The sequence below is a fragment of the Sporosarcina gallistercoris genome (assembly GCF_014836415.1).
Classification (GTDB): domain Bacteria; phylum Bacillota; class Bacilli; order Bacillales_A; family Planococcaceae; genus Sporosarcina; species Sporosarcina gallistercoris.
Genome location: NZ_JACSQY010000003.1, coordinates 286,964 through 340,265 on the forward strand (window position 1 = coordinate 286,964; position 53,302 = coordinate 340,265).

47 protein-coding genes and 3 pseudogenes are annotated in these 53,302 nt (G+C 41.4%); 33 read left to right on the top strand and 17 right to left on the bottom strand.

Translation table 11 applies throughout. The features are described 5' to 3' along the window. Nucleotide 1 precedes the first annotated feature (1 nt). Complete coding sequence (locus H9659_RS06730; protein WP_191689155.1) at nt 2–514, bottom strand: hypothetical protein; 513 nt, start codon at nt 512–514, stop codon at nt 2–4. Between the two features lie 246 nt (nt 515–760). On the opposite strand from H9659_RS06730, the gene H9659_RS06735 reads away from it, so the two are divergent. From H9659_RS06735 to H9659_RS06750, 5 genes are all read left to right on the top strand, one after another. Next, nucleotides 761–1,681, top strand: a complete 921-nt coding sequence (locus H9659_RS06735; RefSeq protein ID WP_191689156.1) for an HNH endonuclease — start codon at nt 761–763, stop codon at nt 1,679–1,681. Between the two features lie 179 nt (nt 1,682–1,860). Then, nucleotides 1,861–3,786, top strand: a complete 1,926-nt coding sequence (locus H9659_RS06740) for a DNA/RNA helicase domain-containing protein (protein WP_191689157.1) — start codon at nt 1,861–1,863, stop codon at nt 3,784–3,786. Between the two features lie 129 nt (nt 3,787–3,915). After that, nucleotides 3,916–4,338 (top strand): YkvA family protein, encoded by a 423-nt coding sequence (locus H9659_RS06745; protein WP_191689158.1) that lies wholly within the window; start codon nt 3,916–3,918, stop codon nt 4,336–4,338. A 177-nt stretch (nt 4,339–4,515) separates the two neighbouring features. Continuing rightward, nucleotides 4,516–4,647 carry a hypothetical protein gene (locus H9659_RS15545; RefSeq protein WP_263618285.1) on the top strand — a complete coding sequence of 44 codons (132 nt, stop codon included), beginning with the start codon at nt 4,516–4,518 and terminating at the stop codon, nt 4,645–4,647. 689 nt (nt 4,648–5,336) lie between these two features. Then, complete coding sequence (locus H9659_RS06750; RefSeq protein ID WP_191689159.1) at nt 5,337–6,659, top strand: hypothetical protein; 1,323 nt, start codon at nt 5,337–5,339, stop codon at nt 6,657–6,659. 125 nt (nt 6,660–6,784) lie between these two features. On the opposite strand, the gene H9659_RS06755 is transcribed toward H9659_RS06750, so the two are convergent. Further along, on the bottom strand, nt 6,785–7,636 hold the full coding sequence (locus H9659_RS06755) for a DegV family protein (RefSeq protein WP_191689160.1): 852 nt from the start codon (nt 7,634–7,636) through the stop codon (nt 6,785–6,787). 867 nt (nt 7,637–8,503) lie between these two features. Here H9659_RS06755 and H9659_RS06760 point away from each other — a divergent pair. From H9659_RS06760 to H9659_RS06770, 3 genes are all read left to right on the top strand, one after another. Continuing rightward, nucleotides 8,504–8,974 carry a hypothetical protein gene (locus H9659_RS06760; RefSeq protein ID WP_191689161.1) on the top strand — a complete coding sequence of 157 codons (471 nt, stop codon included), beginning with the start codon at nt 8,504–8,506 and terminating at the stop codon, nt 8,972–8,974. 146 nt (nt 8,975–9,120) lie between these two features. Further along, nucleotides 9,121–9,513 (top strand): DUF4362 domain-containing protein, encoded by a 393-nt coding sequence (locus H9659_RS06765; protein WP_225217712.1) that lies wholly within the window; start codon nt 9,121–9,123, stop codon nt 9,511–9,513. A 347-nt stretch (nt 9,514–9,860) separates the two neighbouring features. After that, nucleotides 9,861–11,909: a transglycosylase domain-containing protein gene (locus H9659_RS06770; RefSeq protein WP_225217698.1), complete on the top strand. Its 2,049-nt coding sequence runs from the start codon at nt 9,861–9,863 to the stop codon at nt 11,907–11,909. 113 nt (nt 11,910–12,022) lie between these two features. Here the strand turns inward: H9659_RS06770 and H9659_RS06775 are convergent. From H9659_RS06775 to H9659_RS06790, 4 genes and pseudogenes are all read right to left on the bottom strand, one after another. Further along, a pseudogene (locus H9659_RS06775) lies at nt 12,023–12,124 on the bottom strand (type II toxin-antitoxin system PemK/MazF family toxin); the annotation flags it as partial. Beyond that, a pseudogene (locus tag H9659_RS06780) lies at nt 12,124–12,375 on the bottom strand (AbrB/MazE/SpoVT family DNA-binding domain-containing protein). The pseudogenes H9659_RS06780 and H9659_RS06775, both read right to left, overlap by 1 nt. A gap of 354 nt (nt 12,376–12,729) precedes the next feature. After that, nucleotides 12,730–13,704, bottom strand: coding sequence for a DUF3592 domain-containing protein (locus tag H9659_RS06785; protein WP_191689163.1), 975 nt, complete (start codon nt 13,702–13,704; stop codon nt 12,730–12,732). A 359-nt stretch (nt 13,705–14,063) separates the two neighbouring features. Next, nucleotides 14,064–14,255, bottom strand: a pseudogene (locus tag H9659_RS06790) (nuclease-related domain-containing protein); the annotation flags it as partial. 189 nt (nt 14,256–14,444) lie between these two features. Here H9659_RS06790 and H9659_RS06795 point away from each other — a divergent pair. From H9659_RS06795 to H9659_RS06810, 4 genes are all read left to right on the top strand, one after another. After that, nucleotides 14,445–15,071 carry a hypothetical protein gene (locus H9659_RS06795; protein ID WP_191689164.1) on the top strand — a complete coding sequence of 209 codons (627 nt, stop codon included), beginning with the start codon at nt 14,445–14,447 and terminating at the stop codon, nt 15,069–15,071. A gap of 346 nt (nt 15,072–15,417) precedes the next feature. Then, nucleotides 15,418–15,639 carry a heavy-metal-associated domain-containing protein gene (locus H9659_RS06800; RefSeq protein WP_191689165.1) on the top strand — a complete coding sequence of 74 codons (222 nt, stop codon included), beginning with the start codon at nt 15,418–15,420 and terminating at the stop codon, nt 15,637–15,639. Between the two features lie 25 nt (nt 15,640–15,664). After that, on the top strand, nt 15,665–17,551 hold the full coding sequence (locus H9659_RS06805) for a heavy metal translocating P-type ATPase (protein WP_191689217.1): 1,887 nt from the start codon (nt 15,665–15,667) through the stop codon (nt 17,549–17,551). Between the two features lie 11 nt (nt 17,552–17,562). Beyond that, nucleotides 17,563–18,270 carry a Crp/Fnr family transcriptional regulator gene (locus H9659_RS06810; protein ID WP_191689166.1) on the top strand — a complete coding sequence of 236 codons (708 nt, stop codon included), beginning with the start codon at nt 17,563–17,565 and terminating at the stop codon, nt 18,268–18,270. Between the two features lie 368 nt (nt 18,271–18,638). Here the strand turns inward: H9659_RS06810 and H9659_RS06815 are convergent, their stop codons facing one another. Continuing rightward, entirely contained in the window at nt 18,639–19,292 is a 654-nt protein-coding gene (locus tag H9659_RS06815; RefSeq protein WP_191689218.1) for a 2OG-Fe(II) oxygenase, read from the bottom strand. A 376-nt stretch (nt 19,293–19,668) separates the two neighbouring features. On the opposite strand from H9659_RS06815, the gene H9659_RS06820 reads away from it, so the two are divergent. The 4 genes from H9659_RS06820 (at nt 19,669) to H9659_RS06835 (ending at nt 23,502) form a co-directional block, all read left to right on the top strand. Beyond that, nucleotides 19,669–20,358, top strand: a complete 690-nt coding sequence (locus H9659_RS06820) for a FadR/GntR family transcriptional regulator (RefSeq protein ID WP_191689167.1) — start codon at nt 19,669–19,671, stop codon at nt 20,356–20,358. 62 nt (nt 20,359–20,420) lie between these two features. Then, nucleotides 20,421–21,596, top strand: a complete 1,176-nt coding sequence (locus H9659_RS06825; RefSeq protein WP_191689219.1) for a CynX/NimT family MFS transporter — start codon at nt 20,421–20,423, stop codon at nt 21,594–21,596. A 487-nt stretch (nt 21,597–22,083) separates the two neighbouring features. Then, entirely contained in the window at nt 22,084–22,743 is a 660-nt protein-coding gene (locus H9659_RS06830; RefSeq protein WP_191689168.1) for a hypothetical protein, read from the top strand. Nucleotides 22,744–22,869: 126 nt separating this feature from the next. Next, nucleotides 22,870–23,502, top strand: a complete 633-nt coding sequence (locus H9659_RS06835) for a lysoplasmalogenase (RefSeq protein WP_191689169.1) — start codon at nt 22,870–22,872, stop codon at nt 23,500–23,502. 92 nt (nt 23,503–23,594) lie between these two features. On the opposite strand, the gene H9659_RS06840 is transcribed toward H9659_RS06835, so the two are convergent. Beyond that, nucleotides 23,595–25,040 carry a M28 family metallopeptidase gene (locus H9659_RS06840; RefSeq protein ID WP_225217699.1) on the bottom strand — a complete coding sequence of 482 codons (1,446 nt, stop codon included), beginning with the start codon at nt 25,038–25,040 and terminating at the stop codon, nt 23,595–23,597. A 519-nt stretch (nt 25,041–25,559) separates the two neighbouring features. Here H9659_RS06840 and H9659_RS06845 point away from each other — a divergent pair. From H9659_RS06845 to H9659_RS06865, 5 genes are all read left to right on the top strand, one after another. Beyond that, nucleotides 25,560–25,868, top strand: coding sequence for a hypothetical protein (locus tag H9659_RS06845; protein ID WP_191689170.1), 309 nt, complete (start codon nt 25,560–25,562; stop codon nt 25,866–25,868). Nucleotides 25,869–25,901: 33 nt separating this feature from the next. Further along, nucleotides 25,902–26,417, top strand: a complete 516-nt coding sequence (locus tag H9659_RS06850) for a hypothetical protein (protein ID WP_191689171.1) — start codon at nt 25,902–25,904, stop codon at nt 26,415–26,417. A gap of 353 nt (nt 26,418–26,770) precedes the next feature. After that, nucleotides 26,771–27,184 carry a DUF4275 family protein gene (locus tag H9659_RS06855; protein ID WP_191689172.1) on the top strand — a complete coding sequence of 138 codons (414 nt, stop codon included), beginning with the start codon at nt 26,771–26,773 and terminating at the stop codon, nt 27,182–27,184. A 116-nt stretch (nt 27,185–27,300) separates the two neighbouring features. After that, on the top strand, nt 27,301–27,495 hold the full coding sequence (locus tag H9659_RS06860; protein ID WP_191689173.1) for a hypothetical protein: 195 nt from the start codon (nt 27,301–27,303) through the stop codon (nt 27,493–27,495). A 136-nt stretch (nt 27,496–27,631) separates the two neighbouring features. Further along, nucleotides 27,632–28,228 (top strand): hypothetical protein, encoded by a 597-nt coding sequence (locus tag H9659_RS06865; RefSeq protein ID WP_191689174.1) that lies wholly within the window; start codon nt 27,632–27,634, stop codon nt 28,226–28,228. A gap of 85 nt (nt 28,229–28,313) precedes the next feature. Here H9659_RS06865 and H9659_RS06870 read toward each other — a convergent pair whose 3' ends face one another. Beyond that, nucleotides 28,314–30,146, bottom strand: coding sequence for an alkaline phosphatase family protein (locus H9659_RS06870; protein WP_318240699.1), 1,833 nt, complete (start codon nt 30,144–30,146; stop codon nt 28,314–28,316). A 435-nt stretch (nt 30,147–30,581) separates the two neighbouring features. Between H9659_RS06870 and H9659_RS06875 the strand changes: the two genes are divergently transcribed. Next, nucleotides 30,582–31,739, top strand: coding sequence for a DUF3221 domain-containing protein (locus H9659_RS06875; RefSeq protein ID WP_191689176.1), 1,158 nt, complete (start codon nt 30,582–30,584; stop codon nt 31,737–31,739). Between the two features lie 624 nt (nt 31,740–32,363). Here H9659_RS06875 and H9659_RS06880 read toward each other — a convergent pair. Further along, nucleotides 32,364–33,143, bottom strand: a complete 780-nt coding sequence (locus H9659_RS06880; RefSeq protein ID WP_191689177.1) for a serine hydrolase — start codon at nt 33,141–33,143, stop codon at nt 32,364–32,366. Nucleotides 33,144–33,633: 490 nt separating this feature from the next. On the opposite strand from H9659_RS06880, the gene H9659_RS06885 reads away from it, so the two are divergent. Both H9659_RS06885 and H9659_RS06890 read left to right on the top strand, forming a co-directional pair. Next, a complete protein-coding gene (locus H9659_RS06885; RefSeq protein ID WP_191689221.1) occupies nt 33,634–34,359 on the top strand; it encodes a dihydropteridine reductase in 726 nt (241 codons plus the stop codon). 239 nt (nt 34,360–34,598) lie between these two features. After that, a complete protein-coding gene (locus H9659_RS06890) occupies nt 34,599–34,916 on the top strand; it encodes a hypothetical protein (protein ID WP_191689178.1) in 318 nt (105 codons plus the stop codon). 103 nt (nt 34,917–35,019) lie between these two features. Here H9659_RS06890 and H9659_RS06895 read toward each other — a convergent pair whose 3' ends face one another. The 4 genes from H9659_RS06895 to H9659_RS06910 form a co-directional block, all read right to left on the bottom strand. Next, nucleotides 35,020–35,313: a hypothetical protein gene (locus H9659_RS06895; protein ID WP_191689179.1), complete on the bottom strand. Its 294-nt coding sequence runs from the start codon at nt 35,311–35,313 to the stop codon at nt 35,020–35,022. Nucleotides 35,314–35,460: 147 nt separating this feature from the next. Further along, nucleotides 35,461–36,516 carry a M42 family metallopeptidase gene (locus tag H9659_RS06900; RefSeq protein WP_191689180.1) on the bottom strand — a complete coding sequence of 352 codons (1,056 nt, stop codon included), beginning with the start codon at nt 36,514–36,516 and terminating at the stop codon, nt 35,461–35,463. Between the two features lie 210 nt (nt 36,517–36,726). After that, nucleotides 36,727–37,416, bottom strand: a complete 690-nt coding sequence (locus tag H9659_RS06905) for an LrgB family protein (RefSeq protein WP_191689181.1) — start codon at nt 37,414–37,416, stop codon at nt 36,727–36,729. Continuing rightward, the gene (locus H9659_RS06910) at nt 37,407–37,790 is read right to left on the bottom strand and encodes a CidA/LrgA family protein (protein ID WP_191689182.1); all 384 of its coding nucleotides are present in this window, start codon (nt 37,788–37,790) and stop codon (nt 37,407–37,409) included. The genes H9659_RS06905 and H9659_RS06910 overlap by 10 nt, the downstream gene beginning before the upstream one ends. Nucleotides 37,791–38,100: 310 nt before the next feature. Here H9659_RS06910 and H9659_RS06915 point away from each other — a divergent pair, with 310 nt between their 5' ends. Together H9659_RS06915 and H9659_RS06920 are read left to right on the top strand one after the other, a co-directional pair. Continuing rightward, entirely contained in the window at nt 38,101–40,224 is a 2,124-nt protein-coding gene (locus H9659_RS06915) for an ATP-dependent Clp protease ATP-binding subunit (protein ID WP_191689183.1), read from the top strand. A 173-nt stretch (nt 40,225–40,397) separates the two neighbouring features. After that, on the top strand, nt 40,398–41,294 hold the full coding sequence (locus tag H9659_RS06920) for a DMT family transporter (RefSeq protein WP_191689184.1): 897 nt from the start codon (nt 40,398–40,400) through the stop codon (nt 41,292–41,294). Between the two features lie 302 nt (nt 41,295–41,596). On the opposite strand, the gene H9659_RS06925 is transcribed toward H9659_RS06920, so the two are convergent. The 3 genes from H9659_RS06925 to H9659_RS15645 form a co-directional block, all read right to left on the bottom strand. Continuing rightward, complete coding sequence (locus H9659_RS06925; RefSeq protein WP_191689185.1) at nt 41,597–42,934, bottom strand: MATE family efflux transporter; 1,338 nt, start codon at nt 42,932–42,934, stop codon at nt 41,597–41,599. Nucleotides 42,935–43,123: 189 nt separating this feature from the next. After that, the gene (locus tag H9659_RS06930) at nt 43,124–43,684 is read right to left on the bottom strand and encodes a TetR/AcrR family transcriptional regulator (RefSeq protein WP_191689186.1); all 561 of its coding nucleotides are present in this window, start codon (nt 43,682–43,684) and stop codon (nt 43,124–43,126) included. A gap of 245 nt (nt 43,685–43,929) precedes the next feature. Further along, complete coding sequence (locus H9659_RS15645) at nt 43,930–46,005, bottom strand: S9 family peptidase (RefSeq protein ID WP_191689187.1); 2,076 nt, start codon at nt 46,003–46,005, stop codon at nt 43,930–43,932. 298 nt (nt 46,006–46,303) lie between these two features. On the opposite strand from H9659_RS15645, the gene H9659_RS06940 reads away from it, so the two are divergent. The 7 genes from H9659_RS06940 to H9659_RS06970 all read left to right on the top strand — a co-directional run bounded on the left by H9659_RS06940 (nt 46,304) and on the right by H9659_RS06970 (nt 52,885). After that, complete coding sequence (locus H9659_RS06940; protein WP_191689188.1) at nt 46,304–46,795, top strand: sigma-70 family RNA polymerase sigma factor; 492 nt, start codon at nt 46,304–46,306, stop codon at nt 46,793–46,795. 1 nt (nt 46,796) lies between these two features. Beyond that, nucleotides 46,797–47,669, top strand: coding sequence for an anti-sigma-V factor rsiV (locus tag H9659_RS06945; protein WP_191689189.1), 873 nt, complete (start codon nt 46,797–46,799; stop codon nt 47,667–47,669). Between the two features lie 141 nt (nt 47,670–47,810). Beyond that, the gene (locus H9659_RS06950; RefSeq protein ID WP_191689190.1) at nt 47,811–48,683 is read left to right on the top strand and encodes a polysaccharide deacetylase family protein; all 873 of its coding nucleotides are present in this window, start codon (nt 47,811–47,813) and stop codon (nt 48,681–48,683) included. A 268-nt stretch (nt 48,684–48,951) separates the two neighbouring features. Further along, on the top strand, nt 48,952–50,340 hold the full coding sequence (locus H9659_RS06955) for a TldD/PmbA family protein (RefSeq protein WP_191689191.1): 1,389 nt from the start codon (nt 48,952–48,954) through the stop codon (nt 50,338–50,340). Nucleotides 50,341–50,342: 2 nt separating this feature from the next. Beyond that, a complete protein-coding gene (locus H9659_RS06960) occupies nt 50,343–51,686 on the top strand; it encodes a TldD/PmbA family protein (RefSeq protein ID WP_191689192.1) in 1,344 nt (447 codons plus the stop codon). 79 nt (nt 51,687–51,765) lie between these two features. Beyond that, nucleotides 51,766–52,566: a class I SAM-dependent methyltransferase gene (locus H9659_RS06965; protein WP_191689193.1), complete on the top strand. Its 801-nt coding sequence runs from the start codon at nt 51,766–51,768 to the stop codon at nt 52,564–52,566. 163 nt (nt 52,567–52,729) lie between these two features. Further along, the gene (locus H9659_RS06970) at nt 52,730–52,885 is read left to right on the top strand and encodes a hypothetical protein (RefSeq protein ID WP_191689194.1); all 156 of its coding nucleotides are present in this window, start codon (nt 52,730–52,732) and stop codon (nt 52,883–52,885) included. The last annotated feature ends 417 nt before the right edge of the window (nt 52,886–53,302 follow it).

Below are 53,302 nucleotides of genomic sequence, written 5' to 3' on the forward strand. Positions count from 1 at the left end.
GTCATTGACGATTTTGCTTCGATTCACTTTCCAAACGATGAAATTTCAACTCATGATCCGCAGTCTTATGGTTCACGTATGTGAAATCCGCTTCCATTCTCTTGAATCCTTCACGGGTCTCATTAAAACGCTGTGTCATTTCTTGGCGCGTGCCTTGCTGACCGCTTTGAATCACTTGAAGAGCCGTCTTCGTTTCCGCACGGAACTCCTTCAGCTCCGTTTCCAACCCGCCTATGCGTTGGTTCATCCCGTCAAATCTCTTGTCCATGCCATCAAAGCGTTGACCGATGCTATCAAATTTTTGATTGATACCATCAAAGCGTTGATCGATACTATCAAATTTTTGGTCGATGCCATCAAAGCGTTGACCGATGCTATCAAATTTTTGATCGATACCTTCAAAGCGCTGATCGATGCTATCAAATCTTTGATCCATACCTTCCAACTGTCTGTGGATAGGCTGAAGTGCGTCATCCAAGACGGATTTCAAAGTAGTGATTAACTCCTTATCCATAGTACTCCTCCTCTCGATTTGTTAGGTGTCTCATTTATGCATATAAAATCCATTAGTATCCATCCGAGTGTTTCCGATTAGTAGTACACTAAGAATACCACAGTTCGTGAATTATCTATATGTCGAACACCCGTTTAAACTGCGTATTTGCAGAAGAATCTTTATGACTAAAGGTGCAACTTTCACCATGAAACGCTATGATGAAAGCAGGGCAACATGCACCAGTTCGTAAAGGAGTGAAACCGTATGCAAAGTTACATCGTCATGCAAGGACGTACATACCAGGAAGAGAAGGAATTGGGAATCCTTTGGTCACTTCAAACCGACAGTGCCGGCAATCCCCAGCATTTCTGGGAACGGATGAAAGAAGTCAATGAAGGGGATCGGATCTTCCATTATGTGAAAGGGGATATCGTCGCTGTCAGTGTAGCGAAAAAAGGATATCGGGAAGAACGTAAGCCATCCACAATCGACCTGCCAGGCAATGAAAACGAAATAGGGTATCTAGTCGAGGCGGATTACTATGAACTTGAAAAGCCATTGACAATCGTCGACTCTTTTAATGAAATCCTTCCTCTTCTGCCCATAAAGTACTCTCCGTTTCAAGAGAACGCCAACGGAAACCAAGGCTATCTTTATCGGTGCAACGAAGAACTCACGATCAAGCTAGTGGAGCTGATCGGGGATCTGAATCGTTACGAAATCGATGATGAGCAATTGGAATTTGTCATGGGAACCGTGCGACGAACGGAACACGATTTCCTTACCCCAATCCTAGATGAAACTGAAGCGGAAGCGAAAACGAAAGTGCGACTAGGGCGCCAGCGTTTCCGAAACGAACTGTTGCCGCTCTGGAACAGTAAATGTGCCCTCTGTGAAATCGAGTTACCTGAGCTACTTCAAGCAAGTTACGCGAAACCATGGAAAGACAGCACGAACAGCGAACGAGTGGATCCGAATAACGGGATCCTTCTTTGTCGCAACCATGACGCATTGTACAATCATGGATTGATTGCGTTTGACGGCCAAGGAAAGATCCATATTTCAGCAAGCATGCCGGAAGAGGATTACGATAAGTATGGGCTGCATGGGAAGATGAGAGTGAATCGGACGGAGAAGAACAAGCCTTATTTGAAATGGCATAGGAAGCATATGTTTAAGGGGTGAACGAATTTATAGCTTGTCCAGATCTGTTGAGTTTCCAAACCGGTCTGGACTTTTTTTGATTAAAAACATCCGAGAATCAGACTCGCCATATTGTTGTCGAATTAACAAGTATTGTGACAATTTAAGAATGCTGGTAAGATGTGGATAGAGATAGAATCTTTCAGTAAGCTGGTGATTAAGTGATTATTTATGAGTCAACAAAAGAACAATTTGTCGGGGACGTCGTCAATGAGCTCCTTGTAGATCGTCTGTACAATTCCTATCAAAAGAAAATTGGAAGGACGAGTAGATCTGAAATTCGTTCATGGGAAAACTCACTTCAGAAGATGTCCAATGTCATGCAAGACGAGGACATTCCGAAAGATGCAGCGGTTGCGATAGAATTCAATATCCCGAATACATCCAAACGAGTGGATTTCTTAATCGCAGGTAACGATGGTGAGCAAGATCATGTTGTAATTGTGGAATTGAAACAATGGGAAGAGGTGGAGAAAGTTCCAACTCGGGACGGTCTTGTCCGTACATATGTCGGAAAAGGAACGCGAGAGGTCGTTCACCCATCCTATCAGGCTTGGTCGTATGCTGCGCTTATCGAAGACTTCAATGAGAACGTCCAGCAACAAGGAATCCAATTGAACCCGTGTGCGTACTTGCATAACTACAGGAAGACAGAGGACGACCCTTTAACAGATGGTCACTATGCTCCTCATATGGAGAAAGCACCGGTTTTCGCAAAAGGGGAAATTCAAAAGTTAAGAGCGTTCATTAAAAAGTATATTCGTATTGGTGATCAAAACCGATTAATCTATCAGATTGAAAATGGAAGAATCCGTCCTTCGAAATCATTACAGGACACGTTGAACAACATGCTGAAAGGTAACGATGAGTTCATCATGATCGATGAACAGAAAGTTTTCTATGAAGAAGCTTTTCACTTAGCGCTCAATAGTGTCCGGACGAATACTAAACAAGTCATGATTGTAGAAGGTGGTCCTGGAACAGGGAAATCTGTTCTTGCCATTAACCTTCTCGTGAAATTGATTGACCAGGAGCTGGTGGCGATGTATGTTACGAAAAATTCCGCTCCACGTAATATCTATTCCACTAAGTTGAAAAAGGATTTTAAGAAATCTCATATCGACAATCTGTTCAAAAGCTCTGGCAGTTTCACAGAAGCGACGCTCAATGAATTTGACATTCTAATTGTTGATGAAGCGCATCGTTTAAACGAGAAATCGGGTATGTTCCGCAACAAAGGCGAGAATCAAGTGAAAGAATTGATCAAAGGCTCTCACTTCACAATCTTTTTTATTGATGAGCATCAAAAAGTGACATTGAGCGATATTGGAAGTACGGATACTATTGAAAAATATGCCTCGGAATTTGGTGCAGAAGTCATCACTAGGAAATTGTTTTCCCAGTTCCGTTGTGATGGATCGGATGGTTACATCGCCTGGCTCGACGATGTGTTAGAAATCAGGTACACAGCGAATACGAACGACATGGGGATGGACTACGATTTTCGGATTTTTGACGATCCGAACAAGATGCTCGAGGAAATCGAAAAATTGAATGAGCAAAATAACAAATCCCGTATGATGGCAGGATATTGTTGGGAATGGCCGAAACCGAATCGTCTCGACGTCGAACACTTTGATATCACTTTGCCAGAACACAACTTCGGCATTAGCTGGAACATCGAGAACACGTGGGCCATTGAAAATTCTTCAGTCCGAGAAGCAGGGTGTATCCATACAGCACAAGGGCTGGAGTTCGATTACGTAGGTGTCATTATTGGTAATGATCTCCGAATGGAGAACGGCCAGCTTGTCACGGACTTTACGAAGCGAGCAAAGACAGACCAGTCGCTAAAAGGTATCAAGAAACTTGCTAAAGAAGACCCGGAGAAAGCACAAGCACTGGCGGATCCGATTATCCGGAATACATATCGAACGCTGATGACTCGGGGTCAGAAGGGATGCTTTGTCTATTGTACAAATCCTGAACTGCAAGGGTATTTGAAAGAGCGTTTGGAGACAGTAACGATGTATCAGAGGAAGAGGGAAAAGGATTTGTATTTGGTTGATGAGGGTGAGGAGTATTGAAGCTCAAAATTACTTGGAACGACGACTGTGTAAAAATATCATAAATGGTTGAACAAACACGATCGGAATTACAACAGAAATAACAGCTAACGGATAAAATACAAGTGAAAAATAGGAGTGTCTAGTTAAATGGAAAATACTAAACGAGATTATTCCAAGTACTTTACGGACAAGAAGTTTTGGGATAAGGTTCTGAAATTCGGTAAAAGTGCTGGGGTAAAAGTAACCTACACAGCCTTAATACTTTATTATACAATACAAAAACCATTAGTTCCTGCTAAAGCGAAAGCAGTAGTGTATGGTGCATTGGGCTATTTCATATTTCCATTCGATGTAATTCCTGATGTAATTCCAGTAGCAGGATATGCAGATGATATAGGTATGCTTCTTGGAGCTTTAGCCATAATTGCAATGTATATAGATACAGATACTAAACAACAGGCTCGAAATAAGATCGTCGAATGGTTTGGTGAAAGTGTAATGGATGAAGTTGCCTCTATTGATGATGAAATTGAAAAGAAAAAGAAGAAGAGTGAAGACGGTAAATCGTAATGAAGGAGAACTTCTGAAAACGATTTAAGACACAGCTCTGTAGGAGAGATCCAGGCTTAAAAAGCAGTAAGTGTCTGTTTAAAAACGACCATGAATTTTTGAATAAACATGATAGTTTCGTGCACAGGTAACACTCAGCAATTAGATATTGAAGTTATGGGTATAGGGGGAATCTGAATGGATTGGTTATGGGCATGGTTTGCATTCTCCCTTGCTGCCGGGGCGTTTTATAATTCCTACGAAGTGAAAAAGGAGAATAAAAAGTTAAGAGAAAGAATTGAAGAATTGGAAGATGAAGTATTTAAGTAATTTTAGTGATGAAATGAGTGCCTGTTTGTATTGTATGCGGTCCAGGTACCGGTTAACTAGGTGCCGATTAACTAGTAATAATAGCTGCTGTCTATTTTTATGAAATAGATTGAGTTAAAAACAAATAAACCATTGTTTTTAGGGTGAAAAGAAGTACCAATCATAGAACTTCCAAAAACCACTCCAATAAAAAGAGGAGCTGAAAAACAATGGTTACCCCAACGTTAAACCATATCCATGGGGGAACGGAAGTCATTGGAGCAGATTAATGCGAAGTCTGGGGGCGGGCTAATACTGCAAAGTAGATGTAGATGTGACTAAGTATGTGAATGCAGCGATTAACTTTACGATCTATGGGGATATTTTAAAAGGACCGTTTAAAATAAAAATTTGCTGCCTGTGTAAGAAACAATCATTAATGTTTCAACATAGTGAAAGGTACCTGTGCAAGAAACTATCATCCTAGTTCAAACAATTACGTATTCTTGTACAATCAAGTTAGTTCTTAGTGCAGCTTCTCTAAACACAAATAAGAATACAGTAAAATACGTTTAGTCAAAATGAGGACCTAACACTTCTGTGCTTTATCGATAACCTTGTTCATCTAATGGACGACCTTATGAAGAGTACCAACATGAAAAATGCTAAAAAAGTCACTAAAAGAAAATTAGAAAAGGGAAGGTAAATATATGGAATTAGATATTCCAGTAACAATTGCTGATCCAAAAATAATTAATGAGAAACTGCTTTCATCCGAAATTTATAATGGAGAGTTTAATATTCGATCAGGTAGTGGAAAATCTATAGACTTGAAAGGAACGATCAATTACCAAGTTCATCCTAAACCAAGCGTGCGCTTCAAAGGTGATGTCCTAAAAAGCAATAACGTGAAAAACTTCGATGAGCATGATTGGGAATTGACTACTAAAACGTGTAAAGAGATCTCTGGGAGTTTTATTATCACTTCTGTAAAATATACTAATAGCAAAACAAATAGCAGAGTAGAGGTCAATGGTGAACTTCAATATGAATTGAAAACATCACTTGATATAAAGTTAACAGAGGTCAAATTTTCATTAATAAACTTTATTAATAATTATGGAAGAGCATATAAATATGAAAATGCAATATATGCTGGAAGGGTAGAACTCAGTTTTAATCAATATAATATCTTAATAGATAAAGTTACTAATTCTAAAGAAATCTACAAGAAATTGAAAGAACAAGGTGGCTATGACATTACTCATATCGGACAAATTAGAAGGAAGGATGGAAAAGAATTTAAATTGTCTGATGTAGATAGTTTACTTGAGAACATTGCCTGGATTCTTTCCTTTGCTGCCGGTCGGCGAGTCGATTTAAATCATATATATTCTGATAGCGGAGATTATAAAATGATTTGTTACAGGTTGCCGGATATAAAAAAATGGAAATATATTTCTAATTGGTATCCCACTAATTCTTTAGAATCGCTTGAAAATCTACTGACATGCTTATTAACGCTAATGAAAGATGAGTACTGGTGTAAACAACTTCCAAGAATATTATCTCAGTATTTTGATGGTTTTGGCTCTTCGTATATTGATAACAAGATAATTATCATTCAAGCAGGATTAGAAACTATAGCTTGGGCATATTTTGTTGAAACTACTAAAGAATTAACTAGAACTAAATACGAAAGTTTACGTTCGGCAAAAAATAAAATAGGAAAACTGTTAAGAGAATTTAATATAGAAAATATAACCTCAGGTTTAAGTGGTTTGCAAGAAAAAAATGAATCAAGTCTATCTAGTTTGCAAAAATTCACTTCTTTAAGAAATGAACTTGTTCATCCTGAAAGAAATAAGAAAATTATTGATAGAGAACAACTTTACTTTCTATGGAGACTAGGAATTGTTTATCTAGAACTAGCAATTCTGGCCGTAGGAAAATATGAAGGAGATTATTTAAACATGACGATTAATTTAGATTCAAAACAGGAGAGGTTACAAAAAGTTCCCTGGACAGTATAAGTATAAATTAATTACACAGTGACCTATTATGTTTAATAGATGAAATTCGATGCCTGCGTAAGAAACAATCAAGAATGTTTGAACAAAAATGACTGTTTCGTGCACAGGCAGCGCAAAAAAATTACTTACACTTCCAACCCCGCAATACCGAAACCTCCAGGACCGGAATGCGTCGAGATCATCGCGCCAGCTTCAATCCACAAACTATTCTCGAATCCTTGTTCCAGCGCAATCTCGTCGATCCGTTGTTTGATCGTCTCACTCAGACCGATTGAATAGATAAAATAGATTTGCTGTCTGTCGATATTGTATTGTTGTAGATAATCATGAAACATACTTTCAGCGACCTTTTCCATTTTCCCGCGGTATTTCCGAGTCGACATAAGCTTACCGTCCACCAATTCAATACACGGCTTGATCTTCAGCAACGCACCACCAAGATACGCCATATTACTGACCCGTCCTCCAGCCCTCAGAAAGTCCAGGCTGCCGGGAAGGAATGCCAATCGTGACTTCGGAACCTTTGCCTTAACCATCTCCACCAGACGTTCAGGATCGATGTCAGGCTCTTTCTCGAGCAGGACAGCCGCATACATCACAACCGCAGCCAATCCCCCCGTGACATTCAACGCATCGAATACATATATATCCTCCATATCTTCCGCAGCCGTCAACGTATTCTGATAGGAAACAGACGCTTTGGATGTATAGCCTACATGAACGATGACACTATCAGGAAACTTCGTCCGGATAGTTTTGAAAAACTCCTGGTACTCATGCGTATTCGTCGCAGCGGTGGAAGGAATCTTTTTCGTGCGCTCATAGAAATTAAAGATGTCCTTAACAGGCAACTGTCCGTCTAAATAGTCCGTACCATCCATGATAACGTGCATCGGTACTACGTGAATGTTGTGTTTCTTCGCCAGAGATTCGGGTAGATCGGCACCGCTTTCGGTTGTTAGGATGATTTTTTTCACTGTATGTCGCCTCCAGTTTGTATTGTGTGAGGTAATGGATATAGTTTCACTATACAGGATATGTGGGTGGGGGTAGGGGATGTTTTAATTTGAAAGATGTATGAAAACAAACTTCAAAGTTCAAACAACCGCTATATTGTTTTAGAGCTATTAAATGATATGATTCTAGTAAGACATATACAATAGCGAATCTTGACGATCGGTATAAAGAAATAAAAGTTTCAAACTTCTGAATCACTCACTGACTAAGAGGTGACAAACGATGATTAAAGAGAAAATATATTTTGCGGGATATTTTTTACTGTTCCCACTGACATTCTTAATCAGTTCATTTGTATGGCGTTATGTTATGAAGGGAAAAGGGTTGGGCGAAGTAATGACCGATTCTTTGGCAATTCTAGCAATCTACTATTTCATTGTAAGTATCTTGTTCATAGGACGGATTAAACAAACACGTGAGTAGCAAAAAAAGATAATGGTGTGTGAAATAATCAAGAATGTATTCATTAACAAGAAAGCTTCTTAATATAGTAATCGTTTACGAATCGATGCGTCTATTAGTATCATTAATCTAAAAAGAGTAGAGGGATCGTTGCATGTCGATTTTAACGAAGTTTCTAGATTCACTAAAAACTGTAGGAAATGTGACACCCAAGACGTGCTATATCTGTAAACGGAAGACTTCAGGAATGAACGTTTTTCGGGATAGCAGAAATCGTTCAATAAGCGTTTGTCCACTTTGTACAGAATATGCGAATAGAAGAGCATTTCGCAAATAAGGAATCGCATTGTATGTGCACTGGCATCACTCACTGAGAATAATAGTGCATGCTTCAAAACATTTCTGCTACCACAAGGAGTATGTTTATGGATACTGGTGTATTGTTTTATAAAATTTTCGAAAAGAAAGTAGTAGCTGCTGATTATATTGAGTGGGCTTTTTGTATGTTGCAAAATGGAAGGTCTACCACCTCATTGAATGTACTTGTTTCTCTGAGAAAACCGTTAAATATTTTTGAGGTAGAGGATTATTTCAATAAGGCAATAAAGGAGCTAAATATTGCGCGGCCTACTTATGTAGAGAGTGCGAGGTATTACGTTCGTTATTTATTAAGAGAGATTGTTGAGGATTCGACTAAAGCCATGCATAATGCGTATGATATTTACAATATTACTCGTGAACATTCCCTCGAGGAGGAACACGAGAGATGGTATGAAATCAGCGAAATGATAGATGACATGTTGTATGGGGATAATAAAAATAACATTATGAGAACTGATTTAATAGAAGTTATTGTTCTTGAAGCCGAGCGTCAATTGAAAACCACGCATTTTTAATTGATCAAGCGATGGTCTGTATAAGAACAATCATAAATGCTTGAAGAAACGCGAAAATTTCTTGCATAGGCATCGCAAAAAATAAGGTCATTATACATAAAAGTACAGCAAATAACATTATATAGGGAGTGGATCTGGTGAAAAAAATGTCTATTCTTGTTTTAATTTCACTATCTCTTTTTGGCTGTGGTGAATATTCACCTTCTAAACATGATGTGGTCAATACACTTGGAACCATAAAGAATCTTGATCTACTTGAAAAATTCACGGAAGATGTATCAAACAATAAGGACAGTGAAGTTCGTGTGGTAAACTACACTGATGAAGGCGATCCAGTTATTCACGACTTGAAGTATTCAGATGAAAAGTTGAGTTCTAAAATTGATACAAGATTCGATGAGTTCGGAGATCACGGAGTAATAGAGGATACATGTAAGAGTATTGAAATAATAGAAAAAAGCGATCAAACGATTTATCAATTAAGTGGATGTGAAGTTTACAAAGAAGGACTTCCTATAACTATAATTCCAAGTGATTAATACCGATAATTTCCATAATGAAAAGCAGCCTACTGTAACAGGTGGGCTGTTTCTTTTTATCTAGGTCAAGGCATCTAAGAACGGGCGGCCTGCCTTCCTGGTCTACTAAAGGGACGTAAAGGGAAGAATGCCCCTATCACTCCCTTAGTATCCAGTTTGTATCTAGCTGTAAGTACCTGCGTGAAAAACAATCATTCATGTTTGTTTCTCACAAAGGTTTTTTATTCTTACACTCATATGAAACCCCCGTGGAAGTTAGACCTCGCAACTTTCAAAACCCACCTTTCGTCAATTGTATGCTGTCCACTTCTAATAAAACTACACAGTTAAAAAGCAGGAGAATCTATATGAAAAGATCTGAATATAAAAAACAACATAAGAAAGCAAGGAAAAAGAAAAGCAGCCTGAAGAAAAAGGTCATCCGTTTCGTAAGTATCGGTATTGTGCTTGCCGTCGTTTCTGTACTACTTGTACTGAATCTCTTCATCACATTTAGTGATGTCAGTGAACTCGAAGGACCTGCACCTCGATCGACGGTTATTTACGATCCGAACGGAGATGTGATCAGCAAGGTTTCAAATTCGAAAATAGAAGGTGTTTCGATCGATCAGATTCCGAATACGCTGGTTGAAGCTGTCATTTCCGTAGAAGATCAACGGTTCTACGAACATCACGGTATGAATTATTTGAGGATGGGGCGCGCCTTAGTCGAGAATGCGTTCAAAGGAAAGATCGTGTCAGGGGGCAGTACGATTACGCAGCAGCTTGCGAAAAATGTGTTTTTGACGCAGGAGCGTACGTTCTCGCGTAAATTTAAGGAGCTGATCTTTGCAAAGAAAATTGAACGGACGTTTTCGAAAGAGGAGATCATGGAACGTTACTTGAACTATATCTATTTCGGCAACGGGGCGTGGGGTGTCCAACGTGCGGCACAGACGTATTTTGGCAAAGATGTCAGTGAATTGACGTTAAGCGAATCTGCAACAATCGCAGGAATTATTAAAGCTCCATCAAATTTATCGCCTACAAAAAATATGGAAAAGTCGGTGAAGCGACGCAATCTGGTGTTGTCGCTGATGTTGCGTGAACAGTACATTAGTCAGGAAGAATATGATGAAGCAGTTGGACAGAAGCTGGTACTGTCTGATTCGACAGTGCCACGAAACGAAATGAACTATCCGTATTATATCGATCGTGTAGTAGACGAGGCGGTGAATACGTATGAGTTGACGAGGGATGAAGTGCTGTCCGGTGGATTGCATATTACGACAGCAATCAATCCAGTCGTCCAGAATGCGCTTGAAGACGTGTATGCGGATGACAGATATTTTCCGAAGAGCACTCCAGATCAGCTTTTGCAGAGTGCCTCTGTTTTCATAAATCCTAAAACGGGCGGAATCCTCGCATTAGTCGGTGGGAGAGGAGAATATACGCAAGGACGCTTCAACAATGCGACCAATCTCATCCGGCAGCCCGGATCTGCGCTAAAGCCGCTTGCCGTCTATACTCCGGCACTTGAGAACGGGTACCATATGTCGGATTTACTTGTGGATGAACCGATAGATATGGATGGCTACTCCCCGAAAAACATTGATCAGCAATACAGAGGGGAAGTCTCCATGTACGATGCGCTTACCCATTCGTATAATATCCCTCCCGTCTGGCTGTTGGATCAGATCGGCATCCAAGACGGCGTGAGTGCGGTGGAACGGTTTGGGATTTCATTGACAAAAAATGACCGTACACTTGGATTGGCGCTCGGATGGCTGGACAAAGGAACCTCTCCTTTACGGATGGCACAAGCGTTTTCCGCGTTTGCGAATGATGGCGTGATGGAAGAATCCCATGCGATTACAGAAATTAAAGATTCGGAAGGAAAAGTGCTCGGAAAGTGGCAGGGAGAGTCCGTGCAGGTGACAGATGCGGAAGTTGCCGAGCAAATGACGTATATGTTACAAGGAGCTGTAGAGGAAGGGACTGCGAACAAAGCACAGATTTCCGGTATGGACGTAGCGGGGAAGACGGGCACCACACAGCTCCCGTTTGAAGGAGTGGAAGGTTCCAAAGATCACTGGTTCGTCGGTTATACACCAGACATTGCCGGTGCGGTCTGGCTCGGTTATGATAAAACTGATGCCGACCATTATTTAACCTCTACCAGCAGCTCTACCGCACCCCCCATTTTCGCGCAGGTTGTTTCACAATCAGCCAGTGAATACTCTACGAAGAACTTTGATTTGTCGTTAATTGAGGATGATATAAAAGAACTGAAGAAGCAGAAGAAAAAGACGAAGGAAGAAAGAGAAAAGAAAGAGAAGAAAAAAGAAAAAGACGAGAAGAGAAAAGAGTTCTGGGAGAGTATTGAAAAGTGGGGACAGAAGTGGTTTAACGAGTAATGCGAGGTACCTGTGTGAGAAACTATCGTGTTAGTTTGAACAATCATGACAATTTAAACACTCACGTTAGTTTTGTACACAGGTACTTCAAAAACGGGTAATCGGTCAAACGACGACAAAACAATTGCAGTTCTTCTTCCGGCTTGCTCGTTGCTTGCTTGCGGATTGAAACTGATGACGATGAAGTCGCCTCTTCCGGGAATAGGTACCGACATTACATCAACTCATGTCCTTTACTTACGAAATCGATTTCCGTATGACGATTCTCGATTGTGATCTGTGATAACAATTCTTCAAGCGAATATTTCTTTTAAGGTTTTTTGGTTTTTAACGTAATCGTATTTTCATTCTCGAATACCTGCATTTCAAGTTCAGAGCCTGCTCCAATTCCGATACGGTCTACAGCTTCTTTTGGGATCCGGATTCCTAAACTGTTCCCCCATTTTTGAACGGCGATTGTGGACATGAAATCTATCCCTTTACGTTGCTTTTGGGGAGTTTGTTTACGCTTATTATCATCTCCGAGCTGATTTTTTTATACATTGTAGCTACATGAGAAGTAGATTCGATTCAACATCTGTTATCCATAGGTGCCTGTATGGTAAACAATCCTAAATGTTCAACCAAAAGCGATTGGTACTTACTTAAGCATCTGTATCTGCTAAAAGTCTATCTATTTCGATTCGGAGTGCATTTTTATAAAATAATCGAATTTATGCTATTTAACTCCACACATTTTATAATATGTTGTCTGAGTTAGTCTCTCACACCTTCTGCACGAATTTGATTGAGATTCAAATGAACGATACCCTTCAAACATTCACCGAACATCCTCCTCCAGCCGTTTATGCCATTTCCCTTTTAACCTGCTGTCATAATAAGCCCAGATCACAAATCCGCTGACCGCTAAAAACGAGCCATAGACGAGCATCTCCCACGTGAGCATTGCCTGGAAGACGTCCTGGACGGAAGTGCCGCGGACAAATAGATCGTAAGGATTGGAAGAATTATAGGTGATGGGCAGTCGGTCGCCGATGTCGTAATCAGCATAGGTATGACGGGTCACATCTTTGATGACCTGAATCGTATCGCCATTCTGATCATCGAATGCGACAGTGAATTCATAAGTGGAGTCTTCATATTTCCGGTAGGTGACATCCGAATACTTGTCGAAAATCGTCGCTTCCGCTTCTGTCTTCCCGACAGGCATCATTTTCCGGAATAGATTGAGGAGGAAGCGGCTCGCTAAAAAGAGGAAGAGGAGGACAATGACCCCGGCAACTCTCCAGCCAGTTTCTTTCTGCTTCCTGTTCTTTTTGCGCTTTTTGCGTTTCTTCTTTACATAGCGCTTGTATGCGGCCTTCTGTTCTGCCTGCTCAATTGCAGGGATGGACAAGATCGTGGCAACCAGGCAGCAGAACGCTAAAAATCCAAGTACACCGATACCCACCAGATAGAACAAGCTGTCCATCAGGATATCGCGGCTCGTTGAAAAACCCGTCGATCCGGTGGCATAGCCCTCTATTTCATCCCCAAGGGTGAGTTCTGTCATCTGTTTCTTTGAGATGCGGTACAGTTCTTCTGACGGTGTTCCGTCCGGCTGCTCGATTTTCGCATAATAAGCGGGCGGGGTGAGCAGGCTTTTTGAACCGACTACGCTTGCGACCGTCTCTGTTTTCGGCTCTGCGTCCAAAAGGTCATACTCGTCGATATACGACGATGTGAGAGCCCATGTCAGCAGGCTGAAAAAAATCGTGATGGCGGCCATTCCGATAAGTTCCTTGAACGTTTCCATTTACGACACTCCCGTGGATTCATTGCTTTCATCATATCCAAACGTATACAGAAAGAGCAATATGTATTGAACAGGAGACAATTTGAAGTTTGTCTTCCTAAGTGTTTCATGCACTTGCCAATTTTTAACTACCTGCATTATCAAGAAGTTGCTTCTTTGTCTCATTATCTTAGTAATAAATCAAGATGAAAAAGCATGGGTTCTATAAATAAAATTGTTACCAATTATCATTCTGTGGATGAAGCTTCCTGCCATTAAAAGACTGCCTCTGCGCCAATTTATCGGAGGGCAGTCTTTTCGCTGTTTGAAGGTTACGGTAGTCGGTCGACATGGATAATGAAAGCAATAAATACCTTTATATAGTCTTTCACTTCTAGAACGACAAGTCCGAGGTCTGGTCCAATAATGACGAAGTCCGGACGTTTACCACGGATCTCGGGTTCATAGTACACAATATAATCATCAGGCAAGTACGTTTTTAGTGAATGGAACAGCTGTCGCTCCCCGGCAGTTGACGTTGTCCGGATAGTCTCCGGAATCGTATAGGCCATTTGATAACCTCCTCTTGCATGCTTATCTCGAGTATACTATGAAATAGGGGAAACATGGGAAAATGTGTTGAGAATAGTAGAACTTTTACGATAAATGGAGAGGTCTGGTGTAATAATCGTAATGGATAGCGTCATCGTATTGGAAGGACTGGCAGACAAAACATGCAGTTAAAAATAGGAGATGAGGGAATGAACGTGAAAAAAAGTTATTTAGTTGCTGTGCTACTAGCAGCAATCATCTTCATATCTGTTCTAGTCATTGATAATAGTGATGATACGGATCCCGACTCCGGGAGTACGATTGAACACGTGGCTCTTTCAGGACCAGGCGAAATATCCGACTATACGGATCCGCCGGATTTGACTGAACATCAAGTGGCATTGAACGATCTATACGTGAAGATCCCTAATCAGAAAAGAGATGTGGAACTGACGAAGAGAACAACGGACAACTACATCATCGTAGACATTAGTGACAAAGAAACCGGTGAGTTGTTATACACATATGGTGAGTCGAGTGGTCACGAGAAAGAGAAGCTGGTGTTCCGGGAAATCCCGACGAAAGAGGGCATGGTTCTCTTGCAGATGGTAGTGATTTTGGATCCAATGGACCGGTTAATCAGTACGGTCGTTGATACAACAGTCGTCTATGACCCCAAACCTGATGAAGTTGAAACGGAAGCGATCGATTACGGTTCAAGGTCAGGAGAGTTTCCAGCCGAAAACGTTGAAGTGCTGGCGAATCTCAATATGAAATGGGGAAATGAAAGACAGAATTTATACGAAGGCTATGAAGTTGGTGTCATTGGAGAATAACGGTTCAGAAAATTTGAAGTTCACCTGTTCCCAAACGATCATGGAAGTTCGTCCAAACACGATCGTTTGGTGCACAGGTGCGTTTTTTATGTCGGTGCATAACATGTAAAATGGAATTCATCGTATATGCGTGAATCGTCCAGACCTGTTGAGAGTCAAAACAGGTCTGGACTTTTTTGGTATTGATATGCACTGTGAAACACTCATGACTGTAAAAGCTGACCAGGAAGTGTAGCGCGCAGATATCTTTCACGAAACTTGAGATACATCAAGGTTCCAAATCATACTCCGTTTTATACTAAAGGTGGAAATAACGTACACAACAAAAAAGAGGAGGATGAAAAAGATGAAAAAAGGTGTTTTCACATTAGAACCGCTCAGCTGTCCGTCTTGTATTAAGAAGATTGAAGGGGCATTAAAGAAAATGAATGGCGTGAAAGAAGTGAACGTACTGTTCAATTCCAGCAAAGTACGTACACAGTTTGATGAAGAACTGGTCACTGCAGAGGAAATTCAACACACTATTGTCAAACTAGGGTATCCTGTCCTGGCTCAAAAAGTGTCTTGAAAACAAATTGATGGGAGGCTTCATGATGAACATGAAAAGAACGTCTCAAATCACAGCCGTAACAGCTGTGCTTCTAGTTCTTGCGATCGGACTTCACTTTGCGGGGGTAACCGGGATGAAACAATGGACGCTAATCGCTGCCACGGTTATCGCAGGGACCCCGATTGCTTGGAAGGCGATCCAAGCATTGCGCATGAAAGCGTTCAGCATCGAACTTCTCGTAACGATTGCGGTTATAGGAGCACTCGTCATCGGAGAATATGTTGAATCGGCAGCAGTTACTTTTCTCTTCCTATTCGGTGCCTATCTCGAAATTCGCACACTGGAAAAAACCCGATCATCGCTTCACTCCCTGATTGACATGGCCCCTCTCGAAGCAACGGTTAGACGCAATGGCGAAACGCTGACAGTTCCAGTGGACGAAGTCATGAAAGGTGACCGTGTCATTATCCGCTCTGGAGAAAAAGTGGCTACTGACGGCATTATCCTTACGGGGAACGCAACCGTGAACGATGCGGCCATTACTGGAGAATCGCTACCGGCAAGCAAAACTATTAATGATCGGGTCTTTAGCGGAACAATCGTCGATAACGGTTTTATAGAAGTCATCGCAGACCGCGTGGGGGACGATACGACATTTGCGCGCATCATTGAACTCGTTGAAGAAGCTCAAGAAACTAAATCTAAGACACAAAAGTTTCTCGATCGCTTTGCATCGATCTACACACCGGCCATTGTTATTTTATCGATCCTGGTTTACATCTTCACACGAAATATCGAAATGACACTGACATTCCTTGTAGTTGCCTGTCCGGGGGCACTCGTGATTTCCGCTCCCGTATCCATCGTTGCAGGTATCGGAAATGGGGCACGCAATGGTGTCCTCGTCAAAGGTGGAGAAATTATGGAGAGTCTATCCAAAATCGATACAGTCGTATTTGATAAAACGGGAACACTCACACGAGGACGTCCGGAAGTGATGAACATCCACGTAATTTCAGGGAATGAAAGAGAATTATTACGGCTTGCGGCAGAAGCGGAAATGATTTCAGAACATCACCTTGGGCAAACCGTCGTAAAAGAGGCTCAAAGGCGAGGCATCCCGCTGCTCAACAAACCTGAAGAAGTTGAAATTATTGAAGGAAACGGAATACGCGTGAAAGTTGAAGGGAGAGTACTCACTGTCGGAAACCGAAAGTTGATGGCGACAAAAGGCATTGTCATTGAAAAGCTAGCGGAAGCATATGCAGTCCAACGTGAAGAGGTCGGAAATACAGCCATTTTCGTAGCGATTGACGGTATAGTACAAGGTATCATCTCCATCGCAGACCAGATCCGCCCAGAAGCAAAGAGGGCAATCCGTGAGCTTAGAGAAAATGGTGTCAAACAGGTCATTATGCTAACAGGTGACAATCGCCATACAGCTAACCTAGTAGGTCAACAGCTCGGACTCGATCAAATCCATGCAGAGTTGTTGCCGGAAGAGAAAGTGGCATGGATAAAAAAACTAAAAGATGCAGGGCACATAGTTGCTATGGCTGGTGACGGCATTAACGACGCGCCTGCAATCGCAACAGCGGATATCGGACTCGCAATGGGCGAGGGTGGTACAGACATTTCAATGGAAACAGCAGATGTCGTACTCATGGCCGACAGATTAGACCAGTTCTCCCATGCACATGCTCTTGCCAAAGCGACAATTCGGAACATGAAGCAAAACACATATTTTGCAGTCGCCACAGTTTTTCTTCTGCTAGCTGGGGTGCTATTCGGAAAGGTATTTCTTGCATCCGGAATGCTCATTCACGAACTGAGTGTCCTGATTGTCATTCTGAACGCAGTCCGATTAATGAGGTATACTAAGAAGAAAGGTAAGACACAAGACACGAATGCTTTACTCCAACCTGAGTGAGGGGGATATGCATGATAAAAAATAATCAGTGTAGTCATGAAGCGGAAAATTCCGCTGGGATGCGTGAATTATGTATTTCTACCGTGCCGATTTTCAATCATTTAGAAGCAGATGAAATGAACGAGATCGTAAATACTACAAACTCTGTCAAGTATTCACGTGGAGACACAATCTACCGCGCTGGCGACAAGTCAGTGGGTCTTCAAATTGTGCATAGAGGACGCCTCAAGATTTACAGACTGTCTGAAACCGGTAAAGAGCAACTTGTGAGGATCTTAGGACCGGGTGATTTTACAGGTGAACTTTCTTTGTTCAGCGAATCTGTTCACGATGCCTACGCGGAAGCTATGGAATCCGTGGAAATATGTGTGATGAATCGGGAGGATTTTCAACAGTTTTTATTAAAATACCCAGCCATCTCAGTTAAAATGTTAACCGAGTTTTCTTCCAGGTTATTAAAAACGGAAAAACAAACAGCAAGTCTTGCTATGGATACAGCCGAAACAAGAATTGCGATGTATCTTGCAGAGCAAGTAAAAGAGCAACAAAACAAATTAGTGTCATTGCCGATGACCAGAAAAGACCTTGCCTCCCACCTAGGGACTACCCCGGAAACAGTGAGTCGAAAGCTCTCTGAATTTGAAGAAGCCGGTTGGATTGAACAAAGAACACAGAGGAAGATTAAAGTGCTGGATTTGGATGCATTATTGACTAGGTGATATTTTTCAAAACAATGAGCTTCTATGGGCGCTAAAACTTTGAAGCTGTGCTGTAGAAGCAGGGTGTTGCACTGGAAACGCTGTCCAAGAAAAATGAGAGTGTGAGCAACGAGGAGAATAATTCGATTTGAACTGGAATTCATAATATCAATTTTAAAAGCCCAGATCTGTTAAGCACTAAAACAGGTCTGGACTTTTTTAATGCAGTAAAAAGTTCTGTGTGAGCATCATCCATCATGAAGGTTCAAACGACCGTGAAGTTTCATTTCAAGATTGTCTTACATTCAAATGCTTCTTCAACAGATGTCCTAATTGATTAACTATTCAGATATAAAATTCAACAATACGATTCAATTTTAATAAGTCTTTCACCTTACCCGTTGTTTTCTCATCCATTGCGTCGCTACCCACTTTTCCCCGATTTCCACAGGTGCTCCGCCATGCAGCGTTAAATCATTCAGCGATGCATCATTATAGAAATACTCGAAGTAGACGGCCATTCCTTTTCGTGGCGTGACGGTAAGGTTCAGATGGGGGAAGAATGTTTCGCCACCTTGTTCGACATCATTCAAGTACATGACCAGCGTACTGATCCGATTGTTCGTGACATGACTCTTTGCCGAGAAGAAATCATGATGGGCTCTGTATTCTTGATCCGGCGTATACCGGAGAATCTGAAGTCCTTCTCCATGTTCGATCGGGATATTCATCACTGCTTCAATTCTTTTTTCGACTCTCGATACAATTGCGTTCTCGCTTTCTTCTATAAACATACTGCTGCTTGTTCTCAACTCATTTTCTTCACGCGTTGTACCAATTTTTGAACGTTTCACCTTGTCTGTCGCCAAGCGGATCAGTTCCTCGCACTCTTCGTCACTTAAAACGTTGCCTAACACAACAATCAATGGCTCCTCGATTTTCGCGACGATTTCAATCTCTCTATCTGTTTGTATTTTCTTACCAACATGATTAAATATCGTTTGCTCTCTATTCTCCGCTATCAACTTCGAACACCTCTTCATTTGCTTGATTTTCAAATCAACTACGTAATTATGCAATGAGTGTACAGCTAATATCGGACTTTTCGTTCGGTTCACACTTCCTCTTTGGATATAAATTCATTTTATTTTAGCATGCTGGATAAGATATCGTAAAATGTGAACATAGTAAAAAGGATAGTTATATATTCCTGTTTTTGTAATGGGATTTTCATTCATCTATGAGAAGTGACCAAGGTGGGAAACCCAATTTCGGTTTCTCAGGCAAGCATGTGCACCCATTTTAAACCTACATGTTTTCAAAAGCTCCACTTCTTCTATTTACATCAAATTAGTTACATGATACATTGCTAATGTCCAATCATCCTACAACTTTTGATAAAACATAGGAGGTGCGCATATGCCAATAAAGATAGAACGTTTGTCGCTGGTCGAGCAAGTCGTGACACAAATGGAACAGCTGATTGAAAGCGGCCATTGGAAAATCGGTGATCGATTGCCAGCTGAAATGCAGTTAATGAAAGAGTTCGGCGTGAGTCGAAATACACTAAGGGAAGCGGTAGGCGGGTTAGTGCATGCCGGGTTACTTGAGACGAAGCAAGGTAGCGGAACGGTTGTGAAATCATCGAGTGCTTTTGGTGTAGCGCTGCATAGACAAATTGAAAAGTCGAGTGTTATGGAGACATTGGAGGTGCGCCTTGCATTAGAAAGAGAAGCTGCCCAGTTAGCAGCGACTCGGCGTGATGAACTTGATATTGAATCGTTGACTAAGGCGATCCAATTATGCAGATTGGCATCTGAAAAAGGGGACGTACAAGAATTTTTACAAGCCGATATCCTTTTCCATAAAGCAATGGTGAAAGCATCACATAATACAATGTTAGAGCGTATATATGAACATATAACAGAACCGCTGCGCTCTTCAATTGAAGAAGTGATGATGGCTGCTGAAGACTTTAGATATAATGGAGAAGTTCATCATGAACTTCTTGAAGCCATTAAAATGCAAGATGTGCAAGCAGCTATTAGTCACGTGAACACTTACATAAATGGCTTTAGAGAGAAGATCGAGCTCATACAGGAGGACTGAATTTGCAAAAAGATTCATTATCAAAACAGACAGCAACAGATACTAAGAAAAAATGGTTCTTAATGATCGGGGTAATCTTAATTGCCATCAATTTGAGATCACCCCTTACGTCAATCGGTTCTTTAATAACTACGATACGAACGGATTTGGAGTTGAATCATGCGTTGGCGGGAACGATTACGACATTTCCTTTGCTCGCATTTGCCCTTCTTTCACCTTTCGCTCCAAAAATAGCGCACAAAATAACGATGGAACGGACAATTTTCCTTTCATTGATTGTATTAGCCATTGGTATTATTTTACGTTCTTCTTTTGGAACCGTTGCGCTTTTCGCAGGAACGATATTAATTGGCGTGGCCATTTCGTTTGGCAACGTTCTGCTCCCTGGATTCATTAAAATGAACTTTCCCTTGAAAGTTGGCATCATGACCGGTATGTATGGCGTGTTCATGAACATATTTGCAGCACTGGGGTCAGGTTTAAGTGTTCCCTTAACATCAATCGGTGAAATCGGCTGGAAAGGATCCCTCGCATTTTGGTCAATTCCTGTTTTCGTAGCGATTGTCATATGGGCCCCCCAACTGAAAAAGACAAAAGAGCCAATCGCCTATTCTAAGGCAACGTCCCAAGAGAAGTTGTCGCTAGTTCGATCGCCGCTTGCGTGGTCGATTACGTTATTCATGGGATTGCAATCTCTTATTTTTTATACATTAGTGACGTGGTTACCCGAAATCCTGCAAGGCATGGGGTATAGTATGAGTGGAGCTGGATGGATGCTATTTTTTATGCAAATCGCCATTCTTCCTTTTAACTTCATTATTCCGATCCTTGCCGAACGCATGAAAAATCAGACCCTGCTAAGTGCGGCGACTGCAGCTCTGTTCATACTCGGTATTTCAGGCGTTTTGCTTGGAAAACAATCGTTCATGCCAGTGGCAGTCATTATGATCGGTATTGGCGCAGGGAGCGCATTCAGCTTATCGATGATGTTCTTCAGCTTGAGAACAAGCAATGCTGTGGAAGCATCGGATATGTCAGGTATGGCACAATCATTCGGTTATTTACTAGCAGCTACAGGTCCAATCGTATTTGGTGCTTTACATGATATGACAGATAGTTGGACAATGCCTCTCATCATGCTCATTGTGTTGGCTGTCGTCATCCTGATAGTCGGTTTGTCGGCTGGAAGGGACAAAGTGATTCGAAATAAAGTTGAAGAAGAGCCGACACGCTCATAAACTGTAGTTACACTGGCATTTATTTATTACTTTATTTTTCTGATTCACTGATCCTTGATGGAGCTAGGTGCGTGAAAGCCCGATAATTAATGTAGCTGGTGGCCGAGATCATCACTTATTAAAATATAAAACAAAGGATCTATGTAAAAGTCCAGTTCTGTTGAACGTTAAAACAGAACTGGACTTTTTCAATAGTATAGGCTGAGAAGCAGTAACAGCATATGTTTTTCGGTTTATCGAGTATTGTGACAATTAATGATTACTGGTAAGATGTGGATAGGAAATACCCCTACAGTAAGTTGGTGTTCACGCAATTATTTATCAATCTACTTTAAGAACAGGTTGTTGGATATGACGTCAAAAACTGTTTAATAAAGTGCTTACAAAATTCAACCGTTGAACCGCCACAATTTAACAGTGAAGGTAAGAGTGGATTTTCCTTGTTACGTGTACAAAAAAACAATCTTCAAAAGGGGGAGGTGGATTCTTGATAAAAGACAAACGAAAGTTCACTTTATCTTTAGCTATTTTATTTATTCCTTTAATATTGGCGCTTCCATTTCCAAACAGATGGCCATTAGGTGAAACGATATTTTCAGCCGTGGGCATCCCTGTCCAGTTTGCTGGCGGATTCCAGATGGTCGGCATTACACTCATAGTGTTACTTTTAGTTGGCTTGACTCTGCTTGTGAATTCGTTGGAAAAGTATCAAAACCGCATTGCTTTCCTTGCTTGTTTGGTTGTGCTCTTGGCTCCTGGTTTTCTAGTGAATGTCTTTCAGAAAAACTTTGCGACGGGTATTGATGCGGTTTCGTATTCCGGAGAGGCGAGTACTTGCCGTTTTGAAATGGCGGACGAAAAAACATTGCATGGTCAATGCAGTCTAACTTTTCGAAACCTGGGGGGCGAGTCTACCCGAATTGCTGTTGAGTTCCTTGAATGGCATATTTCCCCCGACGACATGCCTATGTCATCGCTCATGAATGAGGGAGGTCCTTATGAAGTCACTCTCAACGGGAAAGAACAATTAAGGGTTGAGTTTGAAACGGATATCGATGTCTCTAATATGGAATCCCATATTGAAAGCGGGGAAACGATGGGTATGGAAATTAAAATAACATCGGATGGTAAAAGCAGAGAACTTTAAACGGTTTTCGGGGTATGTCTCTTGAACTAAGCAGTCGTCTGAGAATAAACATTGTAAAGAGTACCTGGTTACCTGTAGGCACTGGATAACATGTAGGGATTTCTACTGTAAAGGAGAGGGATTGTCTTGCGCAAAGTTCTACTGACCCTGATTGGCGTGATGGGTTTTATTTATATTTTTCTAATTCCTGAAGATCCGGTGGGCATGAAAATCGCTATGAAACTGGTGCCTATGATATTGATTATCCTATATGGGGCCTTGAACAAGTCTCTGATTTCTCCGCTCTATAAAAGGACTGTTCTTATTGGTCTTAGCGTTTGCATGATTGCGGATGCGGCAATTTATTGGTTCATGGCGGGACTTGCCACTTTTTTAGTCGGTCATTTGTTTTATATCGCTGCTTTCCGGAAAGCCAGCCGTAAGCCCGTCCCCCTAATTGCTGCCGTCCCGCTACTCTTTTACGGACTTTTTATGGCCGTGTGGATTGCGGTACCGCAACTGGTTTCAGGTGAATTATTCCTGAGCGTAGCGATAATTGCTTATATGGCGGTCATTCTACTGATGGGGTGGGAAGCAATCCGCACTCGGCTCCCGCTTGTGATAACAGGCGCCCTTCTTTTCATCTGCTCAGATTCTTTGTTGGCGATCGATCGATTTGTGACTCCACTTCCTGCACGTGATGCGCTCGTCATGATTACTTATTACGCTGCGCAGACCTTCATTGCTGCGAGTATCGGAAGCCGGGTTCCTGACGTTTAATCCTGACGGGGTGTGCTAGTTTTGGGTAAATAAATCGGAAAAATACCTGTGCGAGAAACATGTATGCATCTCGCACAGGTATTTAAATTTAATTATCTTTTCAATCCTGGAACATCTTTTCTTACGACATCAAACAATCCAGCGCCAATGATCTCAAGGGCAGATTGCATTCTGTCCTGAGAAATATTATCTTCAAGTGTATCTTGCGGGGTATGATACACTTTTTCGATGTGATAAACTAACGGATCCCAACTGTCGATTCCCATCCATATGAATAGTGCAGAAGGAATCCCAGCATTATGGAACGGTACGTGGTCACTCGAGCCGAATTTACCAGGTAAGATATCCGAATTTCCAAGTCGTGCACCTGCCGCTGTTGTCGAATCTGTAACAATATTTGTACTGCCGTCTACGGTCATAGCATAGAGGTTCTTTGCAAGATCGTAATTCGTCGCTACCATGTCGGGATTGAATACTGCGACTATATTATCCCGTTCTGCTTGCGACAATTGGTCAACATAATATCTCGATCCTAACAAACCACGTTCTTCTGAACCGAACGCAATGAACTTCATGTCTATATCTGTATTATATCCTTTAAATACACGAGCTAACTCGAGCATTAAACCTGTGCCTGACGCATTATCATTTGCCCCTGGAGCACCGACTACACTATCCATATGGGCGCTTAGAATCACTTCTTTGCCATTATTCTTTTTATTCTTGGCTTTTTTCGTTCCGATGACGTTAACCGATTGCAAATTGGAATAATGTTTCGAGCTAAGCGAAATCTCAACAGGACCATTGTCCATCTGTTCTTTCAACCATTCCCCTTGAATATAAGCTGCTCCATAAACAGGGATGTCATAGGATTTCGTCAAACTAGGATTGAAAGTGGAACCATAGTTGCCGCGGCTCCCTACAACACTTTGAAGAATGACCCCGCTAGCACCAGCAAGTACTGCATTGTCAACTTGCAAGCGGTAATTTGCCGTTGAGGAAGCACGTGTTAATAAGACAACTTTCCCTTTGACATCTGCCGGGAAATCATTTGCATTCGTACCGTCTTCCACGAAAATAACTTCTCCATTCATTGGTGTATCACTTATCTTCCCGTTAGGTGCCGCACCCATCTGCCATGATTCTCCATCAGCAAATTCAACAGTTGCAATATATTGATCAGCGACCGGGAAATATTGATAGTCCACTTCATAGCCGTTGTTTTTAAGCTGACTTGCTACATAATCGGCTGCTTGCTTTTCAGCTTCCAATCCTCCGGGACGCGGACCGATTTCCTCAGACAAATACCTGATATGTTCAATCGCCTTCTTCGCATCCACACGTGCAACAACTTTTTGGTCATGTGCTGCATTTGACTTTCCAGTTACGACTTGCGACGTTAAAGGTTCAGCGTTTGCTTGTCCGAATTCCGCAATTGGAAATGCACTGAAAACCAATGTCCCTGCAAGTGTTATTGTTAAAATTGACTTCTTGAAAGCTTTACTGCCATTTCCAATCCCTGTCATACTTTCCTTCATAAAACTATCCAACTCCTTCTGCGATAATAATTAGTTCGTCCTTTTCTAAGTTAAACAGATGAATAGGGAAGTCGTTAATGAAAGTCATCAGTCGAATCGTTCATAAACCACACTCCTTCGATTGTCTAATAGTTTAAGTCGCTAAAAGCATTCTCTTTTTGCTCTATGAACTCCTCCACAGAAAGTGAAAACAGCTATTAATTCACATAAAAGTGAGAATTTTATGGGTTTTTAGAAGTGATAGGGGCCCGGCTGTGAAATAGTCCGGTAATCTCAACGTTTGAAGTGGTACAAATCATCAGAAAAGAATACAGGGAGAGATTCTACTAAAACGTGATTGCTTTTCTTCTTCTTCTTATTAGAGCCGGAACTTGGGCTAGTGTGGCTATTCGGTTTGCAGGAAAAGATTAGCAGTATGTATTCCAATAAATTTCCAAGTGATGTATGATGAAGGCATGGATAATTCATGGAATAAACTAAATCTTGTAACTTGGTTTAATGAAGAAAGGAGATCATCACATGAACAAGCGAATCCAAAACGGAGCGTTGTATGGGTTCATCATCTCCATCGCGCTCGGTCTGCTCCTGGCGAACTATACAGCCACGACATATGAAGGAGATTTGACAATCATCACCTACTTGCCTGTATACGACTATGTGGTGGCAGTCCTAAGATACGGTGCAATCGGAACGCTAATCGGAATGTTCATAGGCTGGCGGAAAAACAAGGCAGAATATGAGGGTCCGAAAACCTATTATGGTGAAGTGTTTCTCGGAGTCTTTTTTCTCTCCATAGGGATCGCCGCACTCGCCTTTCTGTGGAGTTGAAAGTCAAGTCATCGGAAAGAGTAGGGGGGCAAAGTGAAAAAGAAGAGACTCACGGTGTTATTTCTTTTCGTTGCTTCACTGGGGGCAGGGTGTTCTGCATGGGATGCGTTCCGCGGATGCCCGGACGGTCAAATTGAATGGATGGATATACTTATGATCATCGATATCAAATATTCCAGTGACTTCAAACATCCGGATGATTATGCTCTGCCCAAAATAGGTAAAAGCATCGGCAAGGTCAAGTATATGCTCGCCGATCATGCCTGTGCCAATCATAGATTGCGAAACGGAGATGCCTCGTATGTGCCGATAGGGGAGGAAGTTTTTGTAGCGAAAGGCTACAAATCGGAATTTCGTGTCATTGCAAATGGCCGCGTGTTTGAAGCAATCGAAAATCCGAAAGCAGAAACACTCGGAGACTTCGCCGATATACAAGGGAAAGTGACCAAAATCAGTATCCACAGCGATAATGAAGATAACCTCATTGGTGAACTGGATAGAAAACAGACAGATGAATTTCTTAAAGAGTACCTGTCACCTGTTTATTGAGGAGATATTGACGCAGAAGATGAGAAAAAAAGAAACAACCAACTCATTATTTTCTTTCACTTGGATGATGGGTCAACTTACCAAACAATCTACGTGCTGGACGAAAATATTTTTGGTGATGTAGCGTATGGCAATAAAAGACGAAGGGAATTATTGATACATTAATAAAGAGGTGAGCGCAGCGGGAATTTCGAAAAATAGCTTACCGGAAGCAAAATCATTGATTACGGCTGGATCCTTTGCCTGTAGGGAATTCTGCCAATTGTGGTGTATGAATACTTGAAAATTAAGTAAGGGAAAACACATTTATAAGGAAATTAATGTAAGAAAATTTATTGATAGGGGAAACTAAGATGCGATCTCAAGAACTTGAAATAATGGAAATCCCGAGATGGGGTACCTATTTACGAGGAATTTGGCTAGAAACATTTTCAGAACACTTGACCATTAAAGAACGCAAGGAAATCTACCTGGATTCCTTCTTGTGGCATCTCTGCAGTTATAAAAAGGCAGCCTGTCTTGAAAAGGAAGAGGCCATCCGAGCCTTCGAAAAGCAAAGAAAGGAGAAATGTACGATTTTTTATCAATTCATCAATGACGCTTATTTAGTTCAAAATGCTGCAACTCTATCTATGAAAGACCTACCGTACGAAGAGCTGAGTTGGGATTATTCAGATATATACGTTATGGACTGGGAAAACAAGTGGACATTCATCATCACACATGAGCATGACTCTTTGGGTCCATACTATATTTCTCTCCAATAATTTATTTTTCCATAATCACAGGACTACACAACTCATATAGTAATTGTTGAATTTAGGAATTACAGTGTTGTATAAGCAGAGCTTTCGACTTTATTTAAGAAAGGAAGTAGGTTTTCATGACTAAAAACGGATGCAAGTATGTCATTGTGCTATTTGCTTTGCTGACGTTCTATCAGTGGATTGCAACTCCGGAAATTCGTTGGTCAAACAATATTGGAATATCCTCACTGGCCTTTTTCATATTTCTACTTGTTGAGTGGGCGGATCAACGGTATGGCTGGAAGAAATCGAAACACGAAAGAGTAAGTTGATGCGAAAAACATGAGATTTACTTGAGTTGTAATTTTATAAGTGCAAAATGCCTTTAACTGAACCAAACCAGATTTACTCACTGTAGTTAAAAACTGTAGAGGTGGAAAGTAATTGAAAAACGGGGAGGCAAAACTGATGGAAAAAATACCTTTTGAACGTCCAACGAACTATTATGATGAACATCTGTACCCGATTGATGAACAGATTTGTGCTTTATTAAAACAACGTAAGGATCTCTCGGATAATAACCCTAGTTATCCGTCTGAAGAAATGATCGTTAATTTGGCTGAAAAGTATGAGCTCTATGAAGACTTTTTAAGTTCGTTGTTCGGAACGCTGAAAATGGAAGATTTATTTAAACCACGTGTGGAACCGATTGGATTTAGAAAGCACATACCTGTTTTACAATCAGTTGAAATAGATGAGCGTTTATATTCTGTAACTTTTATTAGGCAGTTCGAGAATGCCAGCGTCGTGAACCTCAATATCGATTGGGATGGTACAAATGATGATCCACACCTACTTGATCACGATAACTTCGAATTGTTTGTAGGCGAATCATACGATTGCCGAATGGAAAGCGGAGGGGGCTCGACAGGATATTACCACTATAACTATATTATTTCTCCGCCGTTACCAGATGATTCTTCTGGCATTGACTTACTATTTAAAGAATATAAAGACCATTTCAAAGAGAAACCGACAGGTCTTGAGTTCTGTATTCATTTGTAATACATTTCAATAATAAATATAAAAAAACCTGTGCATGAAACGATCATGAATGTTTGAATAAACATGAAAGTTTGCTGCACAGGCACTAGTTTGTTTTCCAAATCGGTTGTCCCTCTACAAAATCGGGTGCCTGTAAATCTAATAACTCATATAAACTTGGAGCGATATCTGTCATTGTAATTCTGTAGTTCAATTCACCAGGTGAAATCCGTGGACCTGATGCAAACAATATCGGGCGTAGTCTCGGACGCTCTGGATTTCCGCCATGACTGCCCATTTCCAGCGTTGGTTCAGCAGCAATGTTTGCATCTTTCCCCATCAAAAATCCTGGAGCGGCAGATAAGAAGACATCTCCACTATTTCCGTTATTTATTGATGCATATTCATCGTCTTTATCTGTCCAGATTACCTCGTAAGGCGTGACTTCCTCTTTATCTGATGAAAACATTGTCACCTTGGGATAGGTAACCCCTTTATAAGCTGTATCATTCTTTTCGCTCAGCCATTGGTAAACTAGATTTGCTGCTTTTCGCGGATCGCGATAAAGAGGGGAGAAGACGGATCGATTTGCGAATGCTGATACAATTTCTTGTTTCACTTCAGCGAATTCTGATGGATCCACAATTCCTTCTTTCTCTCTGCCTTTTAAGTTTACGTACACATGGGCAATCGTCCCACTCGCTTCAGCGTATGCTTTTGTTTTAGACGAATCAATCGTTCCATCCTTATCTTTCACTAGAAGTCCCGCTTTTTCGAGTTCCTCATTCGGAGATAATCGTGTATGAACCGGCTCTAGCCCATGATCAGAGATGAGTAGTAAGTGATCATCAGGTTTCTGATTGTCTTTGATTCTCCCAATCATCTGATCTACTTGTGCAAATGCCCAACTTACATACATCTCTTTCTCCTGGACAGCTGCCAGATCATAGCCTGGCTGTGCAGTATCTCTCAATAAAAATTCATGGAGTTCAGTATCCACTGTTGGATAATAGTAAAACAGCAAGTCAGGTCGATATGTATCTTTAATGTACAAACTGACATCGGTCACCCACTCAGCAAACCGTTCTCCAGCCTGTTCGTACTCTTTTCTTGTAATAGTTCCTGCAGTAAATGCCCCTAATTCATCAGCAGCCGGATAAAATCCGAATTCCGATTCAATCTTCTCCGCAAAACCCTCCGGCCCGCGGTAGATTCCGCCCATTACCGTACCTTGAAACAATTGAAGTCCATCTTTTTTTGAGATATCTCCTTTTAGCATGATATATAATCCCGAGCTATCAAAATAGGGTATATCCAAGACGACGGCATTCCAGTCGTCCACTGAGATCTCTTCTCCGATTTTGTTTGGATCCGCGGAAATGTAGAGCTTCGGTTCTTTTTCAACTGTTCTCAGCACGAATAGTTGCTGAGTGGGATAGTCTTCAATATCCAATGTAACTACGGCTTCTTCAACTTCTATTGATTTTGAAACCAGTTGGCGGACTCGATCATCTTTTATTGATGAAAATTCCAAGTCATGAAGGGCGGATTCAGCCAACGTTCCGCCTGAATACACCGCGTACGTAGCAGCAGAAGCATTCTCCGGATTTGAGTCGGGGAAAGCCACGGTTGCTGTAACTTTTCCTTGATTTTTGGCCTCATTCCAAATCGGGGTCACTCCAAGCGTCTGTGAAAATCCACTTTGATCGTCTTTTAGTTTTCTTCCTTGATTATGAAATTCATTGCTGACGATGCCTGTTGCTGCTGGTCCTGCACCTGTTGCCATCGCAGCATGTGATGGTGCGGTCAAGGAAGGCATGACAGTGACGAAATCGGTGGCGTAGGCTGATCCATGTTGAAACTCCTGCAAGTTAGGCATAATCCCATTATTCATATAGCGCTGGGCATCCATATTACCTAACCCATCGAACGACACCACACTGATTGTACTTGTGGGCTCACCCGCATAAGCGGACTGGGTACTACTAGAGGTGATACTGATAAAAATAATGATACTAAAAACTTTTATGTACTTATGTATAGTGAAATCCCTCGCTTTTCAGAACTATTCCCCAGACTTGTATCCCCTTTATTCATATGACTTAAACTAGTATTTCAAAAAAATCGGGCTAGAACTGAATCTCCTTCTAATAATCTTGGCGCTGCCAATCATTCTTTATCAAACTACCGTACATTGAAGGAATTTGACGATAAAGGAGTTTCTACCACTTTTTTCATGTAGTTATTATAAAATGTCTAGCCGCCGAATTTGCTGACAACTAGTTAGACCCGCATATAACTTTACCTGATTGGTTCCTGAAAACTGTAACATTCCAACAGTACCTCCGTCTAACTTGTCAAAGGGGGTTGAACCATGAATAAAGTGATCGTTACCATCATATTATCTATTTCTTTATTGGCGGGCGGATGCGGGACATCCGGAATAGAGCGGACATTAGTCAGTAATTCTGATGAGCAACAAGACAGCGGCGAGGTTAAAACAAACAGTCGTGAAATTATTGCAGAACTGAAGCAGACAGTTAAAAAGACGCCTAAACGAGATCAATTAGCTCTTGAGCAACTAACAAGAACAGATTATAAAGAAGGCTTATTCGGGGAACCATCCAAGGAATTGGAGGAAGACATGGCGGTCCAGGCGATAGAAGGACTGGCTGCAATCGAAGCATTCGAAAAAGTGTACGGCGGTTATGCAGGATTCGACAAAGAGGGTGTGATCTTTTTTGAAAATCAGATGGACGGTGCTACACAATCTGGTATTTGGATCGGAGTGAAAGACCCAGACGCGAGGTTGCAGGAGGTTCTCGACATCTTGCAGCTGAAAGTCGATGCAGGAGAAATTTTAGCGGAACCGATCTACATTTTCCTCAGTCCGCATACTCAGCATGAATTACATGTTCAGCAAGACAAAGTAGCAAAAGCGGTTGATGAACTGCATAGAGACCGAGGTTCGTATTCAGTATCCGTCGATACGATTTCAGGTGTGATTTCAATCGGACATGATTTTTTGAAAGCCGATCAGAAAAAAGGATTGGAAAAACAATTTTCTGAAGATACGTTGTATTTCAAGCAGGAAGGCAGTATGATCGCAGAGCCAGGAGAGTCCGCGATTATCAAACCGAAAAACGATGAAACTGACACTCCTGTGGAAGAAGGCGGATTTGTCCTGGGGATTTCGGACAGCAGCTTTTTTGTCGCTGGGGGATCGGAAAGTGCGGTAAGCTATTCATTCCACGAAGCCGATCAGCTGACAGTTGGACAGCGTGTGAAAGTGGAAGCGACCGGCGCAATTGCTGAGTCATATCCTGCGCAAGGTGAAGCGAAGTTCGTCGAAATCCTTTCTGATTATCATCCTGCGGGCGCAGTGCTTTCTGAATCACAAGTTGTTGAGAAAGCGATTCAGCAGAAGACGAGCGATTTTATCGTTATTGAAAAAGTGAGATATGAAGCATCCCGCAACGTTTGGACGCTGAAGCTGAACGATGAGAGTGTAGTGGAAATTGAAGATCGGTGAACGAGCAATATCCCCTTCACATGAGAACTCTAAAAAAATTCGGTCTTATTTCTGACATGCAATCTGCAATTGGGAGTTGTGTCGTCTAAAGTTGGGATTACTGAATTATACATAGTAATTGCAGCTTATTGAGAATCTATAAAACACTGCGCTTTCAAGGGGAAGAAGGTAGGTAGTCAAACAGTCCAGAAGAATTACGCTATAAAAAAATGTTACCCAATTTACTATACTATCTCTTACAGCAGTCACCACGCTTGGTATAGATGTTGACTTCATGACTGGCCTTCTAAACTCTGTTATTGCTCGTGCATTTGGTGTTTTAGGCAGTTCACTCTTCATAGATACCACTTGCGTATCGTTTGTTTGGAGTCCCAAATGATTTGTCATGTAAGTATTCGGTGTAGGCTTTGTCATAGGTGTTGTCTAAGACTCTTGTGAAACTGCACTGAATACATTCTCTGACGGCTTGTCACAGCAACTGTTGAATTTGCTAAAGAGGATAAGGAAAGTAAAGTAGGTAAAGCAGCTACTATAAAATCATAATGAGTTAGTAAGTAAAGCCACAAACACCGAAGAAGTTTTGGTGATTGTGGCTTTGTCAATTTCACGTACGTCTATTTCTGCTCATAGATAATCGATGATTGCTTTACCAATCGCCGCAATCGTTTTCTGACCTTCGTGGTTATGGTCCCAGTTTGATGTCAGAACAGCGATGTCGACGCGTCTGTTGCCTTTTTCAAAATAAGCGATGTCGTGTTCTATGCCTGGCAGGGTACCGGTTTTGTTTCCGATGATCAGATTGTCGTCAAAAATAGGCTGGTACGCAGGGAGCTTGTCGATCAGCTGTTGGTCACACATGATCGTCTTCAGCTGCTGTTTGCTAGTAAGTGACAGAAATTCGCTTGCTGGGTCCAAGCAAGCTAGGAAGCGGACCATATCTCTAGCGGTAGCGACATTTTCCAATCCCTTAGCCAAAGCGTCATAGTCCATGAATTTCCGGCTTACTAGTGAATGCTCCGCGCCAACTTGTCTGAAAAACGACTGGATGCGCTCAAAACCTACGTGTTCGATGACGAGGTTAGCTGCTGTATTGTCTGAGACGATGATGTATAAGATCAGCGCATTACGCAATGTAATCTGTTCCATGCTGTGCATATACGCTAAAATGCCCGATCCGCCAACAGGCTCTACGATTTTCATTGGTGTGTCCAAGTCAATTTCACCACGATCCGCAAATGCGAGACAAGCCATGGCAACCGGAACTTTCAAAATGCTTGCTGACCTTATCACTTCATCCGGTCGTATCGAAATTGTTCCATCCGGCGTATTTGCGTAAAGCGAGACGTTCCCAGCTGCGTCACTGCATATTCTGCGGAGTTCTTGTTCCAGTTGTATGTAATTCATTGTCTTCACCATCCCAGTTGAGTGTAAAGCAGCAAAAAAGTAAGAGCACCAGAGGATTCGAGTCCATTAACAGTGGGGGAACCTGAATCGTACAACGCCCTTCGTTTTAATCGTAGCACTCGTCAAACAAAAAAGCTCTTTTTGAATTATGTGCTAATGAAAAGTAAGAAAAATCCTAAATTGTTTAGCAACCATACAGATTAGGGATTTTTTTAATGAAGAAGGATATAAGTCATTTTATCCTAAGAAAAATAGATAAGGTTCCTGCACAAAAGATTGTTAGGATCCATTAAACATAATTATCTCATCTACTTAAATAGGTAAGGGATAATTATTTTTCATGTGAATGTCGCAACTCGTAGCGATTCTGAAGGGAATGGAAGTTGAACAGAGTACAAGGATTACTAAAAAAGATTCAATTGAGAATTGTTATCATTTATAGTATGATTAATGTAGAACGAACCAAATGATTACTGAAGGGGAATCTGTTATGCAAATATACTGGACAAAAATAAATAAGATTATTGAAGAAACGCCTGCGGTTAAAACCTATTTACTCGATTGTCCGAAAGACTTTACATGGGAAGAAGGTTCTCACACCCATTTTGCACTGGAAGGTTTTAATGCCGGAGAAAAACCGAATCGCAGCCTGATTCGCCATATGTCCATCTCCACGTTACCACATGAAAATTCGATTGGTATAACAACCCGCATCAAAGAACAGTGCTCGGAGTTTAAAACGATTTTAAGAGATCTTGGTGTTGGTGATGAAGTTGCAATATTTAAAACGCATTCAAATGTACCTCTTAAAAGAGAAGATAAAAATGTTTACTTGCTGTCTTCAGGTGTAGGTTTGGCAACTTTTAGACCACTAGTACTTGATTATTTCAAACGCGGAGACAATGTCAATCGAATCCATTCGTTGAATATTGACTCATCAAAAGATTTTTTATTCACAACTATTTTTGAATCCGCGCCTGATAAAAATTTCACCTCTCAGTTCGTTGATAACCGAAAAGACTATTATGAAGAAGTGAAGCAACTTGCTGCAGACAAAGATGGACTGTTTTATGTGGTCGGCAGCGATGAATTCCTCGTGCAGAATATTAACGTTCTATGTGAGCAGGGTGTCAAGCCGGAACAGATTATGCTCGATAAGCATGAACAGTCTCTTCCTAAGTTTTTATCCGTAGATTTGTCTATTCAAGCGAAATAACCTATCAATTTGGATAATGTTATCTGCTAGTAAGTGAATGGAAATCCATTCAATAAAGGAACAGTTGAACGTAGGCGATGAGTCGACGTTTTTTTAATCTTTAGAGATATGTAGACAGCTTGTTACTAATCGAAAAGGATATTTTACAACCGTTAGTTCCTTGTAAAGATCGATAGTGAGTTGACCAAACAGTAATAGAAAGCCATCTTTTGTATAATGGATTGAAGAGGTGTTGCCTGATGGCATTTGGAACTAATCGTATGGAATTGAGCGCTTGGAAAGAGGCAGTACGTGCCGGGGAGATTGCCTTCCTTACCCATTACTGGCAGGATGATCGTTTTCCTGGCTGTAAGACAGTGACGAAGGTAGGCTGCGCAAATCTTGATAGACTGATTGAATGGGGAAAAACGTACGGATTAAAACCTGAGTGGATTGACTACAAAAAAGATTATCCGCACTTCGACCTGTTCGGAAATATTGAAGTTGACGCATTGCTCGATGCAGGGTTTGCAGACAGGGTGAAACGTTTTAACTTGAAAAAAAAGCATGAGGGATGATGTGTGTTAGGTACCCGAGTATGTCACCAATAATATGAACATATTCGGTTCCTGCATTTTTTTTTAGGAATAGCTTATTTAGCTTGAAATGTCACTTCTATTACTACTTCAACCGCTGTATCTCTTCAGCTACTACAAATGCCAGGTCTTCATTTCCAAACATTTGAAGCACATCCAACATCGTTTCGTTGTCGATATGAAGTTCGTCAAACCCCTCATCACTATCTATGACTTCCTTTAAAACTTCATTTGTTGACTGCTCTGGGTATGCTTTTTGATAGAGAAGTTGGGGATTCAAATCATGATTCGCACACCATTGTACAAAAAGACGTACCATTAGGGTCTCATCTTCTTTGTATTTCTGGATGATTTGTTCGTCGATATTTTTAAATTCCATTGTCCGAACCTCCTTTGTAAAGCTATATCTTTTAGTATATATGAACAATGACATTTCTGAAATGTAGAGGTTCACAGATATATTGAAGAAAAACGTGAAAACCAGCGACCGATATAGCTGAAGGTCGCTGGTTTTTTCTCTAGTCACTTAATAACTCTGCATCTCAGACTGCACGTAATGATAAAGCAATTGTAACGTACATGCCAATGACTCTTCATGTGTCCGTTCAAACGCATGTGAAGAATCGATGCCGGGTCCAATCAGACCATGGATGATGTCATGTCCTGCTTTAATGGCAGCTGACGCATCTGAGCTGTAGTAGGGATAAATATCCAACTTATACGCAATGTTATGTTGCTTCGCTAACTCTACAAGGGAATTGCGCAGACCTACGTGATAGGGGCCACTACCATCTTTTGCACAAATGGACACTGTGTATTCATCTGTCGATTGGCCGTCTCCCATAGCACCCATGTCGACTGCGAGATACTCGACGGTCTCCTCAGGGATGTTGGAATTTCCGCCGTAGCCGATTTCTTCATTGTTGGAGATCAGGAAGTGAGTTGTATAAGGAAGCATGATTTTTTTGCTATGAATTTCTTGAATGAGCTGCAATAAGATTGCGACACTGGCTTTGTCATCCAGATGCCGTGATTTGATGAACCCATTGTCACACATCTCAACACGTGGATCCAGTGACACGAAATCACCAACCTCAATGCCGAGCGCACGGACTTGTTTTTCATTGGTAACTTTTGCATCGATACGAACTTCCATATTCACTTGATTTCTATCGGCTTTACCAGCGTCTCTGTATACATGTACGGATGTTTGATGCATTAATATCGTACCGGTAATCGTTTTACCTGAGGTCGTGTGGATCTGACAGTATTCACCTTCAATTGAATTGTAATGATAGCCGCCTATTAAATCGAGACGTAACCGACCGTTACTTTTCACTTCTTTCACCATAGCGCCGAGCGTATCTACATGAGCCGTCAGCATACGGTGCTCTTTGTCGTTTTTACCGGGCAACGTGGCAATCAGCCCCCCTTTGCGATTGCGCTTCGTTTCCACATTGTAGGGTTTCAAATATTCTTCTACAAAAGCGATAACCTCATTTGTATAGCCGGAAGGACTTGGAATCGATACAAGCTGCTGAATGAGTTTTTTTGTTTCGTCAGTGTCTGGTTGATAGGTCATATGTATTCTCCTCTCTAAATGGTTCGTCTCTCTAAGTTTATCGCTTTATAAGAATTGTCACAACCATTCATTTGGCGAGGCTTTTTTGTGTATGAATGGAATTAAAAAGTACCTGTGCGAGGAGCCGATGTGAATTTTCAAACAATCACGAAAGGTTGCTGTACAGGTACTTAATTAAAAACCAATCCGGCTGACTAGGTTAGTAATCCATCAGTAAAATATCCAAGCTATGACTGGTCCTAGAATCGACCCGAAAATGGCGGCCAGCGTCATGGCAACGGAACTCAAAGAGGCTTCCTCTTCGCCGTATTCGATCGCTTTGGAAGTACCGATTGCATGGGTGGCCACGCCTAACCCGATTCCGCGGCCGAGTGTGCTGTCCAACTTGAAGAACGTTAAGAAATAATGGCTGAGTAGAACGCCCGAGATTCCAGCGATGATAACGAAAACAGCCGCGAGGGCAGGAATTCCACCTACTTGTGCGGTAATCTGCATTGCAATCGGTGTTGTAATGGATTTCGGCAAAATGGACAAGACGAGTTCTTTTGAAAACCCCGCACTCTTTGCAAGCATCACACCAGAGACCATCCCTGACAGACATCCAACTAGAACACCAATGACAATCGGATAGATCTGTCGTTTTAACAAGTCTCGCTGTTTATACAAAGGAATCGCTAAAGCCACTACTGCAGGTCCGAGCAGCTGGTTGATCCACTGTCCGCCGATCATATATGTATCATAAGGAATATGGAACACGACTAGAACAATGATAAGGACTACTGTAGTTGTTAAAATCGGTACTAAAAATGGGAAATGAAACTTTACGTAAACCACATTCATTAAAAAATAGAGAACGACTGTAAGTAAAATGAACCCAATCGTAATACCAATCAGCTGCATTCAGACCCCGCCTTTCTCTTACCATTCCGTTTCGCAACCGACTGACTCACGAAACTGGCGATTCCCATCGTCAAAAATGTACTAATGATTGTAATCGGAATAAGCAAACTTCCTTTCCCTGCAAAGAAATGACCATAATTCATAATCGCCACTGTCGCGGGAATGAAGAATATTGGTAATACAGATAACAGGGTGTACGCTCCCGATTCAATCCAGTTCAAGGACAGAAGTTTAGTGCTTAACGCTCCCCACACTAATAATAGTCCGATAATACTCCCAGGAAGAGGCAGATGCAAAACGGTTTGAAGCCAACTCCCTACGAGATAAAATCCATAAAGAAATGCTACTTGAACGAGCTTGATGAAGATAGTCATAGACCGCCAATTCCTTCTTTCTTCAATTTCGAATAAATGATTACTGTCTTTGTATGGGACAGCTCGTATAAGATTGCTCCTATCTATTATAAAAATAGATGAAATCAAACGCAAAAGATATTGTTTTCAGTGTATACCGAAAACCCAAATATATAATTCCGCATACTTATTCCACATACGAGGTTAAGAATCCGAGCATATTTATTGAAAGTCAAATAAGGTCAGTATATAATTACAACAAAGGTTAAAGATAGTCAAAGTCAGATTAAAGACAAATAAGTACATGAATATCTTAAGGAGGAATCCGATTATGAAATGTCAACATTGTGAAGTCAACGCAGCAACGATGAATTTGAAACTTCAAGTGAATTACCAGGCAATGCAAATGAATCTTTGTCTTTCCTGCTTTCAAGAATTGAAAGGTCAATTGAGTGCAGGGGAATTACCTACTTTCAACCAAGAAGCCCCTCATCTCAATCAAGCGAACGGCGGCAAACGAGCACATACTCAATTGAGAAAGCAAAATAGCCATGAACCAGGTTTGTTAGACCAGCTTGGAAAGAATTTGTCCTACGAAGCACGAGAAGGATCGCTTGACCCAGTCATCGGACGGGAACAAGAAATCAAACGCGTCATTGAAACATTAAATAGAAGAAATAAAAACAATCCCGTACTGATTGGGGAACCAGGTGTAGGTAAAACTGCGATTGCTGAAGGGCTTGCTGTCAAGATCCACGAAGGAGACGTTCCCTCAAAATTGTTGAACAAACAAGTGTATGTACTGGATGTTGCATCACTTGTAACGAATACAGGAATTCGTGGTCAGTTTGAAGAGCGGATGAAACAGCTGATCGATGAGTTGGAAACACGGAAAGACGTATTGTTGTTTGTGGATGAAATTCACTTACTCGTGGGAGCGGGAACCGCAGAAGGGTCACAGATGGACGCAGGAAATATCTTGAAGCCGGCACTTGCACGTGGAAGCATGCAACTCATCGGTGCCACAACGTTGAAAGAGTATCGTCAAATTGAAAAAGATGCAGCACTCGAACGTAGATTCCAGCCAATTATTGTGAAAGAGCCATCTTTAGAAGATGCTGTTAAAATTTTAAATGGTATTAAAGATCGATATGAAAAATTCCATGGAGTACGTTATTCCGCTGAGACGGTTGAAGCATTTGTGACATTGTCACAACGCTATATCCAGGACCGCTTTTTACCGGACAAAGCGATAGATTTGATGGATGAAGTAGGAGCACGACTAAATCTGGAACAGACATCCTCAGACTCAGCTTCGCTTGAAACCCGATTAGCAGAAGTCATTCAGCAAAAAGAGCAGGCAGCAGAAGAAGAGGATTATGAAAAAGCTGCAAACTTGCGAGCTGAAGAAGTTAAACTGAAAGAAAATCTGGAAGCGGCGAGACAATATGGCGGAATTGACCATACTGAAGTGAAAATAACAGATATTGAACTGATAATAGAAGAGAAAACAGGAATTCCTGTGACGAAACTTCAAGCTGCCGAACAAGCGAAAATGAAAGGTCTTGCCGAAAACTTAGGTAAAAAAGTCATTGGCCAGTCAGAGGCTGTCGATAAAATAGCCAAAGCGATCCGACGCAGTCGTGCTGGTTTAAAATCCAAGGATCGTCCAATCGGTTCTTTCCTGTTTGTAGGACCAACAGGAGTCGGGAAAACGGAAATTACAAAAGTCTTGGCGGAAGAGTTATTCGGCTCACGCGAGTCTTTGACACGGCTGGATATGAGTGAATACATGGAGAAACATGCAGTGTCAAAAATCATCGGTTCACCTCCGGGCTATGTTGGTCATGAGGAAGCCGGGCAATTGACGGAACAGATCCGACGGAATCCATACTCGATCTTGTTACTCGATGAAATCGAAAAAGCGCATCCTGATGTGCAAAATATGTTCTTGCAAATTATGGAGGACGGTCGTTTAACCGACTCACATGGTCGCACCGTTAGTTTCAAAGACACAGTCATCATTATGACCAGTAATGCAGGGACTGGCGTCGCTAAAAAAGTGAGTGTCGGATTCAATCAGACTGAACATGAATCGGTAGCGATGCTCGAAACATTAGGGGATTATTTCAAACCCGAATTCTTGAACCGTTTTGATGCGATTGTAGCTTTCAATGAACTAACAGAAGAAAATCTACTTAAAATAGTAGATCTGATGCTTGTAGAACTTCAGCAAGTCATCCAGGAAAACCATATCGACATCACCATCACACCAGATGCGAAAAAAGCAATGGTCAAGTTAGGCTATGACAAACGCTTCGGAGCTCGGCCACTCCGCAGAGTGCTCCAAGACAAAATCGAAGACCCTTTGACAGATCTTCTTTTAGAGGAAGAGGTAGTTGGAGCAGTTATTGTGGATGTAGTTGAAGAAGAGATTGTCGTAAAGAAGGCGTAGGGAATATACGGTCCTAGATAGAAAGTGAATAAATGTAGTGACCACCATTGCTCAACACCGAGCGATGGTGGTCACTTTATTATGTCAATAAATTTCGTCTATATATCGCCGGCTGAATATTGTATGATTAATTTTGGAAACTCTATCAATGTGTGAGAGTAGGAGGGGAAGTAATGGGGACATTGCCAGGCATCAGAGTCTATCTGATCACCATATCAGGGGCGGTATGCTGGGGACTAATCGGATTATTCATTTCCCCGTTATATGCCAGAGGTTTCACATCTTGGGATGTCGTGGCCATAAGAGGAATCTTAAGTTTCTTATTTTTAATACTCATCATGGCATTATTCTATCGCGAACAATTAAGAACCCGGTTAAAAGATCATCTCTTTTTTGCAAGTGCGGGGGTTTTCAGTCTCGCGCTGTTTAACTATTTTTACTTCGAAGTCTTTTCTCAATCGAACTTGTCCTTGGCGGTGACGCTTTTGTATACAGGACCATTGTTTGTGACGCTTCTGTCTCGGATTTTCTTTAAGGAACCACTCACGATCCGGAAAGGCTGGGCACTTGCTTTTGCCATAACGGGCTGTGCATTCGTCGTAGGTTTGTTACCGTTCGGCTCACAAAGTATTCCTGGAAAGACGCTTTTGATGGGGATTCTTTCTGGTTTTTGTTATGCCTTATATAGTATTTTCACAAAACCTGTCACTAAACGATATTCTGCATTAACCATTACAACATATACGTTTTTGTATACAAGCATTTTCATGTTATTAACGAGTGACATCTTAGCTAAAGTCGATAAATTCCAGCATGTGGATGTATGGATATCCGCCTTACTTTTAGCTTTGGTTTCAACAGTGGCGGCATATGTTTTGTATACGTCAGGACTGAAATATTTGGAAGCAGGGAAAGCATCCATTTTAGCGACAATTGAACCGATTGTTGCTGTCCTGATGGGAGTCTTGTTTCTTGGCGATCAGTTGCAAGGATGGCAAGTGGTTGGGATTGCACTCGTATTGTATTCTGCTATCCTTGTGGCAGGTGTCCGATTTACGAGAAAAGATTGAACGAATATAGTTTTATGTAATTGAATGATAATTATTTCTTAATATTTATTATTTTGAAATAATTAGAGTTAGTTTTATAATTTTAGCTGTCTACACGTTCTGATGGCTTTGCAATTAAAAAACAAATTACCCTATAAAAGAAATGCTGGACGTATGTGATACGTCCAGCATTTACAGGTATTTAAGGCGATTGGGATAGTAGCATTTAGTAAAAGAGTCTAAGAAACGTGAGTGCTTAATGGAAAAAATGATGATTAGCTAGAACCTTTCCTTAGTACTCCCAGTGACTTGTACAGTGTCATTCAACGTGATTTTGCAGCATTTCGCTGATACAGCCAGACACCGACGAAGACGACAAATTCTGATGCAGGGATGGACAACCATATACCATTTGTACCGAAGAGTGCCGGTAGAATGATGAGGAAAGCTAGCATGATTAGGATTTCCCTAGAGGCGGTAATCCAAGTTGCCATCCTGACGTTACCGACAGATTGGTAATAGGTCATCATGACAAAGTTCAAGCCTGTGAATAGGTAGGCAATGAAGAACAGATGGATACCAGATTCTGCGAGTGTTGTGACCTCCCGAGGGAAATCTCCGAACAACGAAACGATAGGGCTTGCAGCGAATTGTCCTACAAGTAGGGAGATGATCCCAGCTCCGAATGCAGTTGCCATCGCGAGCTTCATGGTGGTTCTTTTTCGTTTCTCATTTTTCGAACCTTGATAGTAGCTAATAAGCGGTTGGATCGCACTGCCCAGTCCTAGGAACAACATGAGCATGACACTGTGCACATAGTTCAAAATCGAAAAGGCAGCAACTCCAACAGTACCTGCTGTTCGCTCGAACGCGATATTGTGCGAAATCGTGAATACGGATATTCCTACTTCTGACAGGAAACTTGGGAAACCGATGACAACAATGGCTCCAAATAGTGTTTTATCGAACGAAAATCGAACCCATTTTAAGTTATTGGATGGCTTCAGAAAGTGGCAAGCCAAAATCAGCATCCCGAGCGCTGAAGCGATGATGGTCGCGAATGCGGCTCCTTTGACACCGTAGTCATAGACGAACAGAAATAGATAGTTCAGGATGATATTCAAAACGGATGTCGAAATAAGTGCAACCATCGCAAGATTCGGGCCGCCATCATTCCGAACAAAAATACTAAACATGTTTTCCACTGTCAAAATGACACCAAATAATAATATGACATATAAATAATCAGAAACGTATTGGAAAGTGTCGGGGTTCGCACCAAGAAGGTATGCGAGGGGTGTGCGGGCCAAAAATGCAAGTAGACCGATGATAAGCGTAATCAGAACGATCGACACGAGGGCGTGGCTGAATATTCGACGTCCTTCTTCCGGATCGTTAGCCCCCATCGCCATGGAGTATTTAGTTGCTCCCCCAATACCAATCCAAAGGGAAACGGCAAGGAAAATCGAATAGACTGGTGCTGCGATTCCAACACCTGCAAGTGCTTCTGCGCCAAGCCTGTTACCGACCATAATGCCATCAGCGACAATGTTGACCGCCATTAGTAGCATGCCAATCATCGATGGAATGAGGTAACGCAAAAAAATGCGTCCAACGGGTTGGCTGTCGATGTCATTTACTTGTTTAGTCTGTTTACCCATTGCACAAACCACCTCTCCATTTACATTGGTTATGATCTAATTGTCGTTGTTGATAAATTCCCTCATTCATACAGAGGTTCATAATTCCATCCTACTTTCAATTCATTCATTATGAAACGTAAAAACTATTTTTGTTTTATCAGTTTACAGAGTCAAGGAAAAAAACCGAACAGTGTGTCGGTTTTATTTTTACATACGATCCACTTTTACCATTCCATACAGTAGGATATCGACAATTTCATCCAAAGCTTCTTCAACAGTAATACGGTTCTCCAGGAAAAATTGCCGATCCATTGTTGCATTTGCCGCTTCGATGATCAGTTTCATAAGAAGTGGTACATTGCGATCTGCAATGAGTCCTTCCTGTATGCCTTGTTCAATCAGTTCCTGTAGTTCATCCCATTCGTTCAACGCCGCATGGATGCGTGTCCACTGGTCAGGATATGATTTTTTCATCTGTTCGAGTATTTGCCATGTATAGAAGTCGTTGTATTTAGGAATGACAGTCATCGTCTTCTTAATTTTTTCGATTAAGGTCAAGTGAGGGCTCTGCATGATCGCTTCGGTCTTTTCGTCGAATTCCTGAAGTGTTGAGTCGATGATTGCATCCAAGATATCCACTTTTGAGGCGAATTGCTCGTACAGCGTACGTTTACTGATGCCAAGCCTCTTGGCCAGATCATCCATCGTGAATTTCATACTTTTCTCATGCACTTCTTCTAAAAAGGCTTTCATGATCCGTGCTTTCATACCTCTTCCTCCTGACGAGTTTAAACTGTAAAAACAAAAATAGTTTCAAGCGTTCAATCAAGACTATATAATGCAATGGACAGGAAGTCAAGCTGGTTGTTCGGAGAAAAGAGATTGTCGAGTATGAATGCAACTCTTTGGACAACAGAATTATACTCCTTGAATTTCCGTTTTTATTGGAGTTGCAAAAAGAAATCTGGTGGAGAAAAGCAATATGCTTTCTCCACCAGATTAGTTTTATCAAATTATTTGACAACACCCTGAACATTCAACTTTACACCAGTTCCGATTTTATCCAAAACAAACGCATATAACTCCGCGACTTCTTTCAACTGATTGAAACGCCCGGATTCACCAAAGTGACCAGCTCCCATATTGGTTTTCATCACTATAATATGGTCATCGGTTTTCATTTCTCTTAAGCGGGCAACCCATTTCGCGGGTTCCCAATAGCCGACGCGTGGATCGTTCAAGCCAGTTGTGACGTAGAGGTGCGGATACTCTTTCGCTTCCACATTGTCATACGGACTGTAGGATTTCATGTAAAAGTAAGCTTCTGATTCTCTCGGATCTCCCCATTCGTCCCATTCCAGTGTAGTGAGGGGAATGGCTGTGTCGAGCATCGTTGTGACAACATCGACGAACGGCACTTCAGGGACGATGACTTTAAACAGATCACCTGCCATGTTAGCGACAGCACCTGCGAGCAAACCTCCCGCACTGCCACCGCGAGCAGCTAGCTGGTCCGGAGTTGTGTAACCTTCCTCAATCAGATATTTTGCAGCCGCAATGAAATCAGTAAATGTGTTGCGCTTGTTTTGCATCTTTCCATCCTCGTACCAATGTTTCCCCATTTCCGATCCCCCACGCACTTGCGCTGTGACCAACACAACTCCTCTTTCTAATACAGGAAGTCGATAAGGACTGAAATTCGGATCACTGTTGGATCCATAGGAACCATAGGCATACAGGATAATCGGAGCAGGTCCATTGTCGAATGCTCCTTCTTTATAAACAAGGTTCAATGGAACTTTTACTCCATCTTCCGCAGTTGCCCATAATTGCTTTTGACGGAAGTTTGAAGGATCATATTCACCGCTGACTGGAGCTACTTGTAAACACCGCTTTTCTCCAGTAAGCAAATCGAGTGCATACGTTGTTTCTGGCGTAAGCATCGACTCGAAGACAAGTAACACTTCTGGAGCACAATAGCTTTGATTCGATTTAACTGAAACGGAATAGAGCGGCTCATCCCATTGAATCTGTTCCAACTGACCGTTTTTCAGCTCCCAGATTTGCGTCAGTCCGTTTTCTCGACCAGCGACAAGTAGTTTGTCCTGGAAAGGATATAGTGCCTGAAGATAGCGATTTTCGTTATAGTCTACAACATGATCTCGAGTGTGCAAATTGTTGAGTGGACAACGATGCAGCTGGAAGTTTTGTGCTCCTTCGTTCGATAGAATCAGTAAATCCTCACCCCAGTGCTCGACGTCGTATTCGATACCGTCACGTCGCGCATCTACTAGTTGCAGAGGGGAAAGTGGTGCATCTGCGTCAATTAGACGGATTTCACTCGTCGTTTTTGAATCCGAATGCACAACAATGTATTTGCCGCTTTGAGATTTGTTCATATAGAGGGTGAACGTCTCGTCATTTTCTTCATAGAGCAGTTCATCCTGATTGGCATCACTGCCTAAATGGTGGCGCATGAGGCGGCTAGGACGCTCATTTTCATCGACTGTAATATAGAAAATATACTCACCGCACCTGCTCCATTCCACACTACCGTAGATGAACACATCCGTAATCCGGTCTGGTAGAAGTTCTCCTGTTGCCAGGTCTTTCACAAAGATGGTATAGCGATCTGTTCCATCCCGATTTTCCAAATAAGCAAGAAGGCGATGATCGTTACTCCATTTCAGTGCTGTCACACTTAAATAATCACTTTCCTTGGCCAATTCATTCAGATCGAGTATTACTTCCTCATGTACTTTAGAAAGTAGTTCACGGCTCGTTGCTTTTTTGCGTGCATAGATTGGATATTGTTTCGTTTTGTCCAAACGGGAGTAGTAGAAATATGGCCCATGTTGCACGGGAACATCGATTTCTGATTCAGGCACGCGGTCCACCATACACTGATAAATTTCTTCGGTTTGTTCCTTGAGAGGCTCCATAATTTCGTTGTAATAGCGGTTCTCGTCCTCGATATACTTGATAACCTCAGGATTATTGCGGTCATTCAGCCAATAAAAGTCGTCTTCACGCACATCGCCATGCAGTTCATGGGGATGGGGGATTCGTTTAGCAATAGGTGGTTTCACGTATTAAAATCTCCTTCCATCGATATATGTAATAGTTTCGCTATGAAATAGGGAAATCCTTTTTTGTAAGAAGGTTCTGACTACATGTAGAAGTAGAATGTGTAGGAACCAATCATGAATATTCGTTGTCAAGTAAGCCCATGTTGTGAAAAGTTCACGTTGTTAAACTTTTGTTAAAAAAGAGCTACATGCTTCCAGAGAATTTTTGTTCAGCCCAAACTTTTTTCGGAAGCTGCCCGTCAAACAAGTAAGACGTGAGCGCGACATGTTGAAATTTGGAGAAGGTGGATCATTTGTCATGACAAAAAATGAAAAGTTCTTACAGGTAGAGCGTTTTTTAATCGAAAACCAAAATGCTCATTACCGTCTTGCCTATAGTTATGTAAAAAACAAAGAAAACGCACTTGATATTATTCAAGAATCGATTTATAAAGCACTTCAATCCATTGATCGTCTGGATGAAATCAAGTACTTAAAGACTTGGTTCTATCGGATTCTGGTGAACACTTCAATCGATTTCATAAGGAAACATCGGCGTATGACGGTGATGGACGATGAGATTCTGGATGGGTATCTACCTAGAACAGAAGACGAGCAGACAGATATGGATTTGCTTGATGCGTTGAATTCGCTTACCGCGAAGGAAAAGTCGTTAATCATCTTACGTTTTTTTGAAGACCTGAAGATTGATGAAGTAGCAGCTGTCTTAGAAGAGAATGTCAATACGACAAAAACGAAGTTGTATCGAACACTAAAGAAATTACGTTTAGAAATTGGAGAGGGGATTTAGGATGAAACAGATAAACAAACTTAAGAAGGAATATGATGATATTGAAATCCCTTCTGAACTGGACGAAGTGGTGAAAAACTCTATACAACGAGCTAAAGCCTCAAAAAAGAAGCGTTCTCCTTTGAGGCAGTGGTCGATTGGTGTAGCTGCTGCTTCAGTATTGTTCATCGGTAGCGTCAATGTAAGTCCCGCTTTAGCTCAGTCGATGGCGAATGTACCTGTCCTTGGGGCCCTAGTGGAAGTCTTTACGGTGCAGACGTTAACGATGGACAAAGAGACTTACCAAGCGGAACTTAAAACACCTGCTATTAGTGGTTTGGAAGATGAAGGGTTGCAAGCATCATTGAATGACAAATACATTGAAGAGAACAAAGAGCTCTTTAAGCAATTTAAGGAAGATGTTGCGGACATGGAAGAGGTCGGTGCAGGTCATTTAGGCATTGATACAGGATATGAAGTGAAAACCGATACCGAACAATTGTTATCAATTGCCCGTTACGAAGTGAATACTGTTGGTTCATCTTCCACTACGATGCAATACGATACGATCGATAAACAAAACAATGTGCTAATTACACTACCGAGTCTCTTTAAGGATGATTCCTATATAGAGGTCATTAGCTCCTATATAAAAGAAGAGATGATGCAGCAAATGAAGGAAGATGAAAATACCGCATACTTCGCTTTCGAAGGAGCAGATCTTGACTTTCAGACCATCCAGGCTGAACAAAACTTCTATATTACATCTAATCATAAACTTGTGATCTCTTTCGATAAGTACGAAGTGGCGCCTGGTTATATGGGAGTGGTCACATTTGAAATCCCATCGGATATTTTGAGAGATATCCTTGTGGGAAACACATATATTCGCTAAGTTATTTTAATCAGCAGCAGATGAGTCATTTCGTCTGCTGTCCCCTCTTATTAATAGAAGAAATGCCATACTTACATAAGCTAACAGAACGACCCAATCAGCATAAGAATATTCACAATGTGACAGGAGGATTTGTTTGAAATGAGTGCATTAGATCAACAAGAGTCTAGGAAAAGGAAAAGGTTAAAAAAACGATATTTCGTAATTCTTCTACTCGTTCTTTTTGGCACCGGTTTTTTTATCGGGAAATCTTATTCTGCACGGGAACTACCAAGTACGCCAGATAAGCTCACTAATACACATGAATCAGACGATAAAACAGAAGAATCAAGTCATAAACCTGTAGAGGCCACAAAAGAAGAACAGGCTAATGAAGAAACTGTAGTAGAAGAAAAAATACCGAAAAAAGTAGTCTATCTGACATTCGATGATGGTCCTAGCAAGTTGACCGAGCAGTTTTTGGATATCTTACAGGAGCATGGAGTGAAAGCTACGTTCTTCATGCAAGGAAGTAATTTAAAGAAAGAGCACTTGCAGAACAGTGTAAAACGAGCCGCTCAAGAAGGCCATTACATCGGAGCCCATAGCATGACTCATAATTTTAAAAAACTTTACACCGACCAGCAATTTGTACCTGAAATGATCGAAACACTGAACTTGGTCCATGAAATTACAGGACTGAATCCTCACTTAGTCCGTCCTCCATATGGATCTGCACCGGGGTTGAAAAGTGACCTTATGCGAAAAAAACTTGCAGATGCACATATTAAAGTTTGGGATTGGACCATCGATTCAAATGATTGGGAACTTGCGGGTAAGCCATCTCAAATCTTGCAGAATATCAAACAGGGTGCCACTTCTGACAGAGAAATTGTATTGATGCACGAAAAACCGCAAACCTTGGCAGCACTTCCTGGGATTCTGAATTTCTTCAAAGAACAGGAATACGAATTTGCTGTCTATGATGAAGCGCATCACTTTGTCCTCAATTTCCAAAATGATTCTAATCTTTAGCAAAACGCATTCTGCTAATCGTAATCGTGAAAGGTTAACTATCACTTAAGGTGATTGAACGAAGTATCTATGACGAATAACTCTGCATGAAAAAGTAACCGCCATCTGAAAATAACCAGATGACGGTTTTTTGAGTGAAAAAAGAGGTGAAGGCAGTGTTTCCACTGGAAAAGAAATTGCAATTGAAACTAAAAATAATGAATTATCTGTCCTTTTGATGAATTCTAGAAAAATATAGGTTATAATCCAAATGGAGGGGGAATGGAAAATGATCAAGCAATCCATAATTGAAAATGTTTTGGAGGCAGCGTTAACAACAGGCGGCGATTTTTCGGAAGTTTTCATAGAAGATAAGTTTGTCAATTCGATTGAATTGCAAAGCAACAAAATCGAAAGAAGTATATCTGGTCGCGACTTCGGAATTGGAATCCGGATTTTCTCCGGACTTCAAAGTGTTTATACGTATACCTCCGACTTCTCTGAAGAAGGGTTGATCGAGGCAGCGAAGCGAGCTGCTTTAGCTATTAGTGGAGGGGGCAATGGAATCCTCCATCCCTTGCAGAAGGAAATCGTCAAACCGATTCATACGATTGCTCAACTCCCGCAAACTGTAGAGCATGCACGAAAAGTGGCAGTGATGAGAAAGGCAAACGAAATTGCTAGACAGTATGATGAGCGAATTCGGCAAGTAGGGCTCCGTTATTATGATGAAGAACAAAATATCTTAATTGCGAATTCAGAAGGTAGATTTGTAGAAGACCAACGTGTCCATTCCCGTCTGGCGATACAAGCGACAGCTGCAGATGGAACGGAAATGCAAAGCGGTTTCTATGGACCGGGAGCCCATGCCGGCTTTGAATTCATCGAAAATCTGGATCTGCACCATTATGCAGGTGAAGCAGCCCGTATTGCGGTCACCATGCTGGGTGCGGACGAATGTCCAAGTGGAAAGTTCCCGGTGATTATTGACAATGAGTTTGGCGGTGTCATCTTCCATGAGGCTTGTGGACATGGACTTGAAGCGACTGCAGTAGCGAAGAACACGTCAGTCTTCGCTAATCGTATCGGTGAAAAAGTAGCACCTGACATCGTGACCTATATCGACGACGGAACACTGCCAAATGAATGGGGCTCTCTGACGATTGACGATGAAGGAGAGAAGACACGCAAAAATGTGCTCATTGAAAATGGGGTTTTAAAAGGTTATATGATTGATAAATTCAATGCGCGTCGGATGAATGCGGAAGCAACTGGTTCTTCGCGGCGTCAATCGTATCGATTCAACCCGACTTCACGGATGACGAACACGTATATCGCAGCAGGGGAATCGACCCCTGAAGAAATCATCGCATCTACAGAGAATGGGATTTACGCGAAGTATATGGGTGGGGGACAAGTGAATCCTGCGACAGGAGATTACAACTTTGCGGTTGAGGAAGCCTATTTGGTGAAAGACGGTAAGATCGATCGCCCTGTTCGTGGCGCTACGCTCATTGGGAATGGCGCGAAAACACTGCAGCTTATCGACAAAGTCGGAAACAACTTAGCGCATGGTGCAGGAATGTGCGGGTCTGTCAGCGGAAGCTTACCTGTCAATGTCGGTCAGCCTATGTTACGAGTTAGCGAAATTACCGTCGGTGGGACAAAGGGGGAATAACAATGGACATCCAAACTTTTCAGGGAGAGCTGTTGACGAAAGCAAAGGATTCCGGTTTTGAGGAAGCTGAAGTGTATTTTGAAAACTCAATTTCATTCCAAGTAAGTATATTTGAAGGTGAAATCGATAGCTATGAAACATCTGACGAAGGGGGTCTTGGCTTCAGAGGCTTGTATCACGGTAAAATGGGTTATGCCTATACAGAAAAAATCGATGTAGATTCTATTTCATTTTTAATTGATGGTGCTAAAGTAAATGCGGAAGTGTTAGATGAAGATGATGGATCGGATATATTTGAAGGCAGTGACAACTACTCTCAGCACTCCAGTTTTAACGATGTGCTTGCAAATATCTCAATTCCAGAGAAGATCGCATTCATTAAAGAAGTTGAAAAGAAAACGTTAGCCTATGATCCACGGATAGTTACATTAAATTATTGTGTACTTCAGGATTTTACTCGGGAACGTGTCCTAGCAAATAACAAAGGTCTTTCTTTACAAGATAAAATGAATGGACTCATTGTGTTCATTTCCGTCGTCGCAAAACAGGGCGAAGAAATGAAGACGGGTGGCGCCGTCCGGTTGACACGGGATTTCAGTTCATTGGATGCAGAGGAAATTGCGAAAGAAGCAGCTGAGGAAGCACTTTCTCTGCTTGGAGAGAAATCGATTCCATCGCGGAAATACCCGATTATCATGCGTCACGATGCATCTGCTTCGTTATTGGCGGCGTTTACCTCCGTCTTTTCAGCTGAAGAAGCGCAAAAAGATCAGTCACTGCTAAAAGACAAGGTAGGTGAGGGGATTGGAGCGGAAAACTTCACTCTTATAGATGATCCTTTCCATCCGGAAGCGTTGACAAGCAGCCATTTCGATGGCGAAGGAGTAGCTACTCAAAAAACGACGATTATTTCAAAAGGTACTCTCAAAACGTTGTTACACAATCGGCAAACCTCAAAGTTAGATGGAGTGGAATCCACAGGTCATGCCAGCAAGCCCTCTTACAAAAGTACGTTATCAGTAGCGCCTAATCATGTGTACGTTGTCAAAGGGGAAAAAAGTCTGTCTGACATGATCGCAAGTATAGAAGATGGCGTTCTCATCATCGAGTTATCAGGTCTCCACTCCGGGACAAATACAATATCAGGGGACTTTTCAGTAGCTGCAACAGGATTTCATATTGTAAATGGTGAAATTTCCTCTGCCGTGAAACAGATGACCATCGCAGGGAATTTCTTTGACTATATGAAGTCAATCGAAGCAGTAGGTTCAGATTTGAAATTTGTACCAGGTGGCTACGGTTCACCTTCCTTGAAAGTGAAAGAACTCTCAGTGACAGTGGACTAATTTAAGGGAACCTGTCTGTGCAAGGCACAGTACCGTGAGTGACGTGCACAGGCAACATCTATGTAGAAGGAGACGCAAAATGACGTTAACAAATTTTGAAGAATATGATGATCCAATATTATACGATAAAGAAAATGAAGCTTACCTATCAGAATTACCATTCTTGTTGAATTGGGCATCTAAAACAGAGGGGCCCATAATAGACTTAGCATGTGGCACAGGCAGACTGACTATTCCTCTGGCGAAAAACGGATATCCCCTTATAGGAGTAGACATACATAAAGGAATGTTGAAAGAAGCTCAAAAAAAATCATCCAATCTTGATGTGGAAATTGAATGGGTTGAACAAGACTGCACAAAACTGCATCTACCTTTAAAAAGCAATTTGATATATTCAGTCGGAAACTCATTTCAACATTTCTTCACGAATGAGGAGCAAGATGGTTTTTTAAATTCTGTAAATAAACACTTGGAAATCGGAGGAGTTTTCATATTTGGCACAAGGTTTCCGAGCGTTGAGGAATTATTACAGCCTAGTACGGAAGAATATTGGAAAACTTACACTGATAACGAGACACGGAATATAGTGGATGTTTACACCAAAAGTCACTATGATTCTTTAAAACAAGTTCAGCACTATACGACTATCAGAAGGTATAAAACCAGTGATGGACAAGTGGTCGGTGACAAGAGGACCAATATAAGTTTAAGATATGTATTCCCTAAAGAAATGGAAAGAATTTTGTTAGTGAATGGTTTTGAAATCGTGAATGTTTATAAAGATTGGAACGAAACTCCAGTAACGAATGATAGCTATGAGATGATCTATGTTTGTAAGAAAATAACGAAGTCGATCGGGAATCTTAATCGTTCTTACTGATTGAGGAATATGGGGTTGTCCATACCAGAAAAATATGTCTGAGCACATGGAATGGAACCCAGTTTATTGAACGGGCATGTTTGTTAGAAATAGTATTCAGATTTTCTTCAACAATCGGGCCAGTGTGTTGGAGAACAGGTCGTATTAGCAGAGGGGGATATGCATGCTGTTACATAAAGGAGTGACTGGGTTTCAACCGACATTATATATTGAAGAGAGCGAATTTAAGATGGTTTGTTATTCCTCATTTGGTACAAAAAGCATATATGGAGCATTGAAAGACGATACAATTAAACAAAAGGGCCATTTAATGGACTGATAAAAAGGAGTTTTTTTAATGGAAAACAAGAAAGTTATAAATGCTTCTGAATCTATTTTGTTAGCTAGCTCCTTATTTATGGTTTTATTTATTTCCAAGTATATGGTGTTTATACCTGAGATCAGGTACTTTTTCGAAAGAAGTTCCTTGTGGTTTATTTTCCCCTTAATAACGCTATTATTAGCGATTCATTCTTTCGTGAGTAGAAAAGTTTAAGGGAAACTTAAACTAGCAGGTGCGATTGTTGAAGAAGGATTTGCGCTATTTCAGCAATCGGGCCAGTTTGCAGTAAACTTTCTAGGGAAATACCGCATATAAATGGGATGTGTAAATGGATTTTTGAATAGGCTACACTTACTTAGACAATAAAGATAGGGTCTTGTAGAATACAACCAAAGAGATGAGGAGAATCTACAT

Coding starts and splice junctions, on each gene's coding strand:
- H9659_RS06730 (WP_191689155.1), bottom strand. CDS start 514: ATGGATAAGGAGTTAATCACTACTTTGAAATCCGTCTTGGATGACGCA.
- H9659_RS06735 (WP_191689156.1), top strand. CDS start 761: ATGCAAAGTTACATCGTCATGCAAGGACGTACATACCAGGAAGAGAAG.
- H9659_RS06745 (WP_191689158.1), top strand. CDS start 3,916: ATGGAAAATACTAAACGAGATTATTCCAAGTACTTTACGGACAAGAAG.
- H9659_RS15545 (WP_263618285.1), top strand. CDS start 4,516: ATGGATTGGTTATGGGCATGGTTTGCATTCTCCCTTGCTGCCGGGGCG.
- H9659_RS06750 (WP_191689159.1), top strand. CDS start 5,337: ATGGAATTAGATATTCCAGTAACAATTGCTGATCCAAAAATAATTAAT.
- H9659_RS06760 (WP_191689161.1), top strand. CDS start 8,504: ATGGATACTGGTGTATTGTTTTATAAAATTTTCGAAAAGAAAGTAGTA.
- H9659_RS06765 (WP_225217712.1), top strand. CDS start 9,121: ATGTCTATTCTTGTTTTAATTTCACTATCTCTTTTTGGCTGTGGTGAA.
- H9659_RS06770 (WP_225217698.1), top strand. CDS start 9,861: ATGAAAAGATCTGAATATAAAAAACAACATAAGAAAGCAAGGAAAAAG.
- H9659_RS06785 (WP_191689163.1), bottom strand. CDS start 13,704: ATGGAAACGTTCAAGGAACTTATCGGAATGGCCGCCATCACGATTTTT.
- H9659_RS06795 (WP_191689164.1), top strand. CDS start 14,445: ATGAACGTGAAAAAAAGTTATTTAGTTGCTGTGCTACTAGCAGCAATC.
- H9659_RS06800 (WP_191689165.1), top strand. CDS start 15,418: ATGAAAAAAGGTGTTTTCACATTAGAACCGCTCAGCTGTCCGTCTTGT.
- H9659_RS06805 (WP_191689217.1), top strand. CDS start 15,665: ATGAACATGAAAAGAACGTCTCAAATCACAGCCGTAACAGCTGTGCTT.
- H9659_RS06810 (WP_191689166.1), top strand. CDS start 17,563: ATGATAAAAAATAATCAGTGTAGTCATGAAGCGGAAAATTCCGCTGGG.
- H9659_RS06815 (WP_191689218.1), bottom strand. CDS start 19,292: ATGAAGAGGTGTTCGAAGTTGATAGCGGAGAATAGAGAGCAAACGATA.
- H9659_RS06820 (WP_191689167.1), top strand. CDS start 19,669: ATGCCAATAAAGATAGAACGTTTGTCGCTGGTCGAGCAAGTCGTGACA.
- H9659_RS06825 (WP_191689219.1), top strand. CDS start 20,421: ATGATCGGGGTAATCTTAATTGCCATCAATTTGAGATCACCCCTTACG.
- H9659_RS06840 (WP_225217699.1), bottom strand. CDS start 25,040: ATGAAGGAAAGTATGACAGGGATTGGAAATGGCAGTAAAGCTTTCAAG.
- H9659_RS06845 (WP_191689170.1), top strand. CDS start 25,560: ATGAACAAGCGAATCCAAAACGGAGCGTTGTATGGGTTCATCATCTCC.
- H9659_RS06855 (WP_191689172.1), top strand. CDS start 26,771: ATGCGATCTCAAGAACTTGAAATAATGGAAATCCCGAGATGGGGTACC.
- H9659_RS06860 (WP_191689173.1), top strand. CDS start 27,301: ATGACTAAAAACGGATGCAAGTATGTCATTGTGCTATTTGCTTTGCTG.
- H9659_RS06865 (WP_191689174.1), top strand. CDS start 27,632: ATGGAAAAAATACCTTTTGAACGTCCAACGAACTATTATGATGAACAT.
- H9659_RS06875 (WP_191689176.1), top strand. CDS start 30,582: ATGAATAAAGTGATCGTTACCATCATATTATCTATTTCTTTATTGGCG.
- H9659_RS06880 (WP_191689177.1), bottom strand. CDS start 33,143: ATGAATTACATACAACTGGAACAAGAACTCCGCAGAATATGCAGTGAC.
- H9659_RS06885 (WP_191689221.1), top strand. CDS start 33,634: ATGCAAATATACTGGACAAAAATAAATAAGATTATTGAAGAAACGCCT.
- H9659_RS06890 (WP_191689178.1), top strand. CDS start 34,599: ATGGCATTTGGAACTAATCGTATGGAATTGAGCGCTTGGAAAGAGGCA.
- H9659_RS06895 (WP_191689179.1), bottom strand. CDS start 35,313: ATGGAATTTAAAAATATCGACGAACAAATCATCCAGAAATACAAAGAA.
- H9659_RS06900 (WP_191689180.1), bottom strand. CDS start 36,516: ATGACCTATCAACCAGACACTGACGAAACAAAAAAACTCATTCAGCAG.
- H9659_RS06905 (WP_191689181.1), bottom strand. CDS start 37,416: ATGCAGCTGATTGGTATTACGATTGGGTTCATTTTACTTACAGTCGTT.
- H9659_RS06910 (WP_191689182.1), bottom strand. CDS start 37,790: ATGACTATCTTCATCAAGCTCGTTCAAGTAGCATTTCTTTATGGATTT.
- H9659_RS06915 (WP_191689183.1), top strand. CDS start 38,101: ATGAAATGTCAACATTGTGAAGTCAACGCAGCAACGATGAATTTGAAA.
- H9659_RS06920 (WP_191689184.1), top strand. CDS start 40,398: ATGGGGACATTGCCAGGCATCAGAGTCTATCTGATCACCATATCAGGG.
- H9659_RS06925 (WP_191689185.1), bottom strand. CDS start 42,934: ATGGGTAAACAGACTAAACAAGTAAATGACATCGACAGCCAACCCGTT.
- H9659_RS06930 (WP_191689186.1), bottom strand. CDS start 43,684: ATGAAAGCACGGATCATGAAAGCCTTTTTAGAAGAAGTGCATGAGAAA.
- H9659_RS06940 (WP_191689188.1), top strand. CDS start 46,304: ATGACAAAAAATGAAAAGTTCTTACAGGTAGAGCGTTTTTTAATCGAA.
- H9659_RS06945 (WP_191689189.1), top strand. CDS start 46,797: ATGAAACAGATAAACAAACTTAAGAAGGAATATGATGATATTGAAATC.
- H9659_RS06950 (WP_191689190.1), top strand. CDS start 47,811: ATGAGTGCATTAGATCAACAAGAGTCTAGGAAAAGGAAAAGGTTAAAA.
- H9659_RS06955 (WP_191689191.1), top strand. CDS start 48,952: ATGATCAAGCAATCCATAATTGAAAATGTTTTGGAGGCAGCGTTAACA.
- H9659_RS06960 (WP_191689192.1), top strand. CDS start 50,343: ATGGACATCCAAACTTTTCAGGGAGAGCTGTTGACGAAAGCAAAGGAT.
- H9659_RS06965 (WP_191689193.1), top strand. CDS start 51,766: ATGACGTTAACAAATTTTGAAGAATATGATGATCCAATATTATACGAT.
- H9659_RS06970 (WP_191689194.1), top strand. CDS start 52,730: ATGCTGTTACATAAAGGAGTGACTGGGTTTCAACCGACATTATATATT.